This is a genomic window from Nitrosomonas ureae, assembly GCF_900206265.1.
GTDB lineage: Bacteria > Pseudomonadota > Gammaproteobacteria > Burkholderiales > Nitrosomonadaceae > Nitrosomonas > Nitrosomonas ureae_C.
In genome coordinates, this window is the sequence record NZ_LT907782.1 from 2882945 (window position 1) to 2940615 (window position 57671).

The 57671-nt window shown below is 43.2% G+C and carries 46 protein-coding genes, 1 tRNA gene, 1 other RNA gene and 2 pseudogenes (1 of these 50 cut by a window edge); 30 read left to right on the forward strand and 20 right to left on the reverse strand.

The genetic code is table 11. From position 1 onward, the window contains the following. Both nagZ and lpdA read left to right on the forward strand, forming a co-directional pair. Positions 1 to 274: the 3' end of a beta-N-acetylhexosaminidase gene (gene nagZ / locus CPG39_RS13375; protein WP_096294053.1), read on the forward strand. The gene continues 779 nt to the left of window position 1, outside the view; 274 of the gene's 1053 nt are visible here — the last part of the coding sequence; its start codon lies off the left edge, out of view; it ends in the stop codon at positions 272 to 274. An 88-nt stretch (positions 275 to 362) separates the two neighbouring features. Next, positions 363 to 1823 carry a dihydrolipoyl dehydrogenase gene (gene lpdA / locus CPG39_RS13380; protein ID WP_096294054.1) on the forward strand — a complete coding sequence of 487 codons (1461 nt, stop codon included), beginning with the start codon at positions 363 to 365 and terminating at the stop codon, positions 1821 to 1823. Between the two features lie 47 nt (positions 1824 to 1870). Here the strand turns inward: lpdA and CPG39_RS13385 are convergent, their stop codons facing one another. Next, the gene (locus CPG39_RS13385) at positions 1871 to 2320 is read right to left on the reverse strand and encodes a hypothetical protein (RefSeq protein WP_096294055.1); all 450 of its coding nucleotides are present in this window, start codon (positions 2318 to 2320) and stop codon (positions 1871 to 1873) included. A gap of 441 nt (positions 2321 to 2761) precedes the next feature. On the opposite strand from CPG39_RS13385, the gene CPG39_RS13390 reads away from it, so the two are divergent. From CPG39_RS13390 to grxD, 6 genes are all read left to right on the forward strand, one after another. Further along, a tRNA-Val gene (locus CPG39_RS13390) sits at positions 2762 to 2838 on the forward strand. 326 nt (positions 2839 to 3164) lie between these two features. Next, positions 3165 to 3602: a CreA family protein gene (locus CPG39_RS13395; protein ID WP_419866152.1), complete on the forward strand. Its 438-nt coding sequence runs from the start codon at positions 3165 to 3167 to the stop codon at positions 3600 to 3602. Positions 3603 to 3714: 112 nt separating this feature from the next. Continuing rightward, positions 3715 to 4968, forward strand: coding sequence for a glutamyl-tRNA reductase (hemA, locus tag CPG39_RS13400; RefSeq protein ID WP_096294056.1), 1254 nt, complete (start codon positions 3715 to 3717; stop codon positions 4966 to 4968). Next, positions 4965 to 6044: a peptide chain release factor 1 gene (prfA, locus tag CPG39_RS13405; RefSeq protein ID WP_096294057.1), complete on the forward strand. Its 1080-nt coding sequence runs from the start codon at positions 4965 to 4967 to the stop codon at positions 6042 to 6044. Before hemA ends, prfA begins: the two co-directional genes overlap by 4 nt. 32 nt (positions 6045 to 6076) lie before the next feature. Continuing rightward, positions 6077 to 6913, forward strand: coding sequence for a peptide chain release factor N(5)-glutamine methyltransferase (prmC, locus tag CPG39_RS13410; protein WP_096294058.1), 837 nt, complete (start codon positions 6077 to 6079; stop codon positions 6911 to 6913). Positions 6914 to 7016: 103 nt separating this feature from the next. Further along, positions 7017 to 7325, forward strand: coding sequence for a Grx4 family monothiol glutaredoxin (gene grxD / locus CPG39_RS13415; protein WP_096294059.1), 309 nt, complete (start codon positions 7017 to 7019; stop codon positions 7323 to 7325). A gap of 80 nt (positions 7326 to 7405) precedes the next feature. Here grxD and CPG39_RS13420 read toward each other — a convergent pair whose 3' ends face one another. Both CPG39_RS13420 and CPG39_RS13425 read right to left on the reverse strand, forming a co-directional pair. Then, positions 7406 to 7825, reverse strand: coding sequence for a YqaA family protein (locus CPG39_RS13420; protein ID WP_096294060.1), 420 nt, complete (start codon positions 7823 to 7825; stop codon positions 7406 to 7408). A 445-nt stretch (positions 7826 to 8270) separates the two neighbouring features. Further along, on the reverse strand, positions 8271 to 8909 hold the full coding sequence (locus CPG39_RS13425; RefSeq protein WP_096294061.1) for a calcium-binding protein: 639 nt from the start codon (positions 8907 to 8909) through the stop codon (positions 8271 to 8273). Positions 8910 to 9100: 191 nt separating this feature from the next. On the opposite strand from CPG39_RS13425, the gene CPG39_RS13430 reads away from it, so the two are divergent. Together CPG39_RS13430 and CPG39_RS13435 are read left to right on the forward strand one after the other, a co-directional pair. Beyond that, positions 9101 to 10657: an adenylyltransferase/cytidyltransferase family protein gene (locus CPG39_RS13430; RefSeq protein ID WP_096294062.1), complete on the forward strand. Its 1557-nt coding sequence runs from the start codon at positions 9101 to 9103 to the stop codon at positions 10655 to 10657. A 103-nt stretch (positions 10658 to 10760) separates the two neighbouring features. Further along, positions 10761 to 11936 carry an alkaline phosphatase PhoX gene (locus CPG39_RS13435; protein ID WP_096294063.1) on the forward strand — a complete coding sequence of 392 codons (1176 nt, stop codon included), beginning with the start codon at positions 10761 to 10763 and terminating at the stop codon, positions 11934 to 11936. A gap of 72 nt (positions 11937 to 12008) precedes the next feature. On the opposite strand, the gene CPG39_RS13440 is transcribed toward CPG39_RS13435, so the two are convergent. The 6 genes from CPG39_RS13440 to rplU form a co-directional block, all read right to left on the reverse strand. Next, complete coding sequence (locus tag CPG39_RS13440; RefSeq protein WP_096294064.1) at positions 12009 to 12626, reverse strand: hypothetical protein; 618 nt, start codon at positions 12624 to 12626, stop codon at positions 12009 to 12011. 51 nt (positions 12627 to 12677) lie between these two features. Beyond that, positions 12678 to 13793 carry a DUF1624 domain-containing protein gene (locus tag CPG39_RS13445; protein ID WP_096294065.1) on the reverse strand — a complete coding sequence of 372 codons (1116 nt, stop codon included), beginning with the start codon at positions 13791 to 13793 and terminating at the stop codon, positions 12678 to 12680. Positions 13794 to 13852: 59 nt separating this feature from the next. Further along, positions 13853 to 14962, reverse strand: a complete 1110-nt coding sequence (gene proB, locus CPG39_RS13450; protein ID WP_096294066.1) for a glutamate 5-kinase — start codon at positions 14960 to 14962, stop codon at positions 13853 to 13855. Beyond that, complete coding sequence (cgtA, locus tag CPG39_RS13455) at positions 14956 to 16020, reverse strand: Obg family GTPase CgtA (protein WP_096294067.1); 1065 nt, start codon at positions 16018 to 16020, stop codon at positions 14956 to 14958. The genes proB and cgtA overlap by 7 nt, the downstream gene beginning before the upstream one ends. Before the next feature lie 107 nt (positions 16021 to 16127). Then, positions 16128 to 16385, reverse strand: a complete 258-nt coding sequence (rpmA, locus tag CPG39_RS13460; RefSeq protein ID WP_096294068.1) for a 50S ribosomal protein L27 — start codon at positions 16383 to 16385, stop codon at positions 16128 to 16130. A gap of 11 nt (positions 16386 to 16396) precedes the next feature. Next, positions 16397 to 16708: a 50S ribosomal protein L21 gene (gene rplU, locus CPG39_RS13465; RefSeq protein ID WP_096294069.1), complete on the reverse strand. Its 312-nt coding sequence runs from the start codon at positions 16706 to 16708 to the stop codon at positions 16397 to 16399. Positions 16709 to 16855: 147 nt separating this feature from the next. On the opposite strand from rplU, the gene ispB reads away from it, so the two are divergent. The 5 genes from ispB to CPG39_RS13490 all read left to right on the forward strand — a co-directional run bounded on the left by ispB (position 16856) and on the right by CPG39_RS13490 (position 26344). Then, positions 16856 to 17824 carry an octaprenyl diphosphate synthase gene (gene ispB, locus CPG39_RS13470; protein ID WP_096294070.1) on the forward strand — a complete coding sequence of 323 codons (969 nt, stop codon included), beginning with the start codon at positions 16856 to 16858 and terminating at the stop codon, positions 17822 to 17824. Positions 17825 to 18193: 369 nt separating this feature from the next. Continuing rightward, positions 18194 to 21862: an ATP-binding protein gene (locus tag CPG39_RS13475; RefSeq protein ID WP_096294071.1), complete on the forward strand. Its 3669-nt coding sequence runs from the start codon at positions 18194 to 18196 to the stop codon at positions 21860 to 21862. A gap of 21 nt (positions 21863 to 21883) precedes the next feature. After that, complete coding sequence (locus CPG39_RS13480; protein ID WP_172424131.1) at positions 21884 to 22306, forward strand: response regulator; 423 nt, start codon at positions 21884 to 21886, stop codon at positions 22304 to 22306. 5 nt (positions 22307 to 22311) lie between these two features. Next, entirely contained in the window at positions 22312 to 25722 is a 3411-nt protein-coding gene (locus CPG39_RS13485; protein ID WP_096294073.1) for an EAL domain-containing protein, read from the forward strand. Next, positions 25715 to 26344: a DsbA family protein gene (locus CPG39_RS13490; RefSeq protein WP_231990316.1), complete on the forward strand. Its 630-nt coding sequence runs from the start codon at positions 25715 to 25717 to the stop codon at positions 26342 to 26344. Before CPG39_RS13485 ends, CPG39_RS13490 begins: the two co-directional genes overlap by 8 nt. Positions 26345 to 26606: 262 nt before the next feature. Here the strand turns inward: CPG39_RS13490 and CPG39_RS13495 are convergent, their stop codons facing one another. Beyond that, positions 26607 to 28151: an RNA-directed DNA polymerase gene (locus tag CPG39_RS13495; RefSeq protein ID WP_096294075.1), complete on the reverse strand. Its 1545-nt coding sequence runs from the start codon at positions 28149 to 28151 to the stop codon at positions 26607 to 26609. Between the two features lie 679 nt (positions 28152 to 28830). On the opposite strand from CPG39_RS13495, the gene CPG39_RS13500 reads away from it, so the two are divergent. From CPG39_RS13500 to CPG39_RS13545, 10 genes and pseudogenes are all read left to right on the forward strand, one after another. Continuing rightward, complete coding sequence (locus CPG39_RS13500) at positions 28831 to 29916, forward strand: putative Ig domain-containing protein (protein ID WP_096294076.1); 1086 nt, start codon at positions 28831 to 28833, stop codon at positions 29914 to 29916. A gap of 262 nt (positions 29917 to 30178) precedes the next feature. Beyond that, on the forward strand, positions 30179 to 30688 hold the full coding sequence (locus CPG39_RS13505) for a hypothetical protein (RefSeq protein WP_096294077.1): 510 nt from the start codon (positions 30179 to 30181) through the stop codon (positions 30686 to 30688). A 726-nt stretch (positions 30689 to 31414) separates the two neighbouring features. Continuing rightward, positions 31415 to 32449 carry a tRNA preQ1(34) S-adenosylmethionine ribosyltransferase-isomerase QueA gene (gene queA, locus CPG39_RS13510; RefSeq protein ID WP_096294078.1) on the forward strand — a complete coding sequence of 345 codons (1035 nt, stop codon included), beginning with the start codon at positions 31415 to 31417 and terminating at the stop codon, positions 32447 to 32449. Beyond that, the gene (tgt, locus tag CPG39_RS13515; RefSeq protein WP_096294079.1) at positions 32446 to 33531 is read left to right on the forward strand and encodes a tRNA guanosine(34) transglycosylase Tgt; all 1086 of its coding nucleotides are present in this window, start codon (positions 32446 to 32448) and stop codon (positions 33529 to 33531) included. The genes queA and tgt overlap by 4 nt, the downstream gene beginning before the upstream one ends. Before the next feature lie 43 nt (positions 33532 to 33574). After that, positions 33575 to 34036: a preprotein translocase subunit YajC gene (yajC, locus tag CPG39_RS13520; RefSeq protein ID WP_231990317.1), complete on the forward strand. Its 462-nt coding sequence runs from the start codon at positions 33575 to 33577 to the stop codon at positions 34034 to 34036. 85 nt (positions 34037 to 34121) lie between these two features. Then, the gene (secD, locus tag CPG39_RS13525) at positions 34122 to 36209 is read left to right on the forward strand and encodes a protein translocase subunit SecD (protein WP_096294081.1); all 2088 of its coding nucleotides are present in this window, start codon (positions 34122 to 34124) and stop codon (positions 36207 to 36209) included. Positions 36210 to 36234: 25 nt separating this feature from the next. Further along, on the forward strand, positions 36235 to 37173 hold the full coding sequence (gene secF / locus CPG39_RS13530) for a protein translocase subunit SecF (RefSeq protein ID WP_096294082.1): 939 nt from the start codon (positions 36235 to 36237) through the stop codon (positions 37171 to 37173). Positions 37174 to 37495: 322 nt separating this feature from the next. Beyond that, the gene (locus tag CPG39_RS13535; protein WP_096294083.1) at positions 37496 to 37924 is read left to right on the forward strand and encodes a hypothetical protein; all 429 of its coding nucleotides are present in this window, start codon (positions 37496 to 37498) and stop codon (positions 37922 to 37924) included. 160 nt (positions 37925 to 38084) lie between these two features. Continuing rightward, a pseudogene (gene istA, locus CPG39_RS13540) lies at positions 38085 to 38885 on the forward strand (IS21 family transposase); the annotation flags it as partial. Positions 38886 to 38967: 82 nt separating this feature from the next. Continuing rightward, positions 38968 to 39773, forward strand: a pseudogene (locus CPG39_RS13545) (IS3 family transposase); the annotation flags it as partial. A gap of 265 nt (positions 39774 to 40038) precedes the next feature. Here CPG39_RS13545 and ssrS read toward each other — a convergent pair. The 5 genes from ssrS to smc all read right to left on the reverse strand — a co-directional run bounded on the left by ssrS (position 40039) and on the right by smc (position 45928). After that, positions 40039 to 40215, reverse strand: a non-coding RNA gene (ssrS, locus tag CPG39_RS13550) — 6S RNA. A gap of 17 nt (positions 40216 to 40232) precedes the next feature. Beyond that, positions 40233 to 40529 (reverse strand): cell division protein ZapA, encoded by a 297-nt coding sequence (locus CPG39_RS13555; protein WP_096294084.1) that lies wholly within the window; start codon positions 40527 to 40529, stop codon positions 40233 to 40235. Then, positions 40522 to 40719 carry a hypothetical protein gene (locus CPG39_RS13560; RefSeq protein WP_096294085.1) on the reverse strand — a complete coding sequence of 66 codons (198 nt, stop codon included), beginning with the start codon at positions 40717 to 40719 and terminating at the stop codon, positions 40522 to 40524. Before CPG39_RS13560 ends, CPG39_RS13555 begins: the two co-directional genes overlap by 8 nt. 384 nt (positions 40720 to 41103) lie before the next feature. Beyond that, on the reverse strand, positions 41104 to 42288 hold the full coding sequence (locus CPG39_RS13565; protein WP_231990318.1) for a cell division protein ZipA C-terminal FtsZ-binding domain-containing protein: 1185 nt from the start codon (positions 42286 to 42288) through the stop codon (positions 41104 to 41106). 88 nt (positions 42289 to 42376) lie between these two features. Beyond that, entirely contained in the window at positions 42377 to 45928 is a 3552-nt protein-coding gene (gene smc / locus CPG39_RS13570; RefSeq protein WP_096294087.1) for a chromosome segregation protein SMC, read from the reverse strand. Positions 45929 to 46025: 97 nt separating this feature from the next. On the opposite strand from smc, the gene queF reads away from it, so the two are divergent. Then, complete coding sequence (gene queF / locus CPG39_RS13575) at positions 46026 to 46445, forward strand: preQ(1) synthase (RefSeq protein ID WP_096294088.1); 420 nt, start codon at positions 46026 to 46028, stop codon at positions 46443 to 46445. A 154-nt stretch (positions 46446 to 46599) separates the two neighbouring features. Continuing rightward, entirely contained in the window at positions 46600 to 47892 is a 1293-nt protein-coding gene (locus CPG39_RS13580) for a LysM peptidoglycan-binding domain-containing protein (protein ID WP_096294089.1), read from the forward strand. Positions 47893 to 47939: 47 nt separating this feature from the next. On the opposite strand, the gene CPG39_RS13585 is transcribed toward CPG39_RS13580, so the two are convergent. Continuing rightward, a complete protein-coding gene (locus tag CPG39_RS13585) occupies positions 47940 to 49400 on the reverse strand; it encodes a M17 family metallopeptidase (protein WP_096294090.1) in 1461 nt (486 codons plus the stop codon). 168 nt (positions 49401 to 49568) lie between these two features. Between CPG39_RS13585 and CPG39_RS13590 the strand changes: the two genes are divergently transcribed. After that, complete coding sequence (locus tag CPG39_RS13590; protein WP_096294091.1) at positions 49569 to 50363, forward strand: thymidylate synthase; 795 nt, start codon at positions 49569 to 49571, stop codon at positions 50361 to 50363. Then, a complete protein-coding gene (locus tag CPG39_RS13595) occupies positions 50360 to 50863 on the forward strand; it encodes a dihydrofolate reductase (RefSeq protein WP_013647049.1) in 504 nt (167 codons plus the stop codon). The genes CPG39_RS13590 and CPG39_RS13595 overlap by 4 nt, the downstream gene beginning before the upstream one ends. A 130-nt stretch (positions 50864 to 50993) precedes the next feature. Here the strand turns inward: CPG39_RS13595 and CPG39_RS13600 are convergent, their stop codons facing one another. The 4 genes from CPG39_RS13600 to apbC form a co-directional block, all read right to left on the reverse strand. After that, on the reverse strand, positions 50994 to 52169 hold the full coding sequence (locus CPG39_RS13600) for a type III PLP-dependent enzyme (protein WP_096294092.1): 1176 nt from the start codon (positions 52167 to 52169) through the stop codon (positions 50994 to 50996). Between the two features lie 305 nt (positions 52170 to 52474). Beyond that, positions 52475 to 53707, reverse strand: a complete 1233-nt coding sequence (locus CPG39_RS13605) for a TIGR03790 family protein (RefSeq protein WP_096294093.1) — start codon at positions 53705 to 53707, stop codon at positions 52475 to 52477. Positions 53708 to 53764: 57 nt separating this feature from the next. Further along, the gene (dcd, locus tag CPG39_RS13610) at positions 53765 to 54331 is read right to left on the reverse strand and encodes a dCTP deaminase (RefSeq protein ID WP_013647052.1); all 567 of its coding nucleotides are present in this window, start codon (positions 54329 to 54331) and stop codon (positions 53765 to 53767) included. A gap of 14 nt (positions 54332 to 54345) precedes the next feature. Beyond that, positions 54346 to 55434, reverse strand: a complete 1089-nt coding sequence (apbC, locus tag CPG39_RS13615; RefSeq protein WP_096294094.1) for an iron-sulfur cluster carrier protein ApbC — start codon at positions 55432 to 55434, stop codon at positions 54346 to 54348. A 125-nt stretch (positions 55435 to 55559) separates the two neighbouring features. On the opposite strand from apbC, the gene metG reads away from it, so the two are divergent. Next, positions 55560 to 57665, forward strand: a complete 2106-nt coding sequence (gene metG, locus CPG39_RS13620; RefSeq protein WP_096294095.1) for a methionine--tRNA ligase — start codon at positions 55560 to 55562, stop codon at positions 57663 to 57665. Positions 57666 to 57671: the final 6 nt, after the last annotated feature.

Below are 57671 nucleotides of genomic sequence, written 5' to 3' on the forward strand. Positions count from 1 at the left end.
AGATTATTTTGAATCTATGCTTTCACGTGCGCAAGCTGCGCTCGGTGCGGGTTGCGACATGATATTAATTTGCAATAATCCTTCAGGGGTCGATGAAGTTCTACATGGATTGCGTTGGGAAATGTCAGCGACAAGCCTTTCCCGGCTGGCACGTTTGCATGCCAGAAATAATACCGGTTCGATAATAAAATTGCGTGAAAATGGAGAATATGTGCAGGCGGTACGTGAAATCAGCATTATTGGATGTGAAAGTGGTGAGTTGCCGTTACAGTAGATTTGTATTTATTTTTCAAAGCAAACTATATGCAAGCTATTTTGTTTTAAAATTATCTCTTGGCAAAAATTTCACATAAGGTCTCATTATGTCAGAAACATTCGATGTAGCAATTATTGGTGCTGGTCCAGGGGGATATGTTGCGGCAATTCGTTGTGCGCAGCTAGGCTTAAATACGGTTTGTATTGATGAGTGGAAAAATTCAAAGGGTAAAGCCAGCCTTGGCGGAACTTGCCTGAACGTCGGTTGTATTCCTTCCAAAGCTTTACTGGAATCTTCTGAGAATTATTTCAAGATTCAGCACAAAATTTCCGCTCATGGAATTTCTGCAGAAAATGTTTCGGTAAACATTCCAACCATGATTGCGCGCAAGGACAAAATTGTTACCACGTTTACCGCTGGCATTACTTCACTATTCAAAAAGAATAAGGTTAAGTCGATGCATGGCCGGGGAACGTTGCTGAGTCGGGAAGAATCTACCCATGCTTGGAAAATAAAAGTTGACAATGGCGATACTACTGAAACAATCGAGGCAAAGCATGTGATTGTAGCGACGGGTTCGATACCTCGGCAATTATCTTTTGCGCCAATCGATAATGAGATGATTCTGGATAACGCCGGTGCTTTAGCCTTAATGGAAGTACCTAAGCGGCTGGGAGTCATTGGTGCAGGGGTGATCGGGCTTGAGATGGGGAGCGTATGGCGTAGGTTGGGTGCCGAAGTCACTATTCTTGAAGCAATGCCTGGATTTTTGATGGCAGCCGATGAACAAATTGCTAAAGAAGCAAAAAGCATTTTCGCCAAAGAACCTGGTTTGCAAATCAACACTGGTGTCAATATCAAATCGGTTAAGGTATCCGGTAACTCTGTAGTCGTGGGTTATGGTGATTCCAACAATCAGGAACAGGTTATGGAGGTTGACAAACTGATTGTGGCCATTGGTCGTATTCCCAATACTATTGGATTGGGTGTGGACGAGAATGGTTTGTCAGTAGATGAACGCGGATTTATTATTGTTGATCAGAATTGCCGGACTAATCTGACCAATGTATATGCAGTAGGCGATGTGGTTCGAGGGCCTATGCTGGCGCATAAAGCATCCGAAGAAGGCGTGGCCGTTGCAGAAATGATTAAACATCTTGAGACAAATCAGACCAGTGTAGATGAGGTAATCGATCTCAATACGATACCTTGGGTTATTTACACGGCACCTGAAATTGCATGGGTAGGAAAAAACGAACAGGAATTAAGAGCAGCTGGCATTGCTTATAAGGCTGGTCAGTTTCCATTTATTGCGAATGGACGTGCTCGTGCCATAAATGAGACGAGTGGATTTATAAAAATTTTGGCTGACGAGAAAACTGATCGTGTACTGGGTGTGCATATGATTGGTCCCCATGTGTCGGAGCTCATTTCAGAAGCGGTTATGGCGATGAAATTTTCAGCCAGCAGCCAAGATATCGCCTGCATTGTGCATGCTCATCCGTCTTTATCAGAAGTTTTTCATGAAGCTGCACTTGGTGTGGATAAGCGTACTTTGCATATTTAATGATTTATAGTGCCGCACTGCTTATCCAAGCACATCAGGTTTATATCTTAGAAGCAATTATTTTTATCAGGGTTAACGCTGCATGACCATTGAAGATGATGAATGCCGCCCGCTTTATTGACTAAATAATCAGCTCTCAGTTGTTTGTTTTGCTCTACGGTTAAAGAAGCTTTCTCTGGTATAAATCTTTCTTCGCTCCAGAATCTGATTCTGCAAAATTCATCATTGGGATTGCAGAGTCTATTAATAGCCGCACTATAGATCGTTTTGTCAGTATACTTACTATGATCAATCAGCACCAAATGCACAAATTTCCCTGAAGTCCCCAATTCCACAGTACGCACAACCCGCCACCCAATACCGCTTTCCAAGTGTGAGGCAGATTCTGCTGCTGGTTCATCTTCATCATGTTCGTGTTCTTCGTCTCCATGAGCAAAGACACTAAGTGGCAGGACAAGTAGTGTTAAAAAAAAGAAGTCTAATACTAATTTGCGCATAAATTCTCCTCGGCAAAATGCCAATTCATTATTCTATAAATATATAGCTCTTCGCTTGCTTCTAACTTATTGCATCCAAATTAATTCCTTTACTTAATCTGGATGATGCTTGCAGCGGGCGAGTATACTCGAAAATTTGAATATGAACATTATTGAAAATTTAATTTTGCTAATAAAGTATTCAGCATTTAGCCAGATTCAAGAAATGAAATTTTAAAACCTCATTTCAAAATTATTGATATTTAGTCTTGATAATAAGAAATATTCTTCATTATCTGTAGTGCTTTCACATGCTGTAGGGTTATATTACCCAGAACTCATGATTTTTTTGTATTTTTGGAAAATTTAGCTTTGAATCAAAATCTTTATTATGAATCAATTCATCCAATTCAATTAATTATTTGTAGCAGCTAGTTGTTTCGGTTAAAATCCGTTTTTTTCAGGCGCGTAGCTCAGTTGGTTAGAGCACCACCTTGACATGGTGGGGGTCGTTGGTTCGAATCCAATCGCGCCTACCAATTATCAAATAATATCTTCTGTTATTTTCGATTGTATGAGTTAGGGATTTAATGACACCTATTCAGTTTGTGTCACTCCAAGAAAAATGAGCGGAATGATACGGGTTTTAAAATTCTTGATTAATGTTGCTGGAATTGACTATATATGCAACTTACATATCTGCCAGAACTCAATGACATTAATTCGCAAGATTGTAGTCAGAGATTGGAGTTAAATAGAAGCAGAATCAGTATATGCTATTGAGTTTTATCGGGAGAAAATTATGCAAAGTTTTAAAGTTGTCAGTACCAAGAGCTTATTAAATGCATTGTTGATTGGTTTTCTAATGCTGCAAACAACTTCTCATGTGATGGCAGAAAAAATTGGTAGCGTTTCCACTAAATTTAAAGTGTTAGGAGCAAACGATAAAATCGTAATCGAGGCATTTGATGATCCGGATATTGCTGGAGCCACCTGTTATCTAAGTCGAGCTAAAACAGGAGGGGTCAGTGGTATGGTAGGGATTGCTGAAGATACTTCAGATGCTTCAATTGCATGCCGGCAGATTGGTCCGATTTCTTTGCCTGAGAAAGTAAAAAATGGTGATGAGGATGGAACAGAAGTTTTTAAAAAGAGCACATCGCTACTATTTAAATCTTTACAGGTAGTGCGATTTTATGATGCCAAAAGAAATGTCCTCATTTATTTAACTTATAGCGACAGAATTATTGAAGGATCACCAAAAAATAGTATTTCAATAATTCCAATTACCCCGTGGCATTAAGTATCCAGAGCAAGTGAAATAAATTAATTGCATTGATGGTATTTAAGAAAACCTAATATTATAATTACCAATCATTTCTTTCTAATTGTTCACCTTGGCAACATTATCTTCCATGCAATTATTTGCTTTTGGAATCAATCACAACACCGCGCCACTGGATGTGCGTGAGCAAGTTGCTTTTCCTGAAAATACGATGGAGCATGCGTTACGCGATCTGGTTGGGCGCAATCCAATAAAGGAAGCTGCCATCGTTTCCACCTGCAATCGTACTGAAGTATATTGTTGCACCGAAAGCCCCGAAGATGCTGTCATATGGCTGGCCGACTTTCATCATTTGCCGACTCGTGAATTGGATCCGTACATATACAAATTGCCACGCGAGCAGGCCGTGAAACATGCATTCCGGGTTGCCAGTGGTTTAGATTCGATGGTATTGGGCGAACCGCAAATACTGGGACAGTTAAAAAGTGCGATTAAATCCGCAGAACATGCAGGGACACTAGGATTATTACTGCACAAGCTGTTTCAGCGCACGTTCTACGTTGCTAAGGAAGTTCGAACCTCGACTGAGATAGGTACTAGTTCTGTATCAATGGCTGCGGCGGCTACGCGCTTGGCTGAACGAATTTTTGGTGATATTGCCGAACAGCGGGTTTTATTTATCGGCGCGGGTGAAATGATCGAATTATGCGCTAATCATTTTGCGGCCCGTAATCCCAAAAAGATTACGGTTGCCAATCGGACTACTGAGCGCGCCGAAGCATTAGCCAATCGTTTTAATGCACAGGCTATAACTTTAAGCGAATTGCCCGAGCAATTGGCGTTGCACGATATCGTGGTAACTTGCACAGCAAGTCCCTTGCCCATACTGGGTAAAGGTATGGTGGAGCGCGCAATTAAAATACGCAAACATCGGCCGATATTTATCGTTGACCTCGCTGTGCCGCGAGATGTTGAATCCGAAGTGGCAGAACTCGATGATGTTTTTCTTTATTATGTCGATGATCTATCCGAGATCGTCAAGGAAGGGCTGGATTCACGTCTTAATGCGGTTACACAGGCTGAAACTATCATTGATTCGAATGTAGTTGATTTTATGCGCTGGTTTGCCACGCGTGAAATGGTTCCCACAATTCGCGCGTTACGTGATCAAGGTGAACGTCATCGTCGGCATGAATTGGCTAAAGCCACCAAATTGCTTGAAAAAGGTGAAGATCCAAAGAAAGTTATAGAAGCTTTAAGTACCGGTTTAACAAATAAATTCTTGCATATGCCTTCCAATGCTTTAAATCAGGCAGCAGCGGATGAGCGTGAGGAATTAGTCGAATTGATTAATCGACTGTATCAACTGCACCGTCCCCAATGAACAAAAATATCATGGATCGGCTCACTCGTCTGAGTGTGCGTTTGGACGAATTAAATCATTTGCTGAGCAGCGAATCTGCAACTGCAGACCTGGATCACTACCGTAAACTTACGCGCGAGCATGCTGAAATTGTTCCGATTGTTGAGCTTTATCGGTCTTATCAGCAATTTGAGCGTGATGTGCAAACGGCGCGGGAGATGCATGCCGATTTGGATATGCGTGCATTTGCCGAGACTGAAATCCAAACTGGAAAAGAAAAACTGATTCAGATCGAATCGGAAATACAAAAGCAATTACTTCCGAAAGATCCCAATGATGAGCGCAATATTTTTCTCGAAATACGCGCAGGAACGGGAGGGGATGAATCCGCTTTGTTTGCTGGAAACTTGTTTCGCATGTATTCACGCTATGCAGAAAGACAACGTTGGCAAGTGGAGATTATTTCGCAAAGCCTGTCGGAAATTGGCGGATATAAAGAGATTATCGCTAAAATTATTGGTTACGGCGCATATTCGAAACTTAAGTTTGAATCCGGTGGCCACCGTGTTCAACGTGTACCCGTAACTGAAACTCAAGGTCGTGTGCATACCTCTACATGTACCGTGGCTATTATGCCTGAGGCGGATGAAGTGAGTGAAGTGGTTTTGAATCCCGCGGAATTACGTATCGATACCTTTCGTGCTTCCGGTGCCGGCGGTCAGCATATCAATAAAACCGATTCAGCCGTGCGTGTGACTCATCTACCCACCGGGATCGTTGTGGAGTGTCAGGATGGACGTTCGCAGCATAAAAACAAGGCACAGGCATTGAGCGTGTTGGCGGCGCGCATTCACGACAAACAAATGCGTGCGCAGCACGCGGAGCAAGCAGCTGCACGGAAGTCATTAGTGGGTACCGGTGAACGCTCGGAACGGATTCGTACCTATAATTTTCCACAGGGACGGGTGACCGATCATCGTATCAATCTTACGCTCTATAAGATGGATCAGATTATGGATGGGGACATCGATGAGCTTTGTTCGGCACTCATGGCCGAGCATCAGGCTGAGTTGTTAGCTGCATCAGTGCAAGAATAATCAGTGTCTGCTGATCGTTCTAAATCATTGCTATGCCACTTGTAACGATCTCACAAGCACTGGCTGCGGCGTACTTGGAAATTGACGCTATTGATGCAATTCTGTTGCTACGGCATGTGTTATCCGTGAATCATGCTTTTCTGCTGACTCACCCTGATCAAGCATTAACTGTACAGCAATTCGAGAAATTTTCCAGCTTGGTTCAGCAGCGCATCGAGGGCTTGCCAGTGGCGTATCTAATTGGAAAACGTGCATTCTTCGATTTAACGTTTAAAGTTACGGAAGCGGTGTTAATTCCTCGTCCTGAAACTGAATTACTGGTTGAGTGGGCGCTCGAGCTGATACCGTCTCAAAAATTTTGTAAAGTGCTGGATTTGGGTACAGGCAGTGGCGCGATCGGGATTAGCATTGCCAAGCATCGTCCTCAATCTCAAGTCATTGCAGTTGATTTATCGCCTGCTGCTATCGATGTTTGTCAAAGCAATGTAGAGATTCTGGAAGTGGCTAATCTAAATGTCATAAGGGGAAATTGGTTTGATGAACTTTCAGGGGAGAAATTTGATCTGATTGTATCAAATCCACCTTATGTGGCTGAGGATGATCCTCACTTGCAGCAAGGCGATCTGCGATTTGAACCGGAAATGGCTTTGTCTGCAGGAGAATACGGTATGGCCTGCATTACTCATATTATTAATGCAGCACCGGGTTATCTGGGTAAGGAAGGATGGCTATTACTGGAACACGGTTATAATCAAGCTGAGACTTGCAGGCAATTGTTACGTAATAAGGATTTTAGTAATATTTGTTCTTATCCAGATTTGGCTGGCATAATGCGGGTAAGTGGCGGTCAACTGAGTTCGTCAATCTAAACCATAAAATTACATTATGGTTCTAATGTACTAATTAATTAGTTGTTTTCTTGTATTTTCTGTATAAAACTTTTGGGAATAATCTTTTGGAGAAATTAATACTATGAACGTTGAAGATTTAATCGAACAGCAAATCACTAAACATCCGGTGGTACTTTATATGAAAGGTACTTTGGATCAACCACAATGTGGTTTTTCAGCAAATGCTGTGAATATTCTTAAAGCTTGTGGTGTTGATGATATTTTCTCGGTTGACGTTCTGGCAGATCCGGAGGTCAGACAGGGTATCAAGGATTTCTCCAACTGGCCCACCATACCCCAGCTATACGTGAATGGTGAATTTATCGGCGGCTCGGATATCGTGACAGAGATGTATCAGTCTGGAGAGTTGCAGAAACTGTTCGAGAACTAACTGATTCCAGTTAGAATAATGAGCCACGATTCAGGGTGTTTACATCCATAAACGACTGAATCGTGCAAGCAGGCTTAGAGCTAATTGATTGCTGTTGCAATAATCCAATAACGGGCAAACTTACCCGCTGCAATAAATAATAGCGCCCATAACCAATTGGTTCGTAACCATCCGGCAGCCACGCATAACACATCACCGATCAGAGGCGCCCAGGATAAAAGCAGAATAGGGGTGCCGTGCTGTCGCACCCATTCCAGACTTCGCGTATTGCTACCTAATTTTTTATGCAATGTTTTTTCATCCGGTAGTAACCGGCCAATAAGATACGAACTCATCCCGCCCAATGTATTGCCGATAGTTGCCAAAATAAGCGCTTGCCAGTGGAGATCAGGGTACGCCAGCAAGACACCTACAAGAACAGCTTCAGATCCGCCTGGAAGAAGGGTGGCAGCCAGGAAACTGCTGGTGAATAAGGCCAGCAGACTCGATTGTTCATCCATAACATGATCCAGAATTAAAAAGTTTTATAGTTTAACCTGATATTTTGTACACCGATGAAGATATCGCAAGGAATAACATGGCAAGGTACTCATTCGTCAGGATTCTGGAGGTTATCGCATCCAATAACGATGCGATTCTATCGCTGACTTTTGAAGATAGATGTTGAGAAGCGCTCAATGTTGAACTAAGGGGTCTCATAGATTATGAATCGTATGAGTAGAGAAAAGCCCTTAGAAATTACATTTGACTACTCATAACCTGGGGTTGCTTTGAATCGATGGATGAAATCGACTCAGTGATTAAATTGAACGCAGGTGATTGCAAGCTTGTTTTGTGGTTATCCGGAAAACATCGGATTCCGTATTTCAGGATAATAAATTGCTTCCAGTTGATGCTGGAAGCAATTTATTAACTTATAAATCAATAATATAGAGTTTAGTGATATCAAAGTGTAAAGACAATCATGTCTGCTGTGATTGAGTTCAGGTTTACACCCACCAGCTCAATGTAGGCTGCACCGCCGAGGAATTCAGCAGTAAACCCATCATCTCCGTTATCCACAAAATTGGTGATATGCGGAAGTAATTCTGAAACTTGAGTGATTCCAAGTACTTCAGAATCAAAAAACAAGCGATCTTCACCGATGGTGAAATCAGCAATCTCAAAGTTTCCAAGCCCATAAAAACCGAACGTATCGTTACCCGCTCCGCCATTGAGCCGGTCAAAATCCCCCGCTCCAGGGGCAACGAGGCTAACAGGTACGCTACCGCCTGCAAGCAAGATGTCGTTACCATTGCCGCCAAATAATCTTTCGGTACCTTCCTGTCCATCTATAATGTCGTCGCCGTCGCCGCCGTTCAAAATGTCATTGCCGGCTCCGCCGGTGATGGTATCGTTTCCTGCACCGCCATCGATTTCATCGTGACCGGCTCCGCCTTCCAGAATATTATCCAGTTCATCACCGATAATGAGTAAATCGTTGTCGTCGAATCCGGCAGATCCGATACCGTCGAATCCGATGCCATCAATGAATTTAATAGCTCCTGATCCTAAGTTCGGGCGAGGTACTGTTTCTACTGCCATGATGTGATCTCCTGATTATGTATTGAATTGATGCGATTTTTTTGATACCTCCTCATTAAAACAATGATGAGAATGATTCCTATTATAGTGAATAATGATTAAAATGCAATCATTGATAGGGATCGTTACACGAATAGACTTGATTAAGCGATGATAAAAAAAATAGAAACCCGCATAACGGCCGGCTCCTTATGATCCGGAAATTGAACGAGCGGTTGCTGCAGGGGAGAGATCTGATCGCAGCAGGTAAATTCAATGAGGCGGATGAGATAGTCGGTAGGCTTAAAAGTGAAAATCCGCTGTCTCAGGACGTTGCCCGCTTATGGTGTTCTTTGGCGATGCGTACCGGACGCACGGCTGAAGTACCGGCTTATGCGGCAGTCATTTATGAGCATGTGCAGGGTGATTTTCATAAAGCGCATTGGGCGCATGTGCTGGGTACCGCGAGTTTTATTTTGCTGGATCTGTCAGCGTCGCAAGCACATTTTACAATCGCTTTGAATCATTTAATGGCACTGGCTAAATCCGGTAAGATCCCGCCACAAAAGGAAGAAACCAAACCATTACGAAGCGGGACGAATGCTTTTGCCTCGGGTGAAGCGGAAAAATTGTTGTGGGTCACCTGCGCGAAATTAGCGCAATTGAATATTCCCGCATTTCCCTTTGCGGGTACTCTGCTGGGTTTAGTGCGTAACGGCTGTTTATTGGATTTTGATAAAGACATCGATATCGCGGTGCAAATGCAATCCTGGGATGCCTGCTGCGCTGCGTTGGAGCAAGCAGGGTGGGAGAAGGTGCCGATGCGCATCCAATATGCCAATTATCGTGATTATGTGCATCCGGAATTGGGAGTTACGTTAGATGTCTGCGGTTTGCAAGAGAAAGGGAAGCAAATTGTGGGCGGTTTTGCCTTGCCTGGCTATCCGGATGATTATCAACGCGTATCGGTTTTTCCAAAAATTGACTTGATTCAGAGAAATACTGAGCATGGGACTGCTTGGTTTCCACGTCAGCCGGAAAAGATTCTGCGGGCATTTTATGGGGATTGGCGCACGCCCAACCCCAACTGGGATACAGTCGTGTCCGCGCTCAATCTGGAGAATTTTACTTTGCTGGTACGCTGCTACGCATATCACCGGCTGATACAACATTGGTTACTGGGAAACCTGGCCAAAGCATGGTGTTATGCGCATCAAATTGTATTGAAAGACCCCGATGATGTCCTTGCATTGCGGGGTCGTCAATGGATGGAACACGCGATGGTGCGTTTGAACCGTGAAATACCGGCATGGCCGAAGAATCAAGTACAGAAACGCATCTATACGCGCATGGTAGCTGATTTATTTCACGAGGGACATATCAACTTTTTACGGGCGGCACGTGCGTTGGGCACGCATTTGACAGTCTGTGTGGTGTCTGACGAGCGTGTGATGGAAAACAAAGGAAAATTACCGGTTATGAAGCAGGCGGAACGGGCTGCGGTTGTGGCTGCCTGCAAATATGTCGATGCCGTGATGACGGAAACCCCGCCGGGAGTTACGCCGGAATATATGCTGCGGAACGGTTTCGATATTTATACTTTCGCTTGCGTTTCCGAACAGGAGCGTCAGGAGAAATATAAACTATGTCACATGTTGCCGGATGCGATGATTCAGGAATTACCCTATACCCCCGGTATTTCAACTTCCGATCTAGTCATGCGTATTCAGGAAGGTGCGGGGAGAAAACATACCGGTGCGAAGAATTGACTGCATACATCAGAATAGAAGCTGAAATAGTGTTGTATTAATTCCTTGTACTGGAAGGGCAATATCATAGTATGGCATTTTCCAAAAAATAGGTTATTGGATAATGCGCAAATTTGATATTAAAGACGTTAAGCGCCGCAGATTTTTGCAATACGGTTTTATGGGGTTGGGTGCGTTTTTTGGCAACATTCTGTTACCATCACCCGCCCGAGCTGCAGCTTCTTCATTGTTATCCCTGGGAAACTTGGGACCTCCAGATGCTAATGGGATATGTTTGCCTCCGGGTTTTACTTCGCGTGTTGTGGCTTACTCAGGGCAAAAGCTTTTTGGTTATACCTGGCATGACGCGCCGGATGGCGGTGCTGTTTTTCGTATAGCCGATGGGGGTTGGATTTATGTATCCAACAGCGAGATTGATCATGGCGGCGGCGGTGTGGGTGCTTTACGTTTCAATCCGCTGGGAGAGGTGATTGATGCGTATTCCATATTAAATCAGACGGATCGTAATTGTTCCGGTGGTAAGACACCGTGGTGGACATGGTTATCATGCGAAGAAGTCGATAGAGGAATGGTATGGGAGTGCGATCCGTCAGGAAAAAGGGCCGCGCAACCCAGAAGCGCTTTAGGTTTATTTCGGCATGAAGCGATTGCCGTGGATTTCGCACGAAAACAAATTTATCTGACTGAAGATGAGCCGGATGGCCGTCTTTATCGTTATACCGCTGATATGGTCGATGCGAAAGGAAATCCTGATCTTGATCATGGTGTGCTGGAAGTTGCGGAAGTAATAGATAAAAGCACTGGAACAGTGTACTGGCATGCTGTACCCGATCCATTGGCGACCTTGGTGCCTACGCGTAAACAAGTTTCTGCCAGCACCTCATTTAATGGAGGAGAGGGTATTTGGTATCGATGGGGAATCGTCTATTTCTCAACCAAAGGAGATAATCGTGTTTGGGCGTATGATGTTCTAAAACAATCCGTAAGGATTATTTACGACGCTTCATTGTATCTAGAGCCCATACTTACCGGAGTGGACAGTATTACGGGCAATGCTGCGGGAGAGTTATTGATTGCTGAAGATGGCGGAAATATGGAGCTTGTCGCATTGGCAGAAGGTAAAGCTAGACCTATATTGCGAATCGTCGATCAGGATAGCTCGGAGATAACCGGACCTGCTTTTAGTCCGGATGGATCACGCTTATATTTTAGCTCCATACGCGGCAAGACCGGATTACTTGAAGATGGCTTGACCTATGAAATTACAGGACCGTTCTAAAGTAATCCTCATTTCTCTGAATCCTTCCGATTTCTTTTGGGAAACGATAAATTGCGGTCGCTGTATTGATTTTTAGCGTACCAGACTCTTGAAAGATCCAACGGATGGAGGCGATGTCAGGTCGGTTCTTTTGAATTTAATTAAAAATAGCACGGTATGCATATTAAAATGTGTTTCAGCTATAAACGGTGCGGTTGTACCTACGAAACGACCGGAGGGTATCTCAAAGATATCTAAATGAAACCGAGCATATCCTGTTTGAGAATCTGCTTCATAAAATGAAAGCTTGGGTAACGAAATGGGAATTAAAGCTGCTGAAATTGGAGGAATTCCAAAGAAGGTGTTGGCGTGCTCCGTTCCTAAAGAATCGACGACAATATTCATGCGATAAGTGGCAGACTCGTCTTGTGCGATATAACCTTGCTGCCCTAGCCAACCTGCAACAACTCCTTTTACTAAATCCTTATCTCCGCTTATCCCGAATAGATCAAGCTTAACTATGGAGCCTTTAGGGATGGGCAAGGAAAAATCTGATGATTGGGAGATACTACGCATTACCGCTTCGCTTATTAATAGCTGTTCAGTGGCTGTTCTGGCTGAACTGGTTATTTTCTGAGTTGTTGAACATCCTGCTAAAAAAACTGTTAAGCCCATGACTAAGCACAGTGTATTAATTATTTTTATCCGCATCAATTTGTTTCCTTTTATATTGATTCATGTATTTTTCGATCATAGCTCATTTTACAGAAAACGCAATAAGCTTTGCCGGTAACGGTATTTCAGTGAGCGGTAAACACGGCAGACCGGATATAGAATGATCAGTGCCGCTAGCGTGATTGCGTAGGTTTGTTCCAGGCTGCCGCGTTCAAATAGGAGTTTTAGTACTGTCAGCACGCAGAAGTGGGTTAGATAAAAGAATAGGGCGGTTTGCCCGAAGACTAGCAAAGGTCCGTTGGGATTGACGGTCCGTTTCATAGATTCCAGACGCATTAGCAGTGCTAAAATAATCGCCATCAAACCCAGTTCCAGTAAGGTATAGGTGAGACTCGGCGGATATTTGCTGACATGTAGCCACTGTATTAGCGTATTTCCTTCCAGGTACATGAACATGTTGCCATAACCATCCAGGCCGCGAATTATTACAAACAAAGTCAACATAAACCAACCGATGGTCATCAGCAGGCGTGCAATTGTCCGTAAATCGAATTGGGTTGCGATGAACCATTGGCCGAACGCCCAACCCAGGAGCATGATACCCAGCCATGGCAATGCAGGGTACAGCACGGTGTAAGATTCCCCGAATACCGGCGCAAAAGTGATGGCCAACCAGAAGGGAGTCTCGCTGCCGGGCTGCCACAGTAGCATAAGTAATAATTCACTTCCGGCAATGATCGACACTGACAGTAACAAGACCATGCGGATTCCAAGTCGCTGTAGAGGAGCCATCAACATCATGCTGATGCCGATGGCATAAAGGACCTGGAATATAGGTTTGCCAGAAACCAGAGAAAACAAGCATAAATCAATCAAGGTAATAAAAGCGCCCCGAAGCAGTAATTCGCGTTCAATGACCGCATCATTGATACCTTGCTGCCGTTGCTGGAAATTACTGATGGCAATGGATGCGCCAGCTAGAAAAATAAAAGTGGGCGCGCAGATGTGAGTGATCCAGCGGGTGAAAAACTGATCGGAAGCAAATTGCACGCCAGGCTCATATAGCAGGAAGGAATCCGCAAAAATCCGATGGGTGTTGAAATACCATGAAGCGTGATCCAGTGCCATCAGTATCATGACAATTCCGCGCAACCAATCAATGGCAGCGATGCGTTGTATGTTGTTATCGAATGAGGTAGTCATTGATGTTTGCAGGTAAAATCAACGGGAGGGGAAACTCGGTATATAGTTCCAGCTACAAGCTAAAGCAGTACAAGATTATTTCTATGGATGAGCTCCGGTTCATCGACATAGCCCAATAGGACTTCTATTTTACTGCTGGTTTGCTGCAGGATTTTCTGTGTTTCTACCGCACTGTAATTTATCAAACCGCGGGCTATCTCTCTGCCTTCCTTGTCGAGACAGGCTACCGTTTCTCCGCGCTCAAACTCACCCTCCACGCTAGTGACTCCAATGGGCAACAGACTTTTTCTATCGACGCAAAGCGCTTTTACAGCTCCCTGATCCAATGTGACATAACCGCGCACCGGCAAGTAATCAGCCAGCCATTGCTTGCGTGCCGCCAAAACAGGCATTCTGGCTAGGAAGCGTGTGCCGATAGCCTCGTCCTGACTCAGCCGCACCAGCACGTTATTTTCGTGACCGGACGCTACGATAGTATTCGCGCCGCTACGGGCAGCGCGTTTGGCGGCGATTACTTTGGTTTGCATGCCGCCGCGGCTGATACTGCTACCTACGCCACCAGCCATTTTTTCCAATGCAGAATCACCAGCATTGACTTCCTGTAATAGTTTTGCATCCGGATTTTTGCGGGGGTCGCTTGTATATAAACCAGCCTGATCCGTCAGTATTACCAGTACATCCGCTTCAACCAGATTGGTCACCAGTGCTGCCAGTGTGTCATTGTCGCCAAAACGGATTTCATCCGTCGCTACCGTATCATTCTCGTTAATGATGGGAATGATATTGAGTTTTAACAAGGTGGTCAGAGTGGAACGGGCATTAAGATAGCGTTTCCGGTTGGATAAGTCTTCATGAGTTAGAAGTACTTGGGCAGTTTGCAAATGATATTGTGAAAAATTTGAGGCATAAGCTTGCGCCAGTCCCATTTGCCCTACAGCGGCCGCAGCTTGCAATTCGTACAGTGCGGTAGGACGGATTTCCCAGTTGAGTCGTTGCATACCTTCAGCGATTGCGCCTGAAGAAACCAGCACGATATCTTTATTCATCTGTTTTAATGTGGCAATTTGTGCTGCCCAGCCGGCCAAGGCGGAATGGTCTAGCCCCTTACCCTGATTGGTTACCAGACTGCTGCCTACTTTGATAACGATACGGCGTGCTTGCTTTAACATTGATTCGGGATCTCATTTTCCACAATAGAATTGCCCTCTTGTGGTGGCAAATGCTGCTCCAGATATTCCATAATGGCATAGATTAGATGTTTACATCCTTCACCTGTCAATGCGGAAATAATAAAGTAATTTTCTTTCCATTCCAATTTGTCGACAAATTGACGACATAGCTCGTCGCGCTCTTGTTCCGGCATCATGTCAGTTTTATTTAAAACCAGCCAGCGTGGTTTCTGAGATAAAGATGCATCAAACTTTTCCAGTTCCTTGGCAAGTGCCCGGGCCTCATGAACGAGATTGGTTTCCGCATTGAGCGGTGTCATGTCGATCACATGTAATAATAAACGGGTGCGAGTCAGATGCTTCAAAAAGCGATGCCCTAATCCAACGCCTTCGGCAGCGCCCTCGATCAATCCAGGAATATCCGCCATGACAAAGCTGCGATTATGATCAACTCTAACCACACCGAGATTCGGCTGTAAGGTTGTAAATGGGTAATCTGCAACCTTCGGGCGAGCGGCAGAGACGGCACGAATGAGCGTAGATTTTCCGGCATTCGGCATGCCGAGTAACCCTACATCAGCAAGAACCTTGAGTTCCAGCTTCAGTTCCAATTCCTGTCCTGGTTCTCCCTGAGTGAATTGACGTGGCGCACGGTTGGTGCTGGATTTAAAGTGCAGATTGCCAATTCCGCCAGATCCGCCTTTGGCCAAAAGAATTTTTTGCTGATCGTGAGTCAGATCCGCGAGGGTTTCACCGGTATTGATATCTTTGATTATTGTGCCTACCGGCACGCGCAGCACAATATCTTCGGCACTTTTGCCATAACGGTCTGAACCTTGTCCATTCTCGCCCTTCTTGGCCCGATGTATACGGGCGAAGCGATAATCGATCAAGGTATTAATATTGCGATCCGCCACAGCAAATATACTGCCGCCGCGTCCGCCATCGCCTCCATCGGGTCCACCTTTGGGAATATATTTCTCCCGCCGGAAACTGGCGACCCCATCGCCGCCTTTACCTGCATAAACTTGAATGATCGCTTCATCAAAAAACTTCATAAGTAACGGGGTATAAATTTCCTGTGTAGTATTTTGTCCTGCAAACAAAAAAGCCCCATCACATCTGACAGGGCTTTTTAAGTAAGTGAGTTATTCTATTTTATTCTTTATGCGGGAATTACGCTTGCTACTTTACGTTTGAAAGCACCTTTGATACTGAAGTTTACTTTTCCCGCTACTTTGGCAAATAAAGTATGATCCTTGCCAATGCCTACATTTTCTCCCGGATGAACCTGCGTACCACGTTGTCTGATGATGATCGATCCCGCTGAAATTAATTCACCACCATAGCGCTTGACTCCAAGCCGTTTTGAGTGTGAATCGCGTCCATTTCTTGAGCTTCCGCCTGCTTTCTTATGTGCCATTTATCAACTCCTTAAGCTGAAATACCCGTAATTTCTATTTCAGTGTAATTTTGACGGTGACCTTGATGTTTTTGATAATGTTTGCGACGTCGCATCTTGAAGATGCGAATCTTGTCGTGCCGTCCTTGACCGAGCACTGTTGCGCTTACTTTGGCGCCATTTACAAGGGGTGCTCCTACTGATACTTTATCACCATCAGCCACCATTAATACTTGATCGATAATAAGCTCGCTGCCGTTTTCCACTTTCAGCTGCTCTATTTTCAATTTCTCGCCCACTTGGATTCTATATTGCTTACCGCCGGTTTTTATGACCGCATACATACTTTAACTCCATGCTTCCCTTTTTCAGAACCGGGAATTATACCTAAATAACCCTTGATTGTGGTGGAAAATTTCTGACAATTTATCATTATGCTTGACACTTGGGCATTGTCATTCCTAACATAGCGTTTTCTACAAGGTAATATTGTGTCAATAGAATATATTAGAAGTTTTATCGCTCAAGATATGAGCATTGTTGATAATGTCATTCGGGAAAAATTACATTCCCACGTCCTGCTGATTCGTCAAGTGAGTGAATATATCATCAATAGCGGCGGCAAACGCTTGCGTCCCGCGTTGGTAATATTGTCTGCGGGTGCTTTTGGTTACTCAGGAAAATTTCATTATAACTTGGCAGCTGTTATCGAATTTATTCATACCGCCACGCTACTGCACGATGATGTGGTGGATGAATCGGAATTACGACGAAACAGGGAAACCGCTAATGCGCTGTTTGGTAATGCAGCGAGTGTTTTAGTAGGTGATTTCCTCTATTCCCGGGCTTTTCAGATGATGGTGGAAGTCGATAATATGCGTGTGATGCAAGTGCTTGCCGATGCGACCAATACGATTGCCGAGGGTGAGGTTTTACAGCTGCTTAATTGCCGCGATCCACAGGTCTCTGAAGAAAACTATCTACAGGTTATACGGTTTAAAACGGCCAAATTATTCGAAGCGGCAAGCCGGCTCGGGGCAATACTCGGGAATGCTACATCCGAAGAAGAAAATGCAATGGCAGTGTATGGTATGCATTTAGGTACCGCGTTTCAGCTTGTAGATGACATGCTCGATTATTCCGGGAATAACCATGATATCGGTAAGAATCTGGGCGATGATCTGACTGAAGGAAAACCTACACTGCCTCTAATATATGCCATGCGCACAGGCACGCAGGAGCAAGCAAATATCATTCGCAAGGCGATCGAAGATGGTGGAAAAGATGGTTTCCAACCCGTTCTCAATGTGATTCGCCAAACTGCAGCTTTAGAATATGCAAAGAAATGCGCTGAAGCTGAGGTGACAACTGCAGTAGCTGCAATCGCTGCCTTGCCCGATTCAGAAAATAAAAAATGTCTTTTGCAACTGGCAAGCTTCGCAGTGACACGCAACCATTAAAATAATTAAAGTTTGGATCGATTGTTTCCATTTGAGTCGAAATTTCCTAATCCGAGTCATTAGGAAATACCTCTCTGAGAAACACTTGTCATATCAGCTTTCAATTTGCAGATTCGGCCTATTTGCTGGCTGATCATTAATTAAAGCTTTTACAAAAATCTGCGCAAGTCTTTCTGGTTTATCCGTGATAGTGTTTTGTTACAGTAACTTTAACCGATTTGACAGTAAGAATAAAAGCAAGCCATTGTATTGTGATACTGAATCTGGAAATTCTCACCAATAAGTTAAGTCTTCAGTGCTTGAAAATCTGATCAAAAGATAGCTGATGTTTAGTGTTTTTTGAGCAACCCTCCGCATTGGGAGATATTTATGCATGAAGTTTCATTCTACCGGCAATTATTTGAAGCGAGCCCGCATCCATACTTAATTTTGCGGGCGGATGACAATTTTACAATTGTTGCAGTAAACGATAAGTATCTCGAAGCCACTGGTACATGCCGTCAAACGATTGTAGGTTGTGATTTGTTCGATATTTTTCCTGATAATCCAAAAGAATTGGTAAGTGAAAGTGTTGCTGATTTACGCGCCTCTCTAAATCGTGTACTTAATAAAAAACACCCGGATGTCATGGGGGTGCAAAAATACGATATTCCGTTGCCGGATAACAGCGGTCATTTTGTGCTCAAATACTGGAGTCCGATGAACACGCCTGTATTTGGAACCGATGGGCGGGTAGCCTATATTATTCATCATGTTGAAGATGTGACCGAATTCGTTGCCAGTCATGAGCGCATCAATAATGATCATGAGGTACAGTCGAAATTGAATAAGGTAGAGGCGCGTGCTGAGCGGATGCAAGCGGAAATCCTGCGTCGTACGGTTGAAGTCAAGGAAGCGAATCGTTCATTAAAGTCGGCGTTGGAGGAATTATCCGTCGCTAATCAACGCTTGACCGAGCTAGATCATCTCAAATCAGAATTCTTTGCTAACGTCAGCCATGAATTGCGTACACCACTGACATTAATTCTCGCGCCCTTAGAAGATCGTTTGCGCCAACTTCCGAATAAGGGTAGCAAGCCGACTAAAGAGCGTCGCGAAATCGAATTAATGCTCCGTAATGCTCGTCTTCTATATCGTCATGTGACTGATTTGCTCGATGTGGCCAAATCTGAAGCGAATTGCATGAAGGTTTACTCGGCAAGTTTTGATATTGCGCAGCTCATCAGGATGACAGCGAGTTACTTCGAACAAGCGGCACATGATAGAAACATCATTCTTAATATAATTTCCCCAAGAACATTAGTAATAGAGAGTGACAGCGAGAAACTGCAACGTGTGTTGTTGAATTTGCTTTCAAATGCATTCAAATTTACCTCTGATAATGGTTGCATTACATTATCTCTTACTTCCACGCAGAATGACGTCCAGATCGACGTGCAAGATACCGGCCCGGGTATTCCGAAGGCAATGCGTGAGCGTGTATTTGAGCGATTCACGCGAGTCGAGAATGCAACCGCTGTGAATCGGAATTACGGTGGTACCGGATTGGGGTTAGCCATTGTCAAGGATTTTGTTGATTTGCTGGGCGGTAAGGTCACTCTTGAGGATTCTCCGGGGGGAGGGGCATTATTTAAAATTGTTTTTTCACTCAAAGCACCAGTGAGATCGGTGCTGCTGGATAAGCCTTCTTCACTTGATGAGATTATTCTGCACGAAGCTGTGGAAGAGCTAGAAAGAAACAAGTTAACCGAATTAACCGTGGTTCCGGTACCCACTGATAATCAGAAGCTTATTTTGATTGTAGAAGATAATATCGATATGAATCAGTTTATTGCTGATAGATTGTGCGGACATTATCGTGTGATCTGCGCTTACAATGGACAGCAAGGATTGGAGCAGGCACTGAGTACTGTCCCCGATGTCATTCTCTGTGATTTGATGATGCCGGTGATGGGAGGGCATCAAATGATATTGGCATTACGTCAATATCCGCATCTGATTGATGTGCCGGTGATTATGTTGACAGCCAGAGTGGATGAGGCGCTTAGGTTGGAGCTGCTCAGACTGGGTGTACAGGAGTATCTGAATAAGCCTTTTGTCGTGGATGAATTACGTGCGCGAATCAACAGGCTGATAACCGAGCGTCAGCGTGTCCAGGAACAACTGCGTGAAAGCGAGGTTCGCTTTCAGGTGATATTTGAACAGGCGGCCGTCGGAATAGGGATAGTTTCTTTGGAAGGAAGATGGTTGAGGGTGAATCAAAAGTTCTGTGATTTGGTGGGTTATCGTCATGACGAGTTACCATTCCTTACTTTTCAGGAGATCACTTATGCGGAAGATCTTGACACAGACCTGAGCTATGTACAACGAACATTGGCAGGTGAAATCTCTACTTATTCTTTGGAAAAGCGCTATATCTGCAAGGATAATAGTCTTATCTGGGTCAGCCTCACCGTATCGCTGGTGCGGAAGCAAGATCGCACCCCGGATTATTTCATTACTATCATTCAAGATATTCAATCTCGCAAAGAAATTGAAGCGAATTTGAACGATGCCAAACGGATCGCGAATTTCGGTCATTGGCGATGGAATTTAGACACCAACACGCAAATCTGGTCAGAGGAAATTTTTCATATATTTGGGCGTGATTTGGATTTGCCACCGGCGAACTACCAGGAAGTGGTGCAATATTTTACAGCGGAGAGCTGGAGCAATCTGTCTGCAGCTGTGGAGAAATGCATGCGTGAGGGGGTAAGTTATCACTGTGACGCAGAAGTAGTGCAACCCGATGGCAGTCACCATTGGGTTGTTGCTCGAGGTGAAGCCATTCGCAATGCCGAAGATCAAATTATTTCGTTGCATGGCACGGTACAGGATATCACCGTGCGCAAGCTGGCCGAAGTCGCATTGCAACAGAGTCAAGAGCAACTCAAATTGTTCATTGAATACGCACCTGCGGCGTTAGCCATGTTCGACCGGGGCATGCATTATCTTGCATGCAGTCAACGGTGGCGCAATGATTATTCTCTGGGTGATCGTAATTTGCTGGGGTTGTCTCACTATGATGTTTTTCCGAATATCGGTGCCGAATGGAAAGCCATCCATCGGAGATGCCTGGCGGGAGAAGTGATTCGTAGCGAAGAAGATCGATATGTTTGGGTCGATGGCACTATACAGTGGCTGCGCTGGGAAGTACGGCCTTGGTTAACGGGTAATATAATTGGCGGCATAGTTATTTTTACTGAAGATATCACCCAGCAGAAACAAGCCGAGACAGCGTTGCAACAACTCAATGACGATTTGGAAAAACGCATTGCCGAGCGCACTGCTGAATTAAAAGCGCTTAACCAATCTTTAGAGAGTTTTGTATATTCCGTGTCTCATGATCTGAAAGCACCACTACGTGGAGTTGAAGGATACAGTCGTTTGCTGGAAGAGGATTACTTTGACCGGCTAGACGATGAAGGACGCCTGTTCATCAACAACATTCGCACGGGGGTGACGCGTATGAACGAGCTGATCAATGATTTGCTGGCTTATTCGCGTATGGAAAGATGTAAGCTGGAATCCCATGAATTGGATTTAACGCTATTAATTCATCAGGCGCTGGCCGAGTACAATGAAGAAATTACTTTGCACGCTATTGAAATTGTCGCCGATTTCCCCCCATTTAAGGTTTATGGTGACCGAGAAGGTTTGGTGCTGACACTACGGAATTTGTTGGGAAATGCGATCAAATTTAGCCAGGGTACGCCTCATCCAAGAATAGAATTTGGCGCTTGCCGGAATAAAGATCATGTGATTCTGTGGATTCGTGACAACGGTATCGGTTTCGACATGAAGTATAATTCACGCATATTTGAGATTTTCGAGCGCTTGCACCGACTGGAGGATTATCCCGGGACGGGTATCGGCTTGGCATTGGTGAAAAAAGCCATGCAACGTATGGGCGGCCGGGTGTGGGCACAAAGCAGTCCGGGCGAGGGTGCGACTTTCTCAATTGAATTGCCTGCCGCAATGGAAAAACCGGAAGCGTAGTAAGGGAGTATTTCATATATTATGAGTGCATATCCACCGATTTTACTTGTTGAGGATAATCCACTTGACGTTGATCTGACGTTACGTGCTTTTCAACGGCGCAAGCTGGCCAATCCCGTCTTGGTCGCTCGCGATGGAGAAGAAGCGCTTGCCTGGATACCACGCTGGGAATCGGGCGATACATTGCCGGTGGTGATTCTGTTAGATCTTAACATGCCGCGCGTGGATGGTTTGACGGTGCTGCGGACATTAAAATCGCACCCGCTATTGCGTCGTATTCCGATCGTAGTTTTGACCACTTCCAAAGAAGATCGCGATATTCAAGTGGCTTATGATTTAGGTGTTAATTCGTATATTGTTAAGCCGGTAGGTTTTGATAATTTTATGGATGTGGCGCAGCAAATAGAACTGTATTGGTGTGTTATCAATGAACTGCCGAAATAGTTGCGATGCGTGTTCTGTATATTGAAGACTCCGCCAGTGATGCTGATCTGGCTTGTCGTGCTCTGGCGCGCACAGCGCCGGAAATTGAGCTGGAAATAGCTACCACACTGACCGAAGGATTAGAAAGGTTAACTCCTTCGGAGAATTACGATGTGTTGTTAACCGATCTTTCTTTGCCGGATGGCTCCGGTCTGGAAGCACTGGCGCGTGTACGGGACCAACGATTGTCCACAGCAGTTGTAATTCTTACCGGTTCAGGCGATCAAGGTTCTGCGATTGCAGCACTCAAAGCCAGCGCGGATGATTATCTGATCAAGCGGGATGATTATCTGGAGCGCCTGCCACGTATTTTACGTAATGCTCTGGAACATTTTCACAATAATGCCGAGCGTAATCGACCGGTACTGCGAGTGTTGTATATCGCGCATAGTGTCATGGATATCGATCTTATGCATCAGCATTTCGCTTTGTACGCACCCCATATCCACTTGACTGCAGTAACTGATGTGCATGATGCACTGGCACTTCTTCCAATTGATCCGATGGAACAGGCTACACAATTCGACGTGCTCTTGCTCGAGTATTGCATATCAGGCACGGATGACTTAGCGCTCATCAAATTGCTGCGCAACGAACGAAAACTGGATCTCCCTATTGTGCTGGTTACGGATCAGGGGAGTGAAATTGCCGTGGCACGTGCATTGCATATGGGTGTGGATGATTATTTAACCAAGCATGCAGGGTATCTTTATGAAACTACGGCAATATTGGAGAAAGTGCAACATCAGGCAGAATTGGCTCGTGAGCGGATTAGTCTGAAGAAAACCAGTTTGCGTCTTTCGGATTTGCTTGCTGCCAGTCCGACAATTCTTTATAACCTTCGTGTTGTGGGAACAACATTTCAGTTGGTTTGGGTCAGTGAAAATATTGAGCGTCTGCTTGGGTATACTCAAGAGGAAGTCATGGTTGAGGGATGGTGGAATTTGCATGTGCATCCCGATGATCGCGAAGCGGCATTGACTCATCAATCCGAGTTGCTGGCGGTAGGCCAGCTTACATATGATTATCGATTGCTGCATCGTAACGGCCAAAGCGTTTGGATTCATGATGAATTAAGACTCGTGCGCAGCATAAACGGTAAGCCTCTTGAAGTGGTCGGTGCATGGCTGGATGTCAGTGAACATAAACGGACTGAATTAATCCGCCAAGCCCATCAATCTGCATTGAATCTGATTGTGGCTAATCAACCGCTTCCTGTAATTCTAAAGGATATTGCACAACGGCTTGAGTCAATTAATCCGGAGATGCTGGTTTCGATCTTGCTACTGGATCAACACACCGGGCGGCTAAAGCATGGTGAAGCACCGAGTTTACCGGATGATTACAACGCCGCTATCGATCAACTGAAAATTGGTGAAGGAATAGGTTCCTGCGGTACCTCGGCTTGGCGAGGTGAACCTGTCATAGTGGCCGATATCGATCATCATCCCTATTGGCAGTCTTATCTGGAATTAACGCGTAAAGCCAATCTTCATGCATGCTGGACAATACCTTTCAAGAATGACGCAGGAAAAGTTTTAGGTACTTTTGCGATTTATCACCGGACACCTCGTGAACCTTCCCAGGCTGACCTGGGGCTGATCAATGAGTTTGCTTTGCTTACTGCTTTAGCCGTGCAAAAGGTGTATGCGGCTGAATCATTGAAGCAAGCGGCCGCCGTATTCGAGTCAACCCGGGAAGGCGTTGTAATCACCGATTTGCAGCCAAGAATCGTTGCTATCAATCGCGCTTATGCCGAAATTACCGGTTACAGTGAAGAACAGGTACTCGGAAAAAATCCCAGGATTATTAAATCGGGGCGTCATGATAAGTTGTTTTATCAAGCCATGTGGGCAAGTCTTACAAAAACCGGGTATTGGCGTGGCGAAGTATGGAATCGCCGCAGGAGTGGCGATGTTTATCCGCAATGGCTGACAATTAGCACCGTATTCAATGACAGAAATGAGCCTTGTAATTATGTAGGGGTATTTACTGACATCACCCAGATAAAGCAATCTGAAGCGCGCCTGGCACATCTTGCACACTATGATGCATTAACCGGCTTGCCAAATCGCTTATTGGTACAATCCCGGCTGCATCATGCGATTGAACGCACATTGCGGCATGGCAATCAGATTGCTGCACTGTATCTTGATCTGGATCGATTCAAGAACGTAAATGACAGTCTGGGGCATCCCATCGGGGATGAACTCCTGGTTATGTTAGCTTTGCGTCTGAAGAAGCGATTGCGCGAGGAAGATACATTGGCACGATTAGGCGGCGATGAATTTCTGGTTGTGCTCGAAGATATTAAAGATACCAATGAGCCGGCTATGGTAGCGCAAAACCTGATTGATTTGCTGGCCACGCCTTTTTCCTTACCCAGCGGACATGAGATATTCATTAATACCAGCATCGGCATCAGCCTTTTTCCGACCGACGCCAATAGCGTAACTGAACTCATCCAGCACGCAGATATGGCAATGTATTTAGCCAAGCAAGAGGGCCGTAATACCTATCGCTATCATACCGATGCTTTAAGCATTGCAGCAAATGAGCGCCTGGTGCTGGAGACACAGTTACGCCAGGCCTTGAGCGCCGGCGAATTCGTGCTGCATTATCAACCTTTGATCGATGCACGGAAGGGTCAGGTAATGGGTGTTGAAGCTTTAGTACGTTGGCAGCCACCTGATAAAGCGATGGTGTCTCCCGGAAAGTTTATCCCGATTGCGGAAGAAACCGGATTGATCGTTCCGCTTGGTGAATGGGTTTTGCGAACTGCGTGTGCTCAGGGACGTGCCTGGATGGACGCAGATTTTCCACCGTTTGTTATGGCGGTTAATCTATCGGTGCGGCAGTTTCAATCGGAGAATCTGGTCGAATTGATCCGCCAGGTACTGGAGGAGACAAAACTACCTGCGGCTTGTCTGGAGCTGGAATTAACTGAAAGTATGTTTATGGAGCGTGCTGAACAGTCGATCGAAATATTGAAAACCCTGAAATTTCTTGGGGTGCGTTTGTCGATAGATGATTTTGGCACCGGCTATTCTTCTTTGACCTATCTCAAGCGTTTTCCTATTGATAAATTAAAAATTGATCAAAGTTTTGTGCACGGTTTGGCTTATGATCCTAATGATCGCGAAATTGCGGCTACCATTATTGCCATGGCGCGGAATCTGAAGCTTGATGTGCTGGCTGAAGGCGTGGAATCCGCACAGCAACTGGATATTTTAAATCAACAGGGTTGTGATTATTATCAGGGTTACTTTTTTCACCACCCCGTACCGGCGCAGGAACTCGAGGTATGGTTCCGTGAAAACAAACGCAATCACAACCTACAAGAAATCTTGAATACGAAGAATGAAAGAGATGGATAAAACTAGGCTGTATTACATCCATGATCCCATGTGCAGTTGGTGCTTCGCATTCAGCCAAAGCTGGGACGCATTGCAACGGGATCTGCCGCAGGATGTTGAAATTGCTTATGTCGTGGGCGGGCTCGCTCCGGATACCACGGAGCCGATGCCGCTCGCCACACAGAAGATGGTGCAACAGGCGTGGCAACGCATCGAACAAACCGTTCCCGGAGTTCATTTCAATTGGGATTTCTGGTCGCGCAATACGCCTATCCGCTCGACCTATCCGGCCTGCCGGGCAGTGCTGGCAGCCAAAAAGCAACGTGCGGATGCCGAGGCGGAAATGATCCGCGCTATTCAAACCGCCTATTATCAACAAGCGAAGAATCCCTCATTGCCAGAGACCTTGCACGCCTGTGCCCGAGAGATTGGATTGGACGTACAAGCCTTTGTCGACGATTTAACGAGTGCGGCGATAGAAAGTGAGTTGCAGCAGCAAATTCAACGGGCAAGAAGCTTGGATGTTTATTCATACCCTTCCCTGCGGCTGATGCACAACCATGCCGTGTTTCCCATCGCCGTCGATTATCTGACTCACCGCGCCATGCTGGATGAGATAAGCGCTATCAAATTCGAGAAGTAGCCGGGTTTACTTGCTTGACTGTAAATTATTATCATTGAAAAATCGGCTATCGGCTATCGGCTATCGGCTATCGGCCATCAACAGTCAGTCACCATTTTCCAGTGAATGGCTGGTCAGCCTTGAAAAACGGTCATTCAGCGACAGCCAAGTGCCAAAACTGCACGGTGTAATGGGGTGATACTTATTTTAAACAGTGACAACTTTTAATCTGTGCGGCGTGAAAACGAAGAACAGTGTAGCGAGCGTCCGAACGAGCGTCTTGTCAGGTGATTTTAGGTGGATTGAATACATCCAAATATTCCAACATTGTGACTTTCTTTGCTATTGTTCTACACCCAATGAAAAATTTATGTTCACTACAATGGTTGAAAATATTCCCCCGATTATTGAAAATTGATTTAGTAATGGGGTCTTTGTATGCAGGTTTAAACGATAACAACTTATGAAGGTTATTGCTTACAAGAAAATAACTAATCCATGAAATGAGATACTTATTTCGTTCTTCTTCATTAGATAAGGTGCTTAAATATTGTTCCAAATACTCTACTATCTTTTCCTGATGAGTGATACCGAACGAACTTTGCAATACTGATTCGAGTATAGCCATGATTTTAGGGAAAGACTTTATTCTTAGCGTACCTAGCATTAGCAACATGCTTATCACTTTCTCTAGATTATACTCAGAAATACCAACCTTCAAATTACCTTTTTTACTCACGATGTCTGCAAGAAACCGATCGATTACACCTGTCCCTGGGCAGAGTCTGTCAATTTGAATAACCGATAAATAGAGTTCTTGAAACTCCTTCCATGAGTAGCGCCGTCTTTTTTTTGGATGGACTGCGTGATAACGTGAAACCCACTCCCGGAAAAGACCATCTGGAAGTATTGATATACTTGTTTTTTCATCGCTTAGTTCAAGATTGTATTCCTTTAAAGAAAACTGAAGAATCTTAATAATTCTTTTTGCATCAGACTCAGACTTTGCAAGGATTCTGTAGTCATCCTTAAATCGAACGGCTTCACAGATAATACCAGCCTCTTTAATACCTTTTGTAAATTTTACATCGATTGCTGAAGCTACAATTTCCGCAATAATGTCCGATACCACTGGCCCGATTGGAATGCCGTTAGTGCAACCATCATTAGCATTTTGGAATAATTTGTCGAGAAGATTTCCCAGCAAATTAAAATTATGTAAGTTGGTTGGTTGTCGGATAAACTTTTTACCATGAATAGCCCAGGAAATGCTATGCGTGTATAGAGACGGGTAAAAGCTTTTTATGTCTGCCTTGACAATATGGCTATATTTATAGGCTATTGATGTAATATCTTTATCTACCATACCAATAAATTCATAAATAAGTCTTCCGCTTCTTAGATAACCAATTCTGCCTTGATTTCTTGAATCTATAGGTACGGGGAATGCATATGAAGCAACCTGACTATCATTGGGTATCATTGCTTCCACAAGAAACAACCAATTTCTAGCTATGTGATAAGCAATATCATTGTGAATGAACGGATTGATTAAACCAAAGTTTCTATCAGTATATTCTGTTTTCGGGAAATGAACATTAATGCATTCAGTACGATCGACTTTATATTGCTTACCTTTGCTTTTTATCTTGTAATAAAGTTTTGGCTTAATTGGCCTTTTAACTACTTTAAAGCAAGGCGGCAAGACGTAACTTTCTGGAAAGTAACCATTTTCACATAACCAATGATAAACATCCGTTTTCTTTAAAGAGCGCGCAAGTTCCTTTGTAACTCTTCGATGCTCAGTTAGTGGGTTAACTGAAAACAATGATCATATCTCCATAGCATTTTTATTACCTAACCTTGTTTGATCCACTGACAAGATGAACACTTCATTAGTATACACAGAACGGTGACTGCCCAAAACAGTGACAGTCATTTCAATTTGCAGTCAATACAAAAGTTAAATGGGCGTAAAATTTGCTCTTGTGAAAAAATCAAAGAAGCTTTATGTATTAAGAGATGAATGAACAGGCTTCATTATTCTAGGTAAAACGCCCTGCGCTAACTTGCATGTAAGGTCAAGTGGTACAACCGAATCGACCGTCCGCTTTCCGTAGGTATGCTCTCATTTGGTAATAATGGGCGAGTTACTCCTTTGGGTCGATTTCAGTCAATCAATGTTAGATTGAATGGAGATAGGTTTTAGAGCTGCCAAATCAGGCTGCACTACATTTGATTTTATTTGATCCTCTTTGAATCGTATTTAAACTGCTTTATATTTAGCTATTTAATCAAATATAAATTAATTGACATCTTGTTTTATTAAATATTATGAGTCAATCGGAAATTTCCGATATAAACAAGGACAAGGCAGAATTACAACGATCCGGTTGACATTGTAAGAAATTTATACGTAAGTAATTATATTAATAGAGATTAATTATCGTATTAATTATGAGTTCTCTGATCGAACGACTGTTACAGCTGAGAGCTTCAGCTACGTAATGAATTCGAGCGCATTTATTGATCCGGATGGCGATAGGCTTGCTTATAGTGCGGCCCTGATCGATGGAAGTTCACTGCCGGCCTGGCTTAGCTTTGATGCGACAACAGGTGCAATTAGCGGTACACCAGATACACCTGGAAAATTGAGCGTGGTGATTACTGCTAAAGATGCCGGTGACCTGACAGCTGAGGATATCTTCGATATCAATATTAGTAGCCTGGATGTAGATATCAATGGGACATCAGGTGCAGACAAACTGAGTGGCGGGAATGGAAATGATACACTCAGCGGATTAGCAGGTAATGATGTGTTAAACGGTAACGCCGGGAATGATTGGTTGGATGGCGGGAGTGGGATTGATTTCATGGCTGGAGGTGCAGGCGATGATACTTACCTAGTGAATAGTTTCTGGGATAGGGTCGTTGAAAATGCTCATGGCGGCCGCGATGCGGTGATTGCATCCATTTCGTATATACTCGGTGATAATCTGGAGAATTTAGTGTTGTCAGGAGCCTCGGCGATTATTGGTATTGGCAATTCGACTGCCAATCAAATAACAGGGAGTGCGGCTGCCAATATTATATGGGGTGGTGCAGGAAACGATATGTTGTCGGGCAAGGGTGGCGTGGACACTTTGCTTGGCGATACCGGCGATGATTCGTTGGATGGTGGGGTTGGTAATGACCTGCTGATTGGCGGAACAGGCACTGATACTTACTCTTTCGGGCGTGGATTTGGCAAGGATATCATTGTCGAGAATGATTCCACTTTGGGTGTATTGGATACCGTTAAATTTCTGTCAGATATCATCCCGGAACAGATTTGGTTTCAGCGTGGAGGCAATAATCTTGAAGTAAGTATCATTGGTAGCCATGATAAATTGGTAATCAAAGATTGGTACCTGAGTTCGGGCGCTCACGTTGAGCAGTTTAAAACGGCTGGAGGTTTGATGTTGCTGGGTAGCCAAGTTGACAGTTTAGTTACTGCCATGGCGGGTTTTGAACCGCCTGAGAGTGGTCAAACAATACTTCCACCCAGCTACGAAGCTATCCTTGATCCGCTGATTTCTGCTTTCTGGCTATAAGTTGTTTCCTGATGTTTTTGACAGTCTTGGTTTAACTTCCGCGACTTAATCTTATACGATGCGCTTTCTGGGTGATTATTTCTATTGATGATTACCCCTGCATAAAATCTTAATCTTCGCCCCGGCTATTCATATTCATTTTTCTGACATGTAAATGAAGGTATCAAAATAATAAGAAATTTATTGCTCGCGTGACTACATTCCAGGTTAATTTCGCTATAATCTTCAAGCGATAAAGTGAAGAAGTATGAGTGTTTAATGGATGTTGGGTGCAAATAAGCGGCTATATGGAATTGATGGATTAAGTGCTAATTTAGCAAATTGTGCCAACGATTTTTACCAGACTGTTGTATGTATTTATTTTAAATGGAGAGATTATATGAGTATGGAAAGTGAAATCAGAATGAGATTTGGAGGTTTCTGGAACTCCCTTATTTTATTGTTTGTAATTATTATTTGTCTTCGTTTTTCAAGCCTAGAATTTGCTGATGAGCCTTTAATTAAAAGAATTTTTTGTGCATTGCATTTGTTTTTAGGGTGTATAGCTGCGGGTGTTTTACTGGGGATACTGAAAATATTTTTGGCGTTCTCTAATCAGACTTATACCCGTGCCCCCGCATCGGCAAATTTTGTACGAGGCCTTAAATATGGAATAGTTGCGGGCGGTTTATTGATACTTATTGTCGGCATATTGCAATTGCCTGGCTTCCTGGGTGTTTTCCAGCCTATGATTGATGGATTGCTGGCAAAATTAACGGCTGTTTTTGTATAAACGGCTATTTATGAAATAGTGCAGGTATTTGATAGAGGAAATTAATATTTGTTTTGCAAATGATTTCGCCGATTGAAAATGTTAAAATAGCATCGTTTTCCACGTCAAATAGTCAAAGAACGACCTCGCCTCACAGGGCGAGGTGTCAGAGCAGTAAGGGGAGGAAGCTAGAAAAGTGCAACCTGCCGCCTATATTCATAAGAGCCCTGTGTAGGGTATTGTGGCTTTTTCGCAGTGGTTATTACGATTAGAAAGTCTAGCGATACCCGTGTGACCAATAAAAGCATCTAATTCAGATAATGCAACAATTCCATCCTGTCAGCGATGTTGGGTAGGGGAAACTGGGAATCAAAGTTGAGTTCAATAAACAATGCGCTATCGCAAGGCTTAACCTTGCTCATTTGATCAAAACGTAAGCTGCAAACACCTGCCTCAACACTAGGGGGCGCTTTATGAAGGCCAGGATTGCCATATTATGTTATTCACACAGTAAATTGGCGCTCTTACATGGATCACGAAAGATTGCGAATTATGCTGAAGTGGAACAGAAAATAAAACTCAATGAGAGGCTGTTGCATAAATTCGCCGTAGCAGCTTTGTAATGAATCTTGATAAGAGACGTGGTGCTTTATTGAAAAAGTGAGCAGTTTATTGGCTACAGCTGGACATTTCTATCGGTTGTTACCAGCATGGGTGAAAAAACTGTTGACCGGTATAATACATAGGATGAAAACTCAGGATTTTGATTTTTATTTACCTCCCGAATTAATTGCACAATTTCCCACTGAGCAACGTACTGCCAGCCGCCTGCTCTATTTGGATGGTATCACTAATCACTGGCAGGATGCCTTATTTATCAATCTTTCTAATTTCTTGCGCGCTGGGGATGTTTTGGTTTTTAACGATACGCAAGTAATCAAAGCACGCCTGTTGGGTAAAAAAGCCAGTGGCGGCAAAGTGGAGGTGCTGGTGGAACGTGTGCTGGACGATCGTCACGTTGTGGCGACAATCCGTGCCAGTCATGCGCCAAAACTGGATTCACAACTCGTTCTGGCTGATGCAATTTCATTAACCGTAATTGCGCGGGAACAAGAATTTTATACCTTGCGCTTTGAGCATGAAAAAACCGTTGCGGAATTACTGGATAGTTATGGTCAATTACCATTGCCTCCTTATATTGCTCGTCCTGCAACGATGACCGATGAAGTGCGTTATCAAACGGTATATGCTAAAAACCCTGGAGCGGTTGCCGCACCAACGGCCGGTTTGCATTTTGATGTTGATATGCTGGAACAATTGCGAGCTATTGGTGTAACCATGGCATATGTCACTTTACATGTGGGCGCGGGAACATTTCAGCCGATTCGTGTGGAAAATATTGTCGATCACATAATGCATCGTGAGACTTATCACATCCCTCAATTCACAGTTGATGCAATTAAGCAAGCTAAAATATCGGGGGGGCGCATCCTCGCGGTTGGAACGACATCTCTGAGAGCATTGGAGGCGTGCGCATCGCTTCATCAGGGTGGATTAGTTGCGGGTCATGGTGATACACGGATTTTTATCACTCCTGGATATCACTTCCAAATAATTGATCGATTATTAACCAATTTTCACCTGCCTTGTTCGACCTTACTTATGTTGGTTTCGGCTTTCGCCGGTATGGAAAATATTCGGCAAGCTTATCAACACGCGATTAAAGGCCAATATCGCTTTTTTAGTTATGGGGACGCTATGCTAATTGAGAGAAAGTTATGAAATTTCAATTGCATTCTACCGATAAAGCAGCTCGCAGAGGTACACTGACTTTAGCCCATGGCATAGTCGAGACACCCGCTTTTATGCCCGTGGGGACTTATGGTGCGGTCAAAAGTATGTCCCCTGCAGCGTTGCAGGCAGTGCATGCACAGATCGTTCTGGGGAATACGTTTCATCTATGGTTGCGGCCTGGATTGGAGGTAATCGAAGTACATCACGGACTACATGATTTTATTGATTGGCACGGTCCGATATTAACAGACTCAGGTGGATTCCAAGTATATAGCCTTGGGGAGTTGCGTAAAATTGCTGAGCAAGGTGTTCATTTTAAATCGCCGGTCAATGGCGATAACTGCTTTTTGTCTCCGGAAGAATCTATGCGAATCCAGCGCATCTTAAATTCCGATATCGTGATGATCTTTGATGAGTGCACGCCTTATCCAGCAGATGAAGCCGCCACTAAGCTATCGATGGAGCTGAGTCTGCGATGGGCGGAGCGTTCCAAGAAAGCGCACGGCAAAAATCCAAATGCGCTGTTTGGCATCGTGCAAGGGGGGATGTACGAACATCTACGCACCCAATCATTTGCAGGCTTGAATCAGATCGGTTTTGATGGTTACGCTATCGGTGGATTATCTGTCGGCGAGCCCAAAGTGGATATGCAACGTATTCTAAAACACACTGCGCCGCTGCTGCCAACTGATAAACCACGCTATTTGATGGGTGTCGGAACGCCTGCTGATATTGTTCACGCTGTGGCTCAAGGTGTCGATATGTTTGATTGCGTGCTGCCAACCCGCAACGCCCGCAATGGTTGGTTGTATACGCGTAATGGTATCATCAAATTGCGTAACAGCCGCTATCGCTTAGATACATCACCTCCCGATGAGCGCTGCGGATGCTATACTTGCCAGAATTTTAGTCGTGCCTATTTGCACCATTTACAGCGTATCAACGAGATGCTCGGTGCGCACTTGAATACCGTACATAATCTATTTTATTATCATAATCTTATGTCAGAAATTCGCAGCGCGATTGAAAATCGGCGATTTGAAGAATTTGCACAAGAATTTCAGGCATAAGCGGTCATCATGCTAATATGTACCCTTTTAACAAAGGGAGAACATGATGCTGATTAATGATGCATTTGCACAGGCGGCTTCTTCAACAGCGCAAAGTGATGCAGGCTGGGTCACCTTATTACCGATGATCGGTATACTTGTTTTATTTTACTTTCTGCTCATTCGTCCGCAAGCTAAGCGTGCCAAAGAACATAAGCAAATGGTGGAAGAATTGCAAAGAGGCGATGAGGTTATTACCAATGGTGGTATCTTGGGGCAAATACTCAATGTGAGCGAAGCTTACGTTATTATCGAAATTGCTCCGGCTATGGAGGTCACGGTACTTAAATCCTCGGTGCAAACTTTATTGCCTAAAGGAACGCTGAAGAGCATTGAACCGAAAAGCAAGGTGCTCAAATCAAAAACGACGAAATCAGCAACATCTGAAAGTAATAAAGCTGAAACTGTTGATGAAACTGCAGAAGTCATTACCGCTGAAGTTGATAAAAATATCGAAAAGAAATAATTACGTTGAACAAGGAGGAAGTTAGTTATTTTGCCCCTTGTTTTTGTTTGTCTTTTTATCCTTAATTGATACTTAACTAAAATCCATGAACCGCTACGCACTTTGGCAGTACCTGATTATTGCGGTTTCACTGCTACTCGGCTTACTTTACACTTTGCCGAATTTTTATGGCGAATCTCCAGCAATACAGATTTCTCCTATACGAATTTCTATAAGCTCCGATACAGCATTGTTGCAACGGGTTGAAGACACATTAAAACAAGCCAATCTTGAGATGAATGGAATTTTTCTTGAGGAAGGCAGCATTAAGGTTCGTTTTGCCGATACCGATTTGCAGATGAAAGCGAAAGATTTACTAGAATCCGCGCTCGGCAGCGAATATATCATTGCGTTGAACCTGCTTCCCAATTCTCCGCGATGGCTTACAAATCTGGGTGCCTTGCCAATGTATCTGGGATTGGATCTGCGTGGTGGGGTACATTTCATGCTTGCGGTTGATATGGAAGGAGCGCTTGAGAAGTCACTCGATCGTTATAGTATCGATATACGCAGCACATTGCGCGAGAAGAGGATTTCATACACCGGACTTGAAAAGCAAAGTAAGAAACTGGTCGTAAAGTTTCGTGATGTTGAATCACGCTCAAAGGCAGAAGCGGAATTAAAATCAAATTTTGAGGATTTCGCATTAAATATAGAAGATGTCGATAATCGATATCATCTTATTGCCACGATCAAACCGGAGGTTCAAATACGCATGCAGGATTCTGCCGTAATGCAGAACATCACTACACTGCGTAACCGTGTTAATGAATTAGGTGTCGCTGAGCCTATCATTCAGAAAGCTGGTGTAGATCGCGTGATTGTTCAATTACCGGGTGTGCAAGACACTGCCAAAGCAAAAGATATTTTGGGACGGACGGCTACGTTGGAAGTTCGTATGGTTGATGACGAGCATGATCTTGATGCGGCCTTACGTGGCAGGGTTCCTGTTGGAACAGAGCTGCACCAGGAGCGTGGGGGCAGTCCCATTCTCGTTAAAAAACAGGTTCTGCTTACTGGTGAACGCATTACCGATGCGCAACCAGGCTTTGATAAGGATAATCAACCGGCAGTACACATCAGCCTGGATAATAATGGATCGCGCATTTTTAAACAATTAACGCGTGAGAATGTCGGTAGAAGAATGGCCATTCTGTTGATAGAAAAAAATACAGCAGAAGTCGTAACCGCACCGGTTATTCGTGAAGAGATCGGCGGTGGACGGGTTCAGATCAGTGGGCGTATGACCAGCTTGGAGGCGCGGGATGTTGCGCTATTATTGCGTGCAGGTGCATTAGCTGCGCCCATGGATATTATTGAGGAACGCACTGTTGGTCCAAGCTTGGGTGCGGATAATATTGCCCGAGGGTTTAATTCAACCTTGTATGGATTTCTCGCCGTTGCCATTTTCATCATGGTCTATTACACAGCGTTTGGCGTTATTTCTGCTATTGCGCTTGGATTCAACTTGTTGTTACTGGTCGGTTTATTATCGATCATGCAAGCAACATTGACCTTGCCAGGAATGGCTGCACTGGCTTTAACAGTAGGTATGGCAATCGATGCCAATGTGCTGATTAATGAACGTATCAGAGATGAGTTGCGGGCTGGCGCTTCTCCGCAACTGGCGATTCACGCAGGATATGAACGGGCGTTTGGCACCATTCTGGATTCTAATATTACCACCCTGATTGCAGGCATTGCTTTATTTGCGTTTGGTTCTGGACCGGTCAAGGGCTTTGCTGTAGTGCTGTGTCTGGGTATTTTGACGTCCGTGTTTACAGCGATTTTTGTGTCTAGAGGTATGGTTAATTTTATTTATGGAAATCTTCGCAAACTCGACAATGTTCCTATCGGAATGGTCTGGATACCGAAGAACGATTCTTCAGTTAATGGAGTAACCGATTTTTTCCCCGAGAACGAGGCTGCTGAAATTATAATGAGCACAAAATCCAGGCGCAGCGAACAGACCGATCAGAGCAATGTAAAACCGGATGGTGCTGTGGGTCAAACATCAGTCATGGTTGAGGACGAAAGCTTGGTAGAAAGCTCAACTAAAATCGAAACAGTTTCTAATGCTGTTAATAAGGCTAAAAGTAAACGTAAATCAGCCGACACCAAAAAGAACAGATAGCAATAACTGTCACCAAGGATACAACATGGAATTATTTAGATTTAAGCATACCATTCCCTTCATGAAGTGGAGACGGGTGGGTGCAGTCATTTCAATCGCAACGTTTATTCTTTCAGTCTTTTTTATCTCGACGAAGGGGCTCAACCTGGGTGTGGATTTCACAGGAGGAACAGTACTTGAAGTTGGTTATAGTCAGCCCGCAGACTTGGAAAAAATACGTGGTGTATTGACAGGTCTCGAGATGTCGGATGCAAGTGTACAAAATTTTGGTACCTCACGAGAAGTTTTAATACGATTGCCTATCAAACCAGAGTTTTCCAGTGCTCAATTATCTGAAATTGTTTTAAATGCGCTGCGCGGAGTTGATTCTTCGGTTGAAATGAGGCGGGTGGAATTTGTTGGTCCGCAAGTAGGTCAGGAGTTATTGGAAAATGGTGCTCTCGCTTTGTTATTCGTTTCATTAGGCATCGTGGCATATCTGGCTATACGATTTGAGTGGAAATTTGGCATAGCAGGCATTATTGCAAATTTACATGATGTTATTATCATTCTCGGTTTCTTTGCCTTTTTTCAATGGGAGTTTTCATTGACTGTACTGGCTGCCGTTTTAGCTATACTGGGCTACTCAGTGAACGAATCAGTAGTTATTTTTGATCGTATTCGAGAAAATTTTCGTAAGCTTCGGAAAGCTTCGGTGACGCAAGTAATTGATGGCGCAATTACGCAAACTATGTCGCGTACGATTATCACGCATGGCAGTACACAAATGGTTGTAATTGCAATGCTCATATTTGGTGGTGAAGTACTGTATTATTTTTCGTTAGCTCTGACGATCGGCATACTATTTGGCATTTACTCCTCAATTATGGTGGGCAGTTCTATCATCGTACTTCTTGGCGTCAAGCGCGAGGATCTACTTAAGCCGGAGAAAAAGCCATTGGAAAATGATGGAGCAGTTGTATAGAAGAATTTCTGCGCCAGTTACTCCTGATAAGCTTGTAACTGCAGGATAGCTATGGATATATCATTGTATATCTGTGTCGACAAGATTCTGCTCAACGATTACATCTTAGTTCTCGTCGATGAGGAAAATTGATTGTCGATGTTAAAGATGACCTCACAAACTGCGGGTTCTGCCAATGAGGTCTGCGATTCATGTTTCTTGATTTTTTGTTGCATAATCTCGCTATTCTCCGCAGAATTATAGGAACTTCCGCACCCCGTCTGTAGCAAATATTTAAGTCCGGCAGGTCGGCTTTGTTAACGATTTAGAGAGAAAAGGAAACATGTCCACATCGAATAATACAGTATCGAGTGCAAAAAATATTTGGCCCAAACTGATTACATTTTCATTTATATTGTTGGTTATCGTCATTGCAGTAAGTCTGCTTCCACGAGGTTTCTCGCAGGATCTTTCAGTCATAGGTCAAGGGACTAACGCGGTTGTATTGGTGCATGACGGCAATATACTTCAAAGCACTGACACCATGATTGCCATGAATGCGGTAAGAGATGATTTCGAAGAACATGTTGCATTTATCGTAGCTGATATCAATACGCCAGAAGGCAAGCGGTTTGCAGATAGCCGTGGGTTAGGTGCGGCAGCATTGGCTTTTTTTACAGCGAATGGAGATCAACTGCAAGTATTATATTCCGAACAAACGAGTGAATCTTTGCGGCGGCATTTAAATACAATTTTCGATTACAACTATTAGCAGGTTGAGGTGTGCTGATTTTCAAGAAGCCTGAATATAAATAGCGGAGTAAAAATGTACCACTGATGTGCACGAAATTTCGCGGCAATCGCGGAGTAAACGTGTACCAAGCTGAAGCCTGTAAGCTGATGCGATGAGCATTAAGTGAAAGGCGATGAGGATGTATACAGTGGAACTATATGTAAAGATTCGACGAGCGGTGATGGTGGAAGGCAGAAGTGAACGCGAAGTTGCGCAATATTTTGGAGTTTACCGCAAGACTGTTAAGAAGATGTGCCAATATGCGGTGCCGCCAGGTTACCGGCGCAAGAGAGAGCTCATTTCCCCAAAGCTAGTTGGATTCACTGGCGTCATTGATGCCATTATGGAAGCTGACAAGCAAGTTCATGCCAAACAACGCCATACTGCGGTGCGGATACTGGAACGGTTGCGCGATGAACACGGGTTTACCGGCGGCTATACCATCGTACGCAACTATGTTAACAAGGCTGCAATTCGGCAAAAAGAGATGTTCATGCCGTTGGCGCACCTGCCTGGTCATGCTCAGGTAGATTTTGGTGAAGCCGATGGCTATATTGGTGGCAGACTGGTTCGATTCCATTATTTCTGTCTTGATATGCCCCATTCGGATGGCTGTTTTGTCAGAGCATATCCAACTGAAGACACTGAATACTTTCTGGATGGGCATGTTGCTGCGTTTGCGTTCCTAGGCGGAGTACCGCAATCGATTCTGTATGACAACACCAAGATTGCGGTGGCCAAGATACTGGGCGATGGCAAACGCCAGCGTACCAAAGCATTCAGTGAACTGCAAAGCCATTACTTGTTTGAAGACAAGTTTGGGCGACCAGCCAAAGGAAACGACAAGGGGAATGTTGAGGGGATGATTGGCTACAGTCGCCGCCACTTCATGGTGCCGCTACCTATTGCTGCTGATTTTAATGCCTTGAATGCAAAATTGCTGGATGGGTGGGTAATCCCCCCCAAAACTAGAAGAGCAAAGCAGTAGAATTTTCTATCGTAGATGAAGAGGAATTTTACTGATGAAAAAGCAGCGATTTACGGAAAGCCAGATCATGCAAATACTGAAGCAAGCTGAAGGAGGAATTCCAGTGGCTGATTTATGCCGAGAGTATGGAATGAGTAGTGCAAGTTTTTATAAATGGCGTAGCAAGTATGGTGGGATGGATGCTGCCTTGCTATTTGAAATGAAGGCGATGGCTGAGGAAAACAAACGGTTAAAGCGGATGTATGCGGAAAGCCAGATGCAAAATGAGCTGTTGAAGGAGGCGCTCGGAAAAAAGTGGTAAAGCCCTCACAGCGTAAAGTAATGGCACAGCGAGCAGTACAGAATAAGTCTGTCAGTATCGTTTTGGCCTGTACGACATTTGGCATTTCCGAGAGCTGCTATCGTTATCGATCAATGCGCAACGATGAGAACGAGGAAATTGCCGATTGGTTACTCCGTTTGACGGCTTTCCACAAGCGCTGGGGCTTTGGTTTGTGTTTCCTTTATTTGCGTAATGTGAAGGGTTTTGGATGGAATCACAAGCGGGTGTATCGTATTTACCGTGAGCTGGAGCTGAATTTACGAATTAAGCCGCGTAAGCGGCTGAAGTGGGAGAAACCGGAGCCATTGGCTGTGCCAGAACGGCCCAATGACACATGGTCGATGGACTTTATGGCTGATCAGCTCACCAATGGCAGATCTTTTCGAACCTTTAATGTGTTGGACGACTTTAACCGTGAGGGGTTAGGAATCGAAGTGGATGTATCGCTTCCATCAGAACGCGTTACACGGGCTCTGGATCGGATTATTGAATGGCGTGGCAAACCCAGGAAGATTCGTTGAGACCTTTGCACGGTGTCATGAGCGGTACGAGAATAAGGCAAAAATTTGCGAAAAAGCGGAGTTTACCCGGGGTAAATGAGCATTTTTCGCGAATTTTTAACGCAATTATCGTGCCGCGTAGTAACCGTGCAAAGGTCTCTCGTTGTGATAACGGGCCGGAAAATATCAGTGGGCTCTATTTCTGACAGCGCACATCAAATTCGTAAGTATATAAAAATAAAAAAGACAAGAAACGTTTTATAAACATTTCTTGTCCTGAAATAAGCTCCCCACATATGCCGTTAGACCATCATCTTGAACCATGAGGTCCAAGGCGGTTGCTTCATGGATACATCAGGCACATCCATTAATGGCGCGCACAACAGTATCACTAAAATCCACAACCATTTTCTAAAAATGGTTCAAAGAATATAAGTCTTAACGAACACCGCAGGGATTAACCCTTTACTTTTATTTCTAAGCTTCCATTGCTATTGCTTCATCAACTTTCTTTTCTAGAGTAATAATTCTACGCTTAAATTCATCCATGTCAAAACTTGTGATGTTTCTTAATATTAACAATTCATGTGTAATTTTAAGCATTGCAATGATCTCGATGTGATCGGAATCGATAATTTTTTCTTCCGCTTTGATATCTTTTATTTTATTGTCTAGATAAACGGCAGCGAGTTGAAGTTCTTCACATTCTTTGTCAGTGCATACGATACTGAGTTCACGACCAATAATATTTACATTGAATATAGAGTTATTCATTTTCAGGAATATTTAACAAAAGTGCTTCAAGTCGGTCAGCAGCGACATGTATTTTCTCATTTAATTTTTCACATTGATGATGAGAATTCGCCAATTCTTTCTGTAGCTTATTATTTTCTACGCGAGTATCTTGATACATACGTAAAAGTAAAGAAACTTTTTCTTCTAAAGATTTCAGTTCTGTTTCCATAGGGCATAAATTTTTGAACTATTAAAAGGTCATTGAGTAACCCAATCTAAGATTCTGTTATCGTGCCCTAATTTCCGATCAAAACAGCAATTGATAGTTATTCTTATTTTTTTATGAGTATAATTTTTGTACTACATATAATTTGCAGTGAGTATCATTACATAAGAATTGAGATTTACTCTGATCGCTACTACATCAATAATAATCTTTCTATGAATAAATATTAATTAATTATCATTTACTTATATTAAAATCTTAAGATTTGTTCCGAGAATAATTCTATAACAGTATGTTTTTAATGTTTATTTTATAAATAAACATTAGACTTTGTAGCGATTACGGATACTAAAACACTTATCTTTAGTATTATTGTGAAAATTTTTCTTAAATAAATAATCGTAAGGCGCTAGGACTACCTGCGTTAATATGATTATTTTTCATTAAAGTTTGTATTTCCAGCAATTGCTGTTTACTTTTTTGAAATCCACTATCGCTTAACGGAACTCGATTATCATCAACTACAATTCCACCAAGGGTATTGGAGAAAATCTTGGCCAAATGTGTCATTTGATCAAATACTCTTTCTCCATGGGCAACTCTTGGGACATCCAACAGGAAAGTTACACCATGCGTAGTTAATGCTTTAATATTCTCAGGCAGGAACGGAGATGATTCATAATTATTCAATGTAAACAGAATATTATTACTATCATCGCGATATTTGAATAATCCATCTGTTTCGAGTCTGAATCCGGAAGCTTCTGCCAGTGCCCGAATCTTAGTACCAGCAAATGCACCGTCGTCTTTGCTAATGATATTAATGCCTATCATGACATCGACTTCAGCACAAAACTTATCGAGCATAACGGCTTTCTCATGCGCACTCACAATATCAGGACATTCAGCAGAAGCATTTACCTGTGATGCAAAATCTAGAACCAAGTCCCTGAATTTGGACAAATTAACCTCACTGATAGGGCCGGCCCTGTCGGCAAGCTGTAAGCAGCCTTTCAAATGACAGTAACCGTCACTATCCACATTGGATTCATTGGAAATTTCTTCCCATGGTTCATTTTTATCCTGTTGCCCCAACCAATAAACTGGTTTTCCAAAGTCAAATTTTCTTTGTAATAGCTTGGCAATGTGAGTATTGGCAATAACTGAGTCTGATCGAATATTAACGATGTAATTAGTATTACTGTCATAGTCAATCAGCGGTGAGGTTGTTGCAGAATTAATAGGGGTGCTTGTTTGGGGAATATTGATTGTTGAATGTGCAGGGGGTGTAACCGATGTTTTTTTTGATTCAATCGGTGGCAAATCAACTTGATCATCAGCTTGAGTCAAAGAATCAAGCGCTACATCTGAAAATTTTTTATTGAATTTTGGTTCAATACGTTGAAAAGGTTCGTCAGAATGATGTGTGTCTAAAAGGATATCGTCATGTTTATGATCAAATGCTGCTTGTATTTCCCGACGATAACGCAGTTGTTGCAGCCAGTTGAAAACGGCAACGGCAACGATAATTATGACGCCGATAATGATTAAACTTACCTGCAAATCACTCATGCTAAGAATCTCCATATTACCTCCTTACTATTTCTTAAAGTTACTATTGGGCACTACAGATTATGTTAGTTCTACACTATTAATATAATCAATTGGTTACGGTCTGTTTATCGCGTTTCCCCAAACTAATAGCATCAGAGAGATCGACAGTTACTATTCTTGATACACCTTGTTCTTGCATTGTAACGCCAATTAATCGTTGTGCCATCTCCATGGTTATCTTGTTATGACTGATAAATAAAAATTGGGTGTGGCGGGTCATATTTTTTACTATTTCGCAAAATCGCTTGGTATTGTTGTCATCAAGGGGGGCGTCTACTTCATCCAATAAGCAAAATGGAGCCGGATTTAATCGGAATAATGAAAAAATCAATGCCAATGCTGTTAGCGCTTTTTCTCCACCGGATAATAAATGTATAGAACTGTTCTTTTTTCCTGGCGGTTGTGCCATCAGCAGTAAGCCTGAATCGAGAATTTTATTGTCACAAAATTCAAGCCGCGCTCTTCCTCCCGTAAAAATAACTGGAAAAATTTCATCCAGGTATTTGTTTATTAGATAGAAAGTGTCGTTCAAGCGGTTTTGGGTCTCGCGATCAATCTGTTGAATGGCATTATCCAACGTAGCAATGGCCGCACCTATATCATGTAACTGTACCAGTAAATTGGATTCTCGTGCACGTGCAATTTCAAGTTCCTTTAGTGCCCCGAGATTGACGGAACCGAGCTCTGCAATTTTTGTATTGATCTGATCAATCTCGGATTGTAATGCTGTCGTATTTTTTTTATTAAGGAGTGGTAACAGCAATTCCACTTCAACGTCTGCCTCATTGATTAGTGCGTCAAATTGGCTCATTGTAATTGCTGCCGCTTGCTCCTTGAGTTGGAATTTACTTATGGTTTCTCGCAATGAGTAAGATTTTTGTTCCGATGTTATGCGAATATTTTCTATTTTCTGTAATTCTTTTACGATATTACTGGCCTCGTGGCGAACCTGTAATGTGGTTTGTTCCACTAATTTGCGTTGCGCTTGAATATCTTGTAACTGGGTATTGATTCGACTTGTATCTAGTTTTTCTTTTTCCCCGACTAAGTTAGTATGATTTTCCATAAGCTTTTGAAGATCTGCTTCAATAGATTGAATGTGAATTTCAATCTCAATGATTTTGTTCTGGCAAGTTTTAACATGAAAAGCAGTTTCTTGTGCTTCGTGTGTGGATTGCAATATTTTTTGGCGTAAATTTATAAGTGCACGATTGGTTGCTTCCCAAGTGGATTGAGCTTGTTTCTCATCATTTCTAAGTGTTTCGATTTGTATCAAATTATTTTCAAATCTTGTTTTTGCAGATTTCTGCAGTGAAATCTCATGATCCAGCGCTCGCCTGATCTCAGTCAATTCGAAGTTAATTTGCTCATTGCGGTGTGTCGTGCGCTCATTGACCTGGGTAAGTTTAACGACCTCAAGTTGTTGTTTGTGGCATTGTTCCTGCAATTGTTTGTTATTCTCGTTAACCGATTTGAGAGTACTTGCCAGTTCTATATGCTGGTGTTCTGCCTTAGATAATAAAATGCGCTGTTTCTGCAGAGATAATTCGTGTTGATCAATTTCTGTTTGTATTTGTATAAGTTCTTGCTGTCTAGACAATACACCGTGGAAATCCGAGTTAGGCGCATAAAAGGTAAAGCTATTATGAGTAATAATATGTCCTTGCCGAGTTACAATTATTTCATCCGGTTTTAAAGCTACGCGCTTGATAAGACCTTCTTTCGTGTCTTCTGTGACATAAACCGCGTATAGCCAATTTTCTAAAACCTGCCAGATTTCAGGTTGAGCAACCGTGAGGAAAACAAGTAACTTCTTACAGCCTAAGAGGTTATGAGTTGCTGATTGTGGTACCGCATCCGATAAATTGGGCTGATTCTTATCAAAAATTGTCCATTTTAAGTTTGGGGCATCATTTGTCCAGTTTAAAACATAATCCAGTTGTTCGCATTCGATACTGTTGAGCCGTTCGCGTAATACAGCCTCCAAAGCGTTTTCCCATTCTGGCGGGATATGTATTTTCTGCCATAAACGGGGTAACAGATTCAATTTATGTTTACTGAGCCATGTACTGAGATCCTGATTATTATTAAGTTTTTTCTGCAGGTCATTCAGTGCGGAAAAGCGGGCAATAGCCTGAGATAATGTATGCTGCAGCGCTTGAATATTGTCGGTAATGTGTTGTTTATTTTTGGTTGCATCAGACAGGTGGTTTTCTAAATTTTGACATTTCAGAATTCCATCTTTTAAAGCGCGTTCGATGTGTGCAACTTCTAATTGTAGCTTCGTCAACATGGAGGATTCAATTGAGATTAACTCATTCTGTTCATTGGATAAGCGCACAAATCGAGTTTCTAGCTGTTGAATATTTTTTTTTGCATGTAAAAGATGATTTTCTTCAAGTTGATTGGTTTGTTCAAGAATTAAAAGACTGTCTCGGTATGCGTTCAGTTTTTTCTGACGGTTGAAGAACTCAGTCTCAACAGCAGGAAGTTTATTATTTTCCTCGTTATAAGCGAGGATACTGCATTGGTGAGATAGCTCAGCATCCGTTTTTTCTTGTTGCCAGTGCTGAAGATTTTCTGATTTTGTTTCTTTTAATTGATGGTTTTCCTGGAGCTTAGCATCATTTTGCTGAATTTGTTTTGTTAAGCGATCTTGTGTGTTTCTTAAATAGGTAATTTCTTGTTGCAGGCGTCCTATTTCAGCATCGGCAGAATATAATTTCCCTTGTATTTGAAGCAATTGTTCATTGATAGTCTGTTCTTTTTTGCGCGCAGTTTCGTAATTTTTTTCTGCAGTGTGTTGAGCCGAGAGTGTGATGCTCAATTCCGTTTCAAATTTTTGAATTTCTTTTTTTGCAGCATCGCGTTGATGCATAGCGTCGGTTCTGCGTTGTAACCACAGCAAAGATTGGGATTTATGCGCTGCATCTTGCAGCAATTGGTACTGCATGGCAGTATCCGCTTGTATCTCCAGGCGTTGCAACTGGGTTTTTAACTCCTGATGAATATCTTCCAAGCGTATTAGATTTTTTCGGGTTTCAGTCAGACGCAACGAAGTATCGTGCCTTCTTTCTCGGTACTGAGAAATTCCAGCAGCTTCTTCTAGAAAATTTTTTAATTCCAGTGGCTTTGCTTCAATGATCCGTGAGATCATGCCTTGTTCAATGATGGCATAGCCATGACTACCCACGCCGGTACCTAAGAAAAGATCAGAAATATCACGTCGCCGAACCTGAAGGTTGTTAATGAAATAACTTGAAGTACCATTTCGGTGAAGAACACGTTTTATTGCAATTTCGGTATAGCTGGACCATTGACCAGTAATTTTGTTTAAGTGATTATCAAATATAATTTCAACACTGGCACGCCCAATTGCTTTTCGATTCTCCGATCCTGAGAAAATAACATCTTGCATCGAATCTCCCCTTAGGGCTGAAGCTTTTGATTCTCCCAAAACCCACCGTACAGCATCGATGACGTTTGATTTTCCGCAGCCATTCGGGCCGACAATACCTACCAGATCATGGGAAATTGGAACGGTAGTTGGTTCTGCAAAAGACTTGAAACCGGCTAACTTGATATAGGCGAGGCGCAATTTTTCAGTTTATGAGATAAGGCAGTTATAATAGATAAAGCGCATCAGGCGATGAACATTTATTGTAACTGAATTAATTTATCTATGAGTATGAAGAATGGCTAGCAAACCTGAGAAAAACCTTGAAACATTTCCAAATCCATTTATTAATCGGGATTATCACATTCATATGGAAATTCCTGAATTTACTTGTTTGTGTCCCAAAACAGGACAGCCAGATTTTGCGACTCTGATTCTGGATTATGTTCCGGATAAAAAATGCATTGAACTTAAAAGCTTAAAATTGTATATCTGGTCATACCGGAATGATGGTGTATTTCATGAAGCGGTGACAAACTTAATTCTTGATGACCTCATCGCAGCTTTGAAGCCGAGATATATTCGATTGATAGCGCGTTTTTATGTGCGTGGTGGCATTTTTACAAATATTATCGTGGATCATCGCAAAAAAGGATGGAAGTCTAAGTCTATGATTCCTATGGTAGAGCTATCGGGGAAGTTAAATTTTCGAGAATGATTATTAATTATTGATATAAAGATAATCATCTAACATTATGATATGTAATGGTATATATATATTTTGCAATATGGCAGTATGAAAAAAACAGTTTGCAAATAGTCAATTTTTATATATCCTGTCATGCGATATAGATATATAAAAGTATATATAGATGATTATAAAAAGAAATGTCATTTCTGCTATATTATTCTTACTGATTTCTGCTGCGTCTTCTTTTTTATCGTTTAATGCATTTGCAGACCGGTTATTGCACGATAAAGCTCAGCATAGTTCAAATGTGTGGGAACGTATTCGTAACGGGTTTGCATTGGCACTCCCACCTTCCCCGAATAATAAAGCAGTTCGCAAGATTGCGCTCAATTATATACAGAATCCCCAGGCATTTAACAGCATTGTCGCAAATGGTGAACGTTATTTGTTTTATATAATGGAGGAAGTTGAGCGCCGGGGAATGCCTATGGAAATAGCATTGCTACCGATAATAGAAAGCGCTTATGATCCTTTGATAAAATCAAATAGCCAAACAGCGGGACTGTGGCAATTTATTCCGGAAACAGGGCGAATCCTGGGCTTGGAACAGAATGTTTGGCATGACGACCGGCGCGACATCGTGGCATCAACTCAGGCGGCTCTTGATTATCTTCAATATCTGTATCAAAGATTCGATAATTGGAAGCTGGCATTAGCGGCTTATAATCTGGGCGAAGGCGCTGTAGGTAAAATTCTGGCAAAGCACATGCACAAAGGAAGGGCCGTTAATTTTTATGATGTAAATTTACCGGTTGAGGTAAAGCATTATGTTTACAAGATATTGGCCGTAAAGGATATTGTTGCTAATGCTAAAAAATATGGTATACAGCTACGGTCAATACCTAATCGCCCGTATTTTGATACTGTAAAGATTCATGAACACATCGATATTCCGCTCGTTACACGCCTTGCTAATATCTCCGAGATTGAATTCACAGCGTTAAATCCGGCTTATAATCGTTACGTTATCAAAGTCAATAATGAGCCTCGTACTTTATTGATACCCAGAGAAAAAAAAGAGATATTTGTTAGAAATCTGGAAACTTATCATGATCCTCGAGTTTCATGGCAATTTTATCGAGTCAAGAAAGGAGAAAAAATTAGTGAGATTGCTACCCGGCATGAGACTACGGTAAAACAGCTACAAACAATCAATGGGATTGCTCGAAACAAAAATCTTACACTAGGCCAGAAAATATTAGTGCCTCAAATTGTGGCAGGTAATCAAATAACTCGATCATCCTGGAAGAAACAGATGCAACGTAACCAATCTGTTGTTTATGTTGTGAAAAAAGGTGATACCTTGTATGAAATTGCAAAGCGCTATCGCACAACAGTTGATCAAATTAAACACTGGAATAATAGCGATGAAAATTTGTCAATAGGTCAGAAACTGGTCATGCTAAGAGGCTAAATATCTCTGCGGGCGGGCATGCAACTTGTAAGTATTTATATAGGCGTTTATTCAATATTTTTAAGAAATTCAATAGCCCAATTAACGCCAAATCCTGTGATTTCACTGTTAACCGCACCTAAACCACCTTTGTGATTGCTCGCGGATAAATCCATGTGCAACCAGGGCGTATTTTGTATGAATCGTTTTAAAAAGCATGCTGCAAGAATATGATCGAAATCCCCGTCTAATTGGCATTGTTTGATATCGGCGATATCGCTTTCAAGACTTTCCTCATAATCTGCATCCATCGGAAAAACACAAACACGTTCTCCACTTTTCTTTCCCGCGACAATAGCTTTCTGGCATAAATTATCTTGATTGCTGAAAATTCCGCTATACCGGGATCCCAAAGCTGTTTTCATACTTCCTGTTAAAGTGGCAAAGTCAATGATCAGATCAGGCTTTTGTTGACTCGCTAAAGTTAAAGTATCTGCCAAAACCATTCGACCTTCCGCGTCAGTGTGCACGATTTCAATCGACAATCCGTTTAATGCTGAAATAATATCGTTTTGTTTATAGGCACGCGGGCTGATATGATTTTGTGCAATGGCAAGCCAACAATCAATTGTGACGGGTATTTCGGCACGTGTGGCTGCAAGAAGAATACCTAAAGCAACAGCGGAACCATTCATATCTTCGTGCATGCCCTGCATATAGCGAGCTGGTTTTATATTGTGACCACCCGTATCAAAGCAAATGCCTTTGCCCACAATCGCAATTTTTTTATTTTGGGAGCTAGGCCTGCAATTATGCTGTAAATGTACAATAGCGGCATCTTCTGTGTCGCTTCCTTGTGCAACCGCAATAAAAGCGCCTGCGCCCATTTCTTTCAATTTATTAAAATCAAATTCTTCATATTTCCACCCCTCATTTTCAGCCAGTTTCTTGATCTGTTGTCGATAAGTCTTGGGCATTAATTCATTTGCAGGAAGAGCAGTTAATCCGCGCGCTAATAAATTTCCTTCTGCTAATGCACGTTGCAAGGAAAAATTATTATCATCTTGATAGCCATATAGAAACATCTTAGCCAGCGGTTTCCTGATTGGTTTACTTTTTCGTACCGGCAGTACAGCACCATTGATCCAAACTGTGTAAACAGCCAGTTCGGCAAAGTTTCTTTTTTGCTGCAGGGTGCCGTAAACAGCAATATGTATTTCATCCGGATTTTCTAGAAGTAGAAGTTTTATTGCTTTGCGTAGGCACGTTTGTTGTTCAAAAATGGGTTTGTCAGTATCAAGCATTACCCAACTACATAATTCACCATTCTGGAGATTTGCACTCACGGGGGTTTCGTCAAGATCTGTTAATTGCATACTGCGCCGCAATAGTAATTTATTCAGAGGCTCTTCACCGGGAATACTATATTTCTTGGGTAACTTGTCTAACTTAGGAAGTACTACGAGAATATGAGGTGTTCTAATTGATTGATCAATAGGTGATATATTCTGGAAAAGGGATGCCAGCATTGAAAGCTTTCCTGTGAAATATTATTTTCTGTGTAGCGATATCGGGAGTCATTACAAAAAGAATGATTGCAGATAATATTGCTATTATATACGTGTTATGTATGCTGTGGCGGGGATAGCCCGTTGCAGATAGATTAAAAAAAAATGAATAGGGAGCTTTAAAGAAGAATGCGCCAATATCTCGAATTAATGCAACATGTTATTGATTACGGTTTTCAAAAAACTGATCGAACGGGTATTGGTACATTATCGATTTTTGGTCATCAAATGCGTTTTGATCTAAATGATGGTTTCCCGTTAGTCACAACCAAGAAATGTCATTTAAAGTCAATCATTCACGAGTTGTTATGGTTTATTCGGGGTGATACCAATGTACGTTATCTACATAAATATGGCGTTTCAATTTGGGATGAATGGGCTGATGTAAATGGCAATCTGGGTCCTATTTACGGTCAGCAATGGCGCTCCTGGATGAGTGCAGACGGACAGAAAATTGATCAGCTTCAACAGGTAATTAAACAGATTATGGATACACCTGATTCGCGTCGAATGCTGGTTTCTTCATGGAATGTAGGTGAACTGCACAGAATGCGATTGCCTCCATGTCACGCTCTTTTTCAATTCTATGTCGCCAATAATAAGTTATCATGCCAGCTCTATCAGCGAAGTGCGGATATTTTCTTGGGAGTCCCATTTAATATCGCTTCGTATGCCTTGCTAACGATGATGATTGCGCAGGTTAGTAATCTCGGGGTAGGGGAGTTCGTACATACGTTAGGCGATGCGCATCTTTATCTGAATCATTTGGAACAAGCGCGCGAGCAGTTATCGCGTGAGCCACGACCATTGCCCGTAATGAGATTAAATCCGATGATACGAACAATTTCTGAGTTTGAGTATGAGGATTTTGTCTTGGAGAACTATGATTCTCATCCACCCATCAAAGCACCTGTAGCTGTATGATTTCAATGCGTCTTTCTATCCTGGTGGCTATGGCTAAGAATCGAGTTATTGGCCAAAATAATCAATTGCCCTGGCATTTGCCGGCTGATCTTAAGCACTTTAAGTTCCTGACAATGGGTCAAACCATTGTGATGGGAAGAAAAACCTATGAGTCGATCGGTAGACCGTTACCCGGACGGGAGAATATTATTATTACCCGGCAATCAGGTTATGACGTGCAGGGAGCAACTGTAGTGAATTCTCTTGAAGATGCTTTGTTGATATGCGAAGAAAGTAGCACGATCAATAATGAAAGCTTTATTATTGGTGGTGAGAAGCTATACCGGCAAACACTGGATATTTGCCAAAGAATGTATATTACTGAAATACAGAGTGATTTTGAAGGTGATGTAGTTTTTCCGGAATTTGATCGCAACAACTGGGAAGAAATACAGCGTGATAAGCATATATCAGATGCGCAAATCGAATATCATTTTGTCATTCTTGAGCGTAAAGTATGACTCAAATATCCTCCAGATCAATCTCTGGTTCTTGTAGATGATATGCACCAATATAAATGGTGAAATATGCATCAAGTGCCATTTCACCATTTATTAGAATTATTGCGTAAGTGTGAGTGATCGCAGTTGCTCAGATCACTTTCACATCAGGTAAAGGAAATCCATTGAAATTACTTGCGTAGGCAGTCGTGTAAGCGCCTGCGTTCGGTATATAAATGAAATCTCCTTCCTGCATATTATTTGGCAGCATCAACTCATGCATCAGGATATCGACTGAATCACAAGTTGGACCAGCGATTGACCAAGGAATGTTATTGCCTTCCCGGTCTGTTAGGATTTCATAGCGCAATCCTTCAGTCATTTCTATGACACCGCCAAACATGCCTGCATCCCAATACATCCATCGTTTTCCATTACGGGTTGCGGTACCCACGACGCGACATACAAAATAAGCTGAATCAGATACTAGGTAACGACCTGGTTCTGCCATAACGCGGATACTTTCCGGTAAATCGGCAATGGCTTCGTTGATAACTTCTGCGATGATTTCAATTGAAGGAATGGGTTTGATATGTCGAACTGGATAGCCTCCACCAACATTTAGCAATCGGGGATTCAAGCCGACACATCGCATTTCAGCAAAGACTTTCTTAGCACGTTCGATACCTACGCGCCAATTTTGTGGATTACGGCATTGAGAACCGACATGGAAGGTGACACCGGCCAGATCTGCTTTGAGCCTCACAGCTTCATGAATAATCTCATTAATATCGGCAAGATGTGTGCCAAATTTTCCAGCTAAAGGCCAGTCACTGCCAATATTCGGCGTATCAATGCGCAAGTACATTTTTGCATCTGGCTTAACGCTGACTATTTTGCGTAGTTCCTCAATGCTGTCGAGGACATACCATTCAACCCCTTTGGCAGCAGCATATTCTATGTAAGCTCGGGATTTCATCGGATTACTATAAAATATTTCAGCAGCCGGTACACCTAACTTAAGTAGCAAGTCCAACTCGGCAATAGAGGCGATTTCAAATCCAACACCTTCATCGATTAGAGCACTCAGTACACGTGCGTCAGGGTTTGCTTTGACAGCGTAATGTGGATGAACTCGAGGCATGGCAGCAATGAAACGTTGGGCTTTACGTCGAATGATAGTGCTGTCCACCAGTAAAAAAGGGCGTTGATAGCCTTTATTCAAGGTTTCTTGAACGTGTTCAAAATTAAGGCTAATCTCAGGATGAGTATCGAATAAGACTTCAGGCTGATCGTATTTCTGAAGTGAAAATGAGGGCTTAGGCATGCGTGTGCTCCTTTAAAAAACGCTACGTTTCAGGAATATGAACATTGACTAAATCAGCTGGGGCGATAAAGTTCTTTATGCTTCTCATGATGACCTCCTCATTGATAAGTTTACTGACGAATAAAAAGCACGCATTATATTCCGCATTTCAAGCAAAGCAAGCATTTTTTTAATATAAAAATATTTTGTTATATTAAATAATAAACAGTTTAAAACAATGTGTTGCATTAAATAAGATGATCATTGCGATAGACGGTTATTTTATAAAAAAGTTTAGATGAAGCTTAGGGTTTACTGATGGTTTGTCAGTGCCATTGTATGTTTAGGTAACCATCTGTTTCTTCATTAAATTTGAAGTAGAATCGATTTTCACCACGAATGATAGTTTTTTGTTGCATAAATGGGCTAAAAGGTCCAGCAGCAGAGAATGATCGTTCGATTCTCAAACGCCCTGCACGTGGCGAAAAGAATTTCAGCATAAAATGTCCCGGGCTTGTTTCTTCTAGATGCGGAGCGAAGGGTTTTGCCAATGGTTCACCGATGAATAGGCCTTGGCCCGGCCAGGCAACACTTTTCCAATAAGCTTCAAGCGCAGAAGCGCCTAATGCATACTGAAACATGGCCACTATGGGTGAGGGGAATTTTTGTGGAAAACTACAAGGTTCAACAACGGTTCCATAGCTTGCTGTGGCTCCGGCCTCCAGCCAACGCAAGCTGCTCATTTGCGGAGAATCAGTCAACTTGCCGCCAGCCGAAGTTAAATGATCTGCTAAAGCGCCCGGGAGAAAGCGCAGTGTTTCGAGCATGAATACTTTTTTCAAGCCGGTAAAGTAAAAAAGCACATCCTTACGCTCGGAAATGTAATCGGCTGTTAGTATTTGCATGGGAAATACGTCATCCAGTTCTTCCGCGATTTGTGTAAAGCTGGCTGACCGACTGTTGCGTGCTTTATCCGAAGTATTCATTAAATAGGCTTGGCCTTTAGGAAAGCTGTAGTCTGAACGTATGCCACGGTCGATCAACGCCTTGATGTGTTCGAAAGAGGTTCCGGCAAGCATCATCGCAGGGCGCAGCTTGTAATCGTCATAGGGATAAAAGCTGGATGAGTTGAAGTAGGGACTACGAGCGGTCGATCCACAGGGATCGGCGCAGTATCGCTTGTCGAAACCAAAAGCCAGAGCGGATGTCAATGACATGCAACCGACCCGGTATGGCGTGGTCCAGGCAACGGCGAATGCCTGTACATGTTCAGGGGTAAGCTGGTCAATAGCTGCTTTTAGTTGCCTGAATTCCTTTGGGGTTATAATGCTACGCTCAGATGAGAAGCGTAGCTTAACGATGTTTGTTTCGGGTATTTGTCTTGCTTGCTGGTAGTAATTGCCTATTTGCCGGGATAATGGATCGTTCTCATTAATAATGACTGCGATGTCGTTAGGTTCCAAACTGGTTCGTGGTAAGGAAATGCGATTCTGTGCTTCCACTGGCAAAGCTGCAGAAAAAGAAATAATCACCAGTAAGACGAAAAATTGCTGGATCAAAGTTAAATTCTATTATGTAAAATCAAAGTAATTACACGCTGATTAACAAATACAACTTTAGATTTTCGGCAGCGTCACACCATGCTGTCCTTGATATTTACCGCCTCGATCTTTATATGAAGTTTCACACACTTCATCCGCTTCGAAAAATATTACTTGTGCTACGCCTTCATTGGCATAGATTTTAGCCGGCAGGGGGGTTGTATTGGAAAATTCCAATGTGACATACCCTTCCCACTCCGGTTCAAAGGGGGTGACATTGACAATGATGCCGCAGCGGGCGTAGGTGGACTTGCCCAGACAAATAGTTAATATATTGCGGGGGATACGGAAAAATTCGACGGTACGTGCCAGGGCGAAGGAATTGGGGGGAATGATGCATACGTCATTTTTGACATCAACAAATGAGTTGGAGTCAAAATTCTTCGGATCAACAATCGTTGAATTGATATTGGTGAACAATTTAAATTCATCCGAACAGCGGATATCGTAACCATAGCTTGATGTTCCATAGGAAACAATGCGTTGATTATCCTTTTGACGAATTTGATCGGGTTCGAATGGCTCAATCATGCCGTATTCCAGGACCATGCGTCGTATCCATTTGTCTGATTTAATTGTCATGCCTTCAGCAGCTCCTAGTCATCTTCCATAATGATTTTGGTGAACAATTCAGAATGATCTTCGGCGCATTCGGCAACCTTAACGGCAATACGCCGTGCAATCAACCGGTAGATTCCGGCTATTTTTCCATCCGGTTCAGCAACGACGCTGGGTTTTCCCGTATCCGTATGCTCACGAATTTTGATATCGAGTGGCAGAGCACCGAGAAATTCCACCTTGTAATCCTGACACATTTTTTCACCACCGCCGGTACCAAATATCGGTTCGGTATGCCCACATTGTGAACAGGTATGCGTGCTCATATTTTCGACGATACCCAAAATCGGAATGCCCACTTTTTCAAACATTTTTAAGCCCTTGCGGGCATCCAGTAAGGCAATATCCTGCGGCGTGGTGACGATCACCGCGCCGGTTACCGGTATTTTTTGCGCCAGTGTCAATTGAATATCGCCTGTACCTGGTGGTAAATCAACAATTAAATAATCCAGATCTTTCCAATTGGTATCGTTCAATAATTGCTGCAAGGCTTGCGTAACCATCGGGCCGCGCCAAACCATCGGAGTCTCAACGTCAACCAGCAAACCGATCGACATTGCTTGAATACCATGCGCCTGCATCGGTTCCATGGTTTTGCCATCAAAAGATTCCGGGTGACCGGTGATACCGAGCATTTGAGGTTGTGACGGTCCATAAATATCGGCATCCAGAATGCCTACGGAAGCGCCTTCCGCTGCTAATGCCAGAGCTAGATTGACTGCCGTGGCGGATTTTCCGACACCGCCCTTACCGGATGCAACTGCGATGATATTTTTGACCCCGGGAATCAGTTTGACGCCCCGTTGCACACCATGCGGGATAATTTTACTGGTCACTGTCACTTGGATATTTGCAATGCCGGGTATTGATCGCAAAGCCTCGCTAATCTGGCTTTGCACTGTATTTTTAACGCTATTGGCGGGGTATCCCAGTTCGATGTCAATTGCAGTATTATTTTGCTCAACCCGGATCGAGCGTACGGCTTTTGCGCTGATATAATCCTTGCCCGTGGTCGGATCAATGGTCAGAGAGAGAATTGTTTGTATTTGTTGTTCAGAAATGGTCACTACAAAGCTCCTTATTACTGCCGGTCAGCGGCGAACAATTTAATAAAGGGATGGTAACAAATATCAGGAATGCGCACACAGTTTGTTACAATTAGCGTTTATTCAATCCAGGCTGTGAATAGCGAATGAGCAAGCGAAAAATTCTGATTACTTCTGCACTTCCATACGCCAACGGCAGTATCCATTTAGGTCATCTAGTGGAATATATTCAAACCGATATTTGGGTGCGATTTCAGAAAATGCGCGGGCATGAGGTCTATTATGTATGCGCCGATGATACGCATGGCACGCCGATCATGTTGCGCGCGGAAAAAGAAGGCATTACACCGGAAGCTTTGATCGCGCGCGTTCATTCAGAACACTTAGGGGATTTTAGCGGATTTCATATTCAATTTGACAATTATTACAGTACCCATTCAACGGAAACTCGGTATTTCTCCGAAGATATCTACGCTAAGCTAAAAGCTGCGGGTTTAATTGCTGTGCGTGGCATTGAACAACTTTACGATCCGGTCAAGAATATGTTCCTGCCAGACCGGTTTGTCAAGGGAGAGTGTCCCAAGTGTGGAGCTAAAGATCAGTACGGCGATTCGTGCGAAGTATGCGGCGCGGCGTATGTTCCAACCGAGCTGAAAAATCCCTATTCCGCCGTATCGGGTGCAAAGCCGATCAACAAATCATCCGAACATTATTTCTTTAGCTTATCCGATCCGCGTTGTGTAGATTTTTTAAGGCATTGGACTTGTGAAGGTGACCATTTGCAGCTTGAGGCCGCCAACAAAATGCGCGAGTGGGTCGGCGAAGCAGGAGAAAATAAGCTTTCGGATTGGGATATTTCACGTGATGCCCCCTATTTCGGTTTTGAAATTCCCGATGCACCCGGTAAATATTTTTATGTCTGGCTTGATGCACCGGTGGGTTACATGGGTAGCTTCAAGAATTTATGCGAACGAGAAAAGATCCAGTTCGATGAATTTTGGCAACCACAATCCAATACGGAACTGTATCACTTCATCGGTAAGGACATTTTATATTTCCATGCCTTATTCTGGCCCGCGATGCTGCAAAATGCCGGATACCGCACACCGACGAAGATTTTTGCGCATGGTTTTCTGACTGTGAATGGAGAAAAAATGAGCAAGTCGCGCGGCACGTTCATCACTGCGGAAAGTTATTTGAGACAGGGTTTGAATCCCGAATGGTTGCGTTACTACTACGCAGCCAAGCTGAACAGCACATTGGAAGATATCGATTTGAATCTGGAAGATTTTGTCGCTCGCGTCAACTCTGATTTGATTGGTAAGTTTATTAACATTGCAAGCCGTTGCGCGGGTTTTATCAGCAAGCGATTTGAGGGCAGGCTGGTTAATGGCGCGCAGTATCAAATTCTACAACAGATGGTAAATGAGCGTTTTGCCGCATGGAGGCCGGAGGTTATTGAACATGCATTTGAAGCGCGTGAATATTCTGCCGCCATTCGCCAAATCATGAAATTTGCTGACGAAGCAAACGAAATGATTCACCAACTCGCGCCATGGGAAATCGCCAGAAACCCCGATCGTAGTGACGATTTGCAACGTACTTGCAGCCTTGGCGTTCAATTGTTTTATTTGTTATCGCGCTATCTGAAACCGGTCCTGCCCGCCACTGCGCAACAAATAGAAACCTTTCTTAACTGGGCGCCTTTGACTTGGCCGCAGCTGCGTGACGATCAACCGGTTTCCGATTTATTGCTGCCCGCGGGTCATAAGATCAACATTTACCAGCATTTGATGACACGCATCGATACCAAACAAGTCGATGCGTTAATTGCTGCCAATACGCAGAGTTTTACGCCTGCGGCGCAAGATGCGCCGATAAGGCATGCAGAAAAGCAACAACATGCAGTTGCGCCGCTTGCCAAGACTATTTCCATCGACGATTTCAGTAAAATTGATTTGCGTATCGCTAAAATTGTCAATGCAGAAGATGTGCCCGGCGCGGAAAAGTTGTTGAAGTTAACGCTCGATATCGGCAGTGAGCAGCGTGTGGTTTTTGCCGGAATCAAATCCGCTTATGATCCGGAGCAACTCAAAGGACGCTTGACTGTAATGGTCGCAAATCTCGCGCCACGGCAAATGAAATTCGGCTTATCGGAAGGCATGGTATTGGCTGCTGGCGGTGGCAATCCAGGTGAGTTATTCATTTTATCACCGGATGCTGGCGCACAACCTGGCATGCGGGTTAAGTAGCTGTTT

Excerpts from the sequence above, each read along its gene's own strand:
- lpdA (WP_096294054.1), top strand. The coding sequence starts at position 363 with ATGTCAGAAACATTCGATGTAGCAATTATTGGTGCTGGTCCAGGGGGA.
- CPG39_RS13385 (WP_096294055.1), bottom strand. The coding sequence starts at position 2,320 with ATGCGCAAATTAGTATTAGACTTCTTTTTTTTAACACTACTTGTCCTG.
- CPG39_RS13395 (WP_419866152.1), top strand. The coding sequence starts at position 3,165 with ATGCTGCAAACAACTTCTCATGTGATGGCAGAAAAAATTGGTAGCGTT.
- hemA (WP_096294056.1), top strand. The coding sequence starts at position 3,715 with ATGCAATTATTTGCTTTTGGAATCAATCACAACACCGCGCCACTGGAT.
- prfA (WP_096294057.1), top strand. The coding sequence starts at position 4,965 with ATGAACAAAAATATCATGGATCGGCTCACTCGTCTGAGTGTGCGTTTG.
- prmC (WP_096294058.1), top strand. The coding sequence starts at position 6,077 with ATGCCACTTGTAACGATCTCACAAGCACTGGCTGCGGCGTACTTGGAA.
- grxD (WP_096294059.1), top strand. The coding sequence starts at position 7,017 with ATGAACGTTGAAGATTTAATCGAACAGCAAATCACTAAACATCCGGTG.
- CPG39_RS13420 (WP_096294060.1), bottom strand. The coding sequence starts at position 7,825 with ATGGATGAACAATCGAGTCTGCTGGCCTTATTCACCAGCAGTTTCCTG.
- CPG39_RS13425 (WP_096294061.1), bottom strand. The coding sequence starts at position 8,909 with ATGGCAGTAGAAACAGTACCTCGCCCGAACTTAGGATCAGGAGCTATT.
- CPG39_RS13430 (WP_096294062.1), top strand. The coding sequence starts at position 9,101 with ATGATCCGGAAATTGAACGAGCGGTTGCTGCAGGGGAGAGATCTGATC.
- CPG39_RS13435 (WP_096294063.1), top strand. The coding sequence starts at position 10,761 with ATGCGCAAATTTGATATTAAAGACGTTAAGCGCCGCAGATTTTTGCAA.
- CPG39_RS13440 (WP_096294064.1), bottom strand. The coding sequence starts at position 12,626 with ATGCGGATAAAAATAATTAATACACTGTGCTTAGTCATGGGCTTAACA.
- CPG39_RS13445 (WP_096294065.1), bottom strand. The coding sequence starts at position 13,793 with ATGACTACCTCATTCGATAACAACATACAACGCATCGCTGCCATTGAT.
- proB (WP_096294066.1), bottom strand. The coding sequence starts at position 14,962 with ATGTTAAAGCAAGCACGCCGTATCGTTATCAAAGTAGGCAGCAGTCTG.
- cgtA (WP_096294067.1), bottom strand. The coding sequence starts at position 16,020 with ATGAAGTTTTTTGATGAAGCGATCATTCAAGTTTATGCAGGTAAAGGC.
- rpmA (WP_096294068.1), bottom strand. The coding sequence starts at position 16,385 with ATGGCACATAAGAAAGCAGGCGGAAGCTCAAGAAATGGACGCGATTCA.
- rplU (WP_096294069.1), bottom strand. The coding sequence starts at position 16,708 with ATGTATGCGGTCATAAAAACCGGCGGTAAGCAATATAGAATCCAAGTG.
- CPG39_RS13475 (WP_096294071.1), top strand. The coding sequence starts at position 18,194 with ATGCATGAAGTTTCATTCTACCGGCAATTATTTGAAGCGAGCCCGCAT.
- CPG39_RS13480 (WP_172424131.1), top strand. The coding sequence starts at position 21,884 with ATGAGTGCATATCCACCGATTTTACTTGTTGAGGATAATCCACTTGAC.
- CPG39_RS13485 (WP_096294073.1), top strand. The coding sequence starts at position 22,312 with ATGCGTGTTCTGTATATTGAAGACTCCGCCAGTGATGCTGATCTGGCT.
- CPG39_RS13490 (WP_231990316.1), top strand. The coding sequence starts at position 25,715 with ATGGATAAAACTAGGCTGTATTACATCCATGATCCCATGTGCAGTTGG.
- CPG39_RS13500 (WP_096294076.1), top strand. The coding sequence starts at position 28,831 with ATGAATTCGAGCGCATTTATTGATCCGGATGGCGATAGGCTTGCTTAT.
- CPG39_RS13505 (WP_096294077.1), top strand. The coding sequence starts at position 30,179 with ATGTTGGGTGCAAATAAGCGGCTATATGGAATTGATGGATTAAGTGCT.
- queA (WP_096294078.1), top strand. The coding sequence starts at position 31,415 with ATGAAAACTCAGGATTTTGATTTTTATTTACCTCCCGAATTAATTGCA.
- tgt (WP_096294079.1), top strand. The coding sequence starts at position 32,446 with ATGAAATTTCAATTGCATTCTACCGATAAAGCAGCTCGCAGAGGTACA.
- yajC (WP_231990317.1), top strand. The coding sequence starts at position 33,575 with ATGATGCTGATTAATGATGCATTTGCACAGGCGGCTTCTTCAACAGCG.
- secD (WP_096294081.1), top strand. The coding sequence starts at position 34,122 with ATGAACCGCTACGCACTTTGGCAGTACCTGATTATTGCGGTTTCACTG.
- secF (WP_096294082.1), top strand. The coding sequence starts at position 36,235 with ATGGAATTATTTAGATTTAAGCATACCATTCCCTTCATGAAGTGGAGA.
- CPG39_RS13535 (WP_096294083.1), top strand. The coding sequence starts at position 37,496 with ATGTCCACATCGAATAATACAGTATCGAGTGCAAAAAATATTTGGCCC.
- CPG39_RS13555 (WP_096294084.1), bottom strand. The coding sequence starts at position 40,529 with ATGAATAACTCTATATTCAATGTAAATATTATTGGTCGTGAACTCAGT.
- CPG39_RS13560 (WP_096294085.1), bottom strand. The coding sequence starts at position 40,719 with ATGGAAACAGAACTGAAATCTTTAGAAGAAAAAGTTTCTTTACTTTTA.
- CPG39_RS13565 (WP_231990318.1), bottom strand. The coding sequence starts at position 42,288 with ATGAGTGATTTGCAGGTAAGTTTAATCATTATCGGCGTCATAATTATC.
- queF (WP_096294088.1), top strand. The coding sequence starts at position 46,026 with ATGGCTAGCAAACCTGAGAAAAACCTTGAAACATTTCCAAATCCATTT.
- CPG39_RS13580 (WP_096294089.1), top strand. The coding sequence starts at position 46,600 with ATGATTATAAAAAGAAATGTCATTTCTGCTATATTATTCTTACTGATT.
- CPG39_RS13585 (WP_096294090.1), bottom strand. The coding sequence starts at position 49,400 with ATGCTGGCATCCCTTTTCCAGAATATATCACCTATTGATCAATCAATT.
- CPG39_RS13590 (WP_096294091.1), top strand. The coding sequence starts at position 49,569 with ATGCGCCAATATCTCGAATTAATGCAACATGTTATTGATTACGGTTTT.
- CPG39_RS13595 (WP_013647049.1), top strand. The coding sequence starts at position 50,360 with ATGATTTCAATGCGTCTTTCTATCCTGGTGGCTATGGCTAAGAATCGA.
- CPG39_RS13600 (WP_096294092.1), bottom strand. The coding sequence starts at position 52,169 with ATGCCTAAGCCCTCATTTTCACTTCAGAAATACGATCAGCCTGAAGTC.
- dcd (WP_013647052.1), bottom strand. The coding sequence starts at position 54,331 with ATGACAATTAAATCAGACAAATGGATACGACGCATGGTCCTGGAATAC.
- metG (WP_096294095.1), top strand. The coding sequence starts at position 55,560 with ATGAGCAAGCGAAAAATTCTGATTACTTCTGCACTTCCATACGCCAAC.